A 57,671-nucleotide genomic window follows, 5' to 3' on the forward strand; every position below is an offset into this window, starting at 1 on the left:
TCGACCAGCCGTCGCCAGATCTCGGGGAGCTGATCGACCCGCGCGCCGAACATGTCGATGCGTTGACCACCCGTGATCTTGGTGTACAGCCCGAAATCGCGGGCGATCTCGCCGATCAGGATCAGGTGCTCGGGCGTGATGTCACCGCCGGGCACCCGTGGCACCACCGAGTAACTGCCGTTGCGCTGGATGTTGGCGAGGAAGTGGTCGTTCGAATCCTGCAGAGACGCCTGTTCCCCGTCGAGGATGTGATCGCTACTCGTCGACGCTAGAATGGACGCCACGACGGGTTTGCAGATGTCGCAGCCTTTTCCGCTACCGAACTTCTCGATCAACCCCGAGAAGGTGCGGATCTCCGTGGCGCTGACGATCTCGAACAGCTCCGCACGGGACTGCGAGAAGTGCTCGCACAGAGCCTTGGACTGCTCAACACCCTGGGCTTCGAGCAGTTGCTTGAGCAGCGGCACACACGACCCACACGACGTGCTCGCCTTGGTGCACGACTTCAGCGCGGGCACGTCACAACAACCCGAGCCGATGGCGGCGGTGACATCACCCTTGGTGACGTTGTTGCAGGAGCAGATCTGCGCTGCGTCGGGGAGCGCGGCGACACCGAGAGACGCTGCACCCGAGTCGCTTCCGGACGGCGCGATGAACGACATCGGGTCGCCCGGCAGCCGCTCGCCGACCATCGGGCGCAACACCCCGTAGGCGGATGCATCGCCGACCAGGATGCCGCCCAACAGTGTGCGGGCATCGTCGGAGAGCACCAGCTTGCCGTAGGTCTGCGCCACCGCATCGTTGACGACGACTTCCAGGCAACCCGGGGTGGCGCCCATCGCGTCACCGAAGCTCGCCACGTCGACGCCGAGGAGCTTGAGTTTGGTCGACATGTCAGCCGTGCCGAATTCTGCTGCGCCACCGAGCAATCGGTCGGCGACCACCTCGGCACTGGTGTAACCCGGACCCACCAGGCCGTAGCAGCGACCGTCGATGGCCGCGACCTCACCGATCGCGAAGACACGTGGATCCCGGGTGGCGCACGAGGTATCGGTCATGACACCGCCCCGCTCCGCGACCGCCAACCCGGCCTCGCGGGCCAGCTCGTCACGGGGCCGCACACCGGCGGCGAAGATCACCACGCCCGCGTCGACGACGGTGCCGTCGCTGAGGGTGACCCGAGCCCCCGCATCCGATGGTTCGATGCGCTCGGTGCCCACTCCGACGTGGACGGCGATGCCCAGCTCACCGATCATGCGGGCCAGCAACGCTCCACCGGCCTCGTCGAGCTGCTGGGCCATCAGTCGAGGCGCCATCTCGACCACGTGCGGTGTCATCCCGAAGCCACGCAGCGCGTTGGCAGCCTCGAGTCCGAGCAGGCCGCCTCCGATGACGACACCGGTGGCGTCACCGGAGGTGGAGCCTACTGCGCGCACCGCGTCGGTCTTGATCGCATCCAGATCGTCGAGAGTGCGGTACACGTGACAGAGCGGTAGATCGTGGCCCGGCACCGGCGGCACGAAGGCGTAGGAACCGGTGGCCAACACCAGCGCGTCGTAACCGAATCGGCCGCCATCGGCGGTGGTCACGGTCCCCGCGGCCGTGTCGAGTGCGACGACGCGCTGCCCGAGCCGCAGGTCCACCTGCTCGTCGCCGTCATAGGTGTTGCCCGCCAACGCAAGTCGTGGGCGTTCCCAGTGATCGGTGTAGCTCGTCAGGCCCACCCGGTCGTACGCGGCGTCGAGTTCCTCTGCCAGCACAGTGATCTGCCACCGGTCCGCGGTGTCTCGAGCCCGCAGCGCCTCGACGAATCGGTGGCCGACCATGCCGTGGCCGACGACCACGACTCGTGAAGTTGCCATGCGGTCACGCTAGGAAGAACATATTGCCGCTGTGTTCTGCCGTGTGAAGGGCCCATCACGGTGTGCTCACCGCGGCGCCACTGCCGTTGTGAGCGTCAGTCCGTCGCAGGGACGTCGACTGCCGGGGAGTCGATTGTGATGACGTCCTCGACGGTGACGTTGACCGCCTGTCCGGGGAACTGACGGGCCACCGCCTCGCGGACCGCCGCCGCGGTCTCGCGGACCGGCGCCCCTTCCCGCACACTCAGGTGCACGTCGATGGCGGTGTCGCCGAGGCGGACTCCGTCCACCCGCCGTCCCGGCAGGTACGTACCGACCTCGCCGAACATGCCGCGATGCAGACCGGCGACACCCGGGGTGGCCAGCACGACGTCGGCGACGACGTCGGCGGCTTCGCGGCTGCTCATACGACGCGCAGATCGTCGGACGTGCGCTCGCGGTCCTCGGGGGTGACGTCGGCCTCGACGAAGACGTCGTGCACGGTGATGTTCACCTCGACCACCTCCAGGCCGGTCATCCGCTCGAGGGCGGCGACGACATTGCGCCGGATGCCGGTCGCGAGGTCGTTGATGGACACGCCGTACTCGACCACGATGTCGACGTCGACCGCCGCCTGCTTCTCGCCGACCTCGACCGACACGCCCTGGGCGTGATTGACAGAGGCGCCGGGGATACGGTCCCGCAGCGCACCGACCGCGCGGGTCGTGCTGCCGCCCAGTGCGTGCACCCCGTTGACCTCCCGCGCCGCCAAGCCGGCGATCTTCGCGACCACCGTGTCGGCGATCGTCGTCTTCCCGCGTTCCGTGCTCATGGCTGTCCTGCCTTCCTCGGCTTCTCGTGATGCTCTCACCAGTAGGTCGCGTGGCGACGGCCGATCCGAATCCCTGACTTATGTGTCACCGCCCACATCACGGTCACGCGGATGGCTAGGCTCGCGGCGTCATTCCGTTTCGCGTTGTGGATAGCCGAGAGGATCTGTTCAAGCGATGTCTGCCGGCGACCCCCTGGTCGAGGACGGTGTCGATGTCGACGACCGCGACCTGGCAGCCGCTGCTGCCGCCGGGGATCGCAGTGCCTTCGAGACCTTGATCCGCCGCCACGGACCCGCGCTGCATCGCTACGCCCGCCGGATGACGCGCGATGAAGCCGCTGTCCAGGACATCGTGCAGGAGACGTTCGTCGCGGCGTGGCGTCAGATCGAGCGGTTTCGCGGCGATTCGAGTCCGCGCACATGGCTGTTCGCTATCTGTTCGCGCAAGGTGGCCGACTCACACCGAGTGAAGCGGGCGATCCCCCTCGATGACCGGCTCCTCGACCCCGTCGACCCGTCCGCCTCCTCAGACCCGTTCGCCACGCTGTCGAACACGGAGTTCCTCGGGGCACTCGAGGAGGCGCTCGCCGAACTGCCGCCGCGGCAACGGGCCGTCTGGATGCTTCGCGAGGTCGAAGAATTGACCTTCCCGCAGATCGGGACGATCCTGGGTCTGAGCCCCGACGGGGCACGGGGGCATCATCACCGCGCACGAACCACCCTGCAACAGAGGCTGCAACGATGGCGATAGGCGATTACGACGTGCTGGCCCGGGCGTCCCGGGAACTGCGCGCGGTGCCCGAGCGTGGCTGGCCGGCCGTCGAACGCCGGGTCATCGAGGCCGTGCGCGCCATTCCTCGTTCCGGTTGGCCGGTGGCTGTGGTCGATCCCCGTCCCGGCCAGGTGCTCGGCCGCATCGAGGTCAGCGATCTCGTGGTGCGCGCCGCCCTGGCGCGCGGCGTGCGCTCGCTTCCCGACGTGAAGCTGGTCGAGATCGGCGTCACGGTCGACGACACGGTGCTGCGGGCGGTCCGTATCGCGGTCAGCGGCCGCTACGGCGCCGACCTGACTGCCACCGCGGAACGGGTCCGCGCGCAGGCCGTCGGGGTGATCACCGACGTCGTCGGTGACGCCGCAGGCGTGGAGATCGACATCGCGATCACCGACGTCCACCGCTGAGGTTCGCGTCGCTCATTCCGGGGTAGAAGTCGAGTGAACACTTGTACGCTCGATGGACGCCAGGGAAAGGAGCATCACGTGACCTCGTATCGGACCATCGTCGTCGGGACCGACGGCTCGGACACCTCACTGCGCGCCGTGGACAAGGCTGCGGCGCTGGCCGCAGAATCGGGCGCGCGCCTGATCATCGCGTCGGCCCACTCATCGAAACACCACGACGCCGCAGGACCGGACCCCGACCAGCCGCGCGGAGACGGGTACCGGACCGAGGGCGACGCGCCGGTCTACGGACTGCTCCGCGACGCCGCGGCACGGGCTCGGAAGGCCGGTGCGAAAACCGTCGAGGAACGCGCTGTGCACGGGGTGCCCGCCGATGCGCTCGTCGACCTGGCCGAGAAGGTCGATGCCGACCTCCTGGTGGTGGGCAGTGTGGGCATGAATTCGATGGTCGGCCGACTCGTCGGCTCGGTGCCGCGCATCGTCAAACGCAAGGCCAACACCGAGGTGCTGGTCGTCGAGACCGACTGACGTCAGCGCCAACGCGCTGTCACATTCAGCGCCAACGCGCTGTCACATTCAACGCCAGCGCGCGAGGATCTCCTTCGACCGCTCCGCCAGCGCCGCCTGCCAGAACGGCCCAAAACTGATGCGCGCCACGCCGAGTGGACCGTAGGACGCGGGATCGGCCTCGTCCGGTGCACCGATCGCGTTCACGGGCAAGGGCAGCTCGGACGTCAGCCGCTGCATCGTCTCCGGGCTGTGCAACCCCACCGGGTAGAGGACGTCGGCGCCGGCGTCGGCGGCCAGCCGCAGCCGGGCGATCGCCCGGTCCACCCGATCCGATTCGTCGCCGTCCTGGCGCAGGAACAGATCGGTGCGGGCATTGACCACCACGTGCACGTCCGACGCATCCGCCGCCGCGCGCAGCCCACCGACCAGTTCGGCGTGTTCCTCGGGAGTGCGGAGCCGGCCGCCCTCGCTGTGCACGGTGTCCTCGATGTTCAGGCCAACAGCCCCGACGCTGAGCAGCCCCTCGATCAGCCGTGTGGGCGCCTCGGCGTAGCCGGATTCGATGTCCACCGACACCGGCAACTCCGTCGCCGCAGTGATCTGGGCGACCCGGGTGAGCAGATCGTCGAACGTCATGCCCTCGTTGTCTGACTTTCCGACCGAATCGGCCACCGGGTGGCTGCCCACGGTCAGCGCCTCGAACCCGGCATCGGCCGCCAGGCCCGCCGACCACGCGTCCCACACCGTCGGCAGCACCACCGGATCGCCGGGCCGGTGCAGCGCCAGCAACGCCTCCGCGCGGGCCTTAAGCAGGTCTTGCGTCATTGCTACCTCCATGCATCAAAGTGATCTGTCTCACGCCATTACTGGGTGATGTGGCTAGCATCGAATGCGTACTGTGATGCACGACACCCTTCAGCCCAAGGAGGTCACTTGTCCACCAGCACCACCGAGCTCGCCGAGCTTCACGATCTGATCGGGAATCTGCGGCGTTGCGTGACATCGCTGGCGTCGCGATACGGGGACAGCCCTGCCACCCGTCGCATCGTCAACGACGCCGAACGCATCCTCAACGATATCGATCGCCTCGATATCGACGCCGAGGAACTGGAACTCGCGCGCGGTCTGTCCCGGCATCATCACGCCGGCGAGCGCATCGCGATTCCGGATACCCAGTACGACACCGATTTCTGGCGCGGGGTCGACGACGAGGGTCTCGGCGGAACCCGCTGAGCTCGGGGCCGGCCGGACAAGTCTGCCCAGAAAACTTCATCGAGAGGGAAATGTGAGCGCACCCACCGCCGACCGCAAGGCGACCGGCGTCTTCTCCCCAGGCCGAGCCCAGATCGCGGCGCGCACCCTGCGCACCGACAACTGGCTCAAGTCGCCGATCGTCACGGACCTGGGGTTCGCCGCGTTCATCATCTACGCGACGGTGCGTGCGTTCATGCGCGACCACTTCTTCGTCGAGCAGTACCACTACCTCACGCCGTTCTACTCACCCTGCCTGAGCAAGGCCTGCGGCGAGGCCAGCGAGTTCTGGCCGCAGATCCTGCCCACGTCGGGGCCGCTGTCGCTGCTGCCGTACGCGCTGCTGTCCCTGCCGTTCCTGCTGCTGTTCCGGATCACCTGCTACTACTACCGAGGCGCCTACTACCGCTCGGTGTGGCAGTCGCCGACTGCCTGCGCCGTGGCCGAACCGCACGCCAAGTACACCGGTGAGACGCGCTTCCCGCTGATCCTGCAGAACCTGCACCGCTACTTCTTCTACATCGCGGCGCTCATCTCGCTGATCAACACCTGGGATGCGATCAAGGCCTTCCACTCCGAGGACGGCCCAGGCGGATTCGGCTTCGGCCTCGGAAACGTCATCCTCGTGATCAACGTGGTGATGCTCTGGGTGTACACGATCTCGTGTCACTCCTGCCGTCACGTCGCCGGCGGCAGGCTCAAGCACTTCTCCAAACATCCGGTCCGGTACTGGATGTGGACGCAGATCAGCAAGCTCAACACCCGGCACAAGCTCTACGCCTGGGTCACGCTGGGCACGCTGATGCTCACTGACTTCTACGTGATGCTGGTGGCCAGCGGGACGATCTCCGATCTGCGGTTCGTCGGCTGAGAAGCGCACGCGCACAGAGTTTTACGGATTTTCGACGATCAAGGACGAGTGAGGGTTGATGGCTTCGCACGAAGCACAGACAGAAGCAGAGATCGAACGGCACGAGTACGACGTCGTCGTCATCGGCGCCGGCGGGGCGGGACTGCGCGCGGTCATCGAGGCCCGGGAACGGGGTCTGCGCGTCGCGGTGGTGACCAAATCGCTGTTCGGCAAGGCCCATACGGTGATGGCCGAGGGCGGCTGCGCCGCGGCGATGCGCAACGTCAACACCAAGGACTCCTGGCAGGTGCACTTCGGTGACACCATGCGCGGCGGCAAGTTCCTGAACAACTGGCGGATGGCCGAGCTGCACGCCCAGGAAGCCCCCGACCGGGTGTGGGAACTCGAGACCTACGGCGCGCTGTTCGACCGCACCAAGGACGGCAAGATCAGCCAGCGCAACTTCGGTGGCCACACCTACCCGCGGCTGGCCCACGTCGGTGACCGCACCGGCCTGGAGATCATCCGCACACTGCAGCAGAAGATCGTCTCCCTGCAGCAGGAGGACAAGCGCGAACTCGGCGACTACGAGGCGCGCATCCGGGTCTTCCACGAGGTCGCCATCACCGAGCTCATCAAGGACGGCGACAAGATCGCCGGCGCATTCGGCTACTACCGCGAGACTGGCGACTTCGTCCTGTTCGAGGCGCCCGCGGTGGTGCTCGCCACAGGCGGAATCGGCAAGTCCTACAAGGTGTCCTCCAACTCGTGGGAGTACACCGGTGACGGGCACGCGCTGGCGCTGCGGGCCGGCTCGTCGCTGATCAACATGGAGTTCATCCAGTTCCACCCCACCGGGATGGTCTGGCCGCTGTCGGTGAAGGGAATCCTGGTCACCGAGGGCGTGCGCGGTGACGGCGGAGTGCTGAAGAACTCCGAGGGCAAGCGGTTCATGTTCAACTACATCCCCGACGTCTTCAAGGGCCAGTACGCCGAGTCCGAAGAAGAAGCCGACCAGTGGCTCAAGGACAACGACTCAGCGCGCCGCACCCCTGATCTGCTGCCCCGCGACGAGGTGGCCCGCGCGATCAACACCGAGGTCAAGGAAGGCCGCGGCACCCCGCACGGCGGCGTGTACCTCGACATCGCCTCACGCATGACGCCCGAGGAGATCAAGCGCCGCCTGCCCTCGATGTACCACCAGTTCATCGAGCTGGCCGAGGTCGACATCACCACCGACGAGATGGAGGTCGGACCGACCTGTCACTACGTGATGGGCGGGATCGAGGTCGACCCCGACACCGGTGCGGCTGCGACACCCGGGCTGTTCGCCGCCGGTGAGTGCGCCGGCGGTATGCACGGCTCCAACCGGCTGGGCGGCAACTCGCTGTCCGACCTGCTGGTGTTCGGCCGCCGCGCGGGACTCGGCGCCTCCGACTACGTGCGCGCGATGTCCGAGCGACCGGCGGTGGCGCAGGACGCTGTGGACAAGGCCAAGGACATGGCGCTGGCGGTGTTCGACGGTCCGGCCGACGGCTCCTCGCAGGAGAATCCGTACACGCTGCAGCTGGACATGCAGGACACGATGAACAACCTGGTCGGCATCATCCGGAAGGCCGACGAGATGCAGGAGGCCCTCGACAAGCTGCAAGAGCTGCGGGACCGCTACAAGCGAGTCAAGGTCGAGGGCGAGCGCAAGTTCAACCCCGGCTGGCATCTGGCGATGGACCTGCGCAACATGCTGCTGGTCAGCGAATCGGTGGCTAAGTCCGCGATCACCCGCACCGAGAGCCGTGGCGGCCACACCCGTGACGACTTCCCGACGATGGACGCCAGCTGGCGCAATCACCTGCTGGTCTGCCGCTCCGAGGGCGACGATCCGGTGGTACCGGACGTCGGCGTGTCCAAGGAGCGTCAGCCCACGATGCGGACCGACCTGCTGGAGACCTTCGAACTCTCCGAGCTCGAGAAGTACTACACCGACGACGAACTCCTCGAACATCCGCAACGGAAGGGTTGAGCCACATGGGTGCCTATAACGCGAAGATGCGTGTCTGGCGCGGCGACGCCTCCGGCGGCGAACTGAAGGACTACACCGTCGAGGTGAACGAGGGTGAGGTCGTGCTCGACATCATCCATCGCCTCCAGCAGACCCAGACCGGTGACCTCGCGGTGCGGTGGAATTGCAAGGCCGGCAAGTGCGGATCGTGCTCGGTGGAGATCAACGGCCGTCCGCGCCTCGCGTGCATGACGCGCATGTCGACCTTCGGCGAGGACGAGACCGTCACGGTGACGCCGCTGCGGACGTTCCCCGTGATGCGTGACCTGGTGACCGACGTGTCCTTCAACTACGAGAAGGCAAGGGAGATACCGTCGTTCACGCCGCCGAAGGATCTGCAGCCCGGTGAGTACCGGATGGCGCAGGAGGACGTGAACCGGTCGCAGGAGTTCCGCAAGTGCATCGAATGCTTCCTGTGCCAGAACGTCTGCCACGTCAACCGTGACCACGAGGAGAACAAGCTCGCGTTCTCCGGTCCCCGGTATCTGATGCGCCAGGCCGAGCTGGACATGCATCCGCTCGACACGCACGGTCATCGCGCCGAGCAGGCCCAGGAGGAGAACGGCCTGGGCTACTGCAACATCACCAAGTGCTGCACCGAGGTGTGCCCGGAGCACATCAAGATCACCGACAATGCGCTGATCCCGATGAAAGAGCGTGCGGCAGACCGCAAGTACGACCCCGTGGTGTGGCTGGGCAACAAGCTGTTCAGGCGGAAGTAACGACGTGACGGACGGCCGGGCTGTCGCGGGGTCGATCTCGACGACGGACAGCGTGGCCGTCGCCGGGTCGATCGGCACCGTCAACAGTGCGGCCGTCGCCGGATCGATCGGCACCGCGGGCAGCGTCGGCGTCGCCGGGTCCGTGGGCACTGCAGGCAGCGCCGCCGTCGTGCGGGCGATCGGGACCGCGGGCAGCGCAGGTGTCGCCGGCTCCATCGCCACGGCCGGCAGCGCAGCGATCGCCGGGTGCGTGCTCGCAGTGCTCTGCATCGCCTGCCGGGGCTGTCTGGCCTGCCTCGCGTGCGTGGACTGCGCGCGCTGCCGAGCCTGCGTCGGGTGCGTCAGCTGTGACGACTGCATCGGGTGCGTGGGCTGCGTGAACTGCACCGGGCTGCGCAACGCCGTCGGACTTCGCGACGTTCACGCCTGACGGACAGTCGGGCGCGCTACGTTGGCACGCATGCCGATTGCGCGCCTGCTCAACCCCCACACCTTCGACTCCGACCGGCTCGACGCGGAGTCGCGGCGCCAACTGCAGGCGCTCATCGACTGGTTCGAGGAGCGCGGCAAGACGCGGCTGCTGCGCGACGACCTCGACGCGGCCTGGGTGTCGGACTTCCTCGACTTCGTCAAGCGTGAGCGCCTGTTCGCGACGTTCCTGACACCCTCGGAGTTCGCAGGCGGCGATCCCGACAAGCGGTGGGACACCTCACGCAACGCCGTGCTCAGCGAGATCCTCGGCTTCTACGGGCTGTCCTACTGGTACGCCGAGCAGGTCACGATCCTCGGCCTCGGCCCGATCTGGCAGAGCGACAACGTCAAAGCCAAGGAGAAGGCGGCAGCACTGCTCGAGGCTGGCGAGGTGATGGCGTTCGCGCTGTCCGAGCGCGAACACGGCGCCGACATCTACAACACGGACTTGGTGCTCACTCCTGCGGCAGACGACGACGAGGGCGTGCTGTTCCGGGCGTCCGGGGAGAAGTACTACATCGGCAACGGCAACGTGGCCGGCATGGTGTCGGTGTTCGGGCGGCGCACCGATGTCGACGGCGCCGACGGCTACGTCTGGTTCGTCGCGGACAGCTCACACGAGAACTACGAGCTGATCGGCAACGTCGTGCACGGCCAGATGTTCGTCAGCACGTTCGCTCTGCACGACTACCCGGTCTACGACGAGGACATCCTGGTCACCGGGCCCGACGCGTTCTCCGCCGCGCTCAACACCGTCAACGTCGGCAAGTTCAACCTGTGCAGCGGCTCGATCGGCATGTGCGAGCATGCGTTCTACGAGGCGATCACCCACGCCAACAACCGCATCCTCTACGGCAATCCGGTCACGATCTTCCCGCACGTGCGGGCCAGCTTCGTCGACGCCTACGCCCGCATCCTCGCGATGAAGCTGTTCAGCGACCGCGCCACCGACTACTTTCGCAGCGCAGGCCCAGACGACCGCCGCTACCTGTTGTTCAACCCGGTGACGAAGTCGAAGGTGACCTCCGAAGGCGAAAAGGTCGTCACGCTGTTGTGGGACATCCTGGCCGCCAAGGGTTTCGAGAAGAACACCTACTTCAGCCAGGTCGTCCGCCTGATCGGTGCGCTGCCGCGGCTGGAGGGCACCGTGCACGTCAACGTCGCACAGATCCTCAAGTTCATGCCGAACTACATGTTCAACCCGACCTCCTACCCCGAGATCGGCACGCGCGACGACCCGGCCGACGACGTGTTCTTCTGGTCGCAGGGCCCCGCCCGTGGCGCCTCGAAGGTGCAATTCGCCGACTGGACGCCGGTCTACGAGCGACATGTCGGCATCGGCAACGTGGGTCGCTTCTACGAACAGGTGACGACGTTCAAGGAGTTCCTGACCACGGCAGCACCTGACGCGGCCCAGCAGAGCGATCTGGACTTCGTCCTCGTCGTCGGCCACCTGTTCTCGTTGGTGGTCTACGGCCAGCTGATCCTGGAGCAGGCCGAACTGACCGGCCTCGACGCGGACCTGATCGACCAGATCTTCGACGTGATGGTCCGCGACTTCTCCGCCTACGCCGTCGCGCTGCACGGAAAGCCCAGCTCGACCGAGGCGCAGCAGGCGTGGGCGCTGGCGGCGATCCGTAAACCCGTCACCGACCCGGCGCGATTCGATCGGATCTGGGATGAGGTGGCCGCCTACGACGGCGCCTACCAGATGAATCCCTGAATGAACCGTAGCCGGTATCAGACTCCGGGAGTACGCTCGCAGCCAGCAGCCAGTCAGCGTCGAAAGGCAGCGTCGTGTCTTTACATCAACCGTTGAGTGTCAACGACATTCGAACAGCAATCCGTGAGATCAGCAGCCGGGCGGACCTTGCGCGGCGGGAGGGCCGGACGGCTGATGCCGCCGAACTCGACCAGCGTGTGCGTCACTACCGCGAGGAACTGAGCGCCCGGCCCTGAGCCCCTTCGGGCCGCATTGGGTCAGGCGCCCAGCCGCCGGAACGTACTCCGGTGGAACACGATGGGCGCCACCTCCGGGTGCACGGTGAGCCGGCTGACCCGCAAGACCACGATCGTGTGATCGCCGGCGGGCACCTGCTGCTCGATGGAGCTCTCCAGCCACACGCTGGTGCCCTCGATGAACACCGCACCACGTTCTGTCGACGCGGTCTCCAGCCCGGCGAACCGGTCACCGGTCTTGGCGGCCAGGGTGCGCGCCGCCGCGTCGTGCGCCTCGCCGAGCACGCTGATACCGAGATAGGGGGCGTCGACCAGGCGCGGCCATGTGGTCGAGGTGTTCTGGACGCAGAACGACACCAGCGGCGGGTCGAGGGACACGGGCACGAACGTGCTGGCCGCCAACCCGACCCGGGTGCCGTCCACCTCCGCCGCGATCGCGATGACACCGGTCGGGAAATGGCCGAACGCTTCCCGTAGCGACGATGGACTGAGGTCCATGTCCGCGTGTCGTCTGCTCATCGCTCCCATCTTCACACGTGTCCACGACGCGACGCCACGATGAGAATCCGGCTGAGTACAACTCCGCGGTAAGTTGACGCCATCATGTGGATTCCGCTCCTGCTGATGGCTCTTGCGGTCAGCCTCGAGCCGTTTCGGATCGGCATGACGGTCGTGATGGTCAACCGCCCGCGACCTGCGCTGCAGCTGCTGACGTTCCTGGCCGGCGGGTTCCTGATGGGCACCACGGTGGGGTTGGTGGTGCTGTTCGTGCTGCGCCCCGCGCTGGATTCCGCGCGATTCACCCTGCCCGTCGTGCAGATCGTCGTGGGCGCCGTCGTGCTGGCCAATGCCGCGCTGATCGCCGCCGGGGTGCTCGGGCGGATGCCCGCCACCGACGGGCCCGTCATGGTCCGCGTCCGGCGCCTACTGGGCGGGCGTTCGCTGTGGATCGCGGGCGGCGCGGGCCTGGGCATCGCGTTGCCATCAGTCGATTACCTTGCGGCACTGGCCCTGATCGTGGCATCCGGCGCCGAAGCGTCCGTCCAGCTCGGCGCGCTGATCATGTTCAACGTGGGTCGCGTTCGCGCTCGTCGAGCTGCCGCTGCTGGCCTACCTGATCGCCCCTGACCGCACGCGGGCCGCGCTGATGTCCGTGCACGAACGCATCCGAGCGGGCGGCCGGCGGGCTGTCGCCGCGCTGGTGGCCGCCGTCGGAGGCGTCCTCGTCGTGGTGGGTCTGGCCGGGCTCTAGCCCTGGTGGTTGACCACGTACTGCAGCCCGGCGAGCAGCTGGGACACCGGATCCGAGCCGCCGCCGAACGCCGCCTGGGTCGCCGGCGCGGTCACCGCGGCCGGGTCGTACCCGTTCACCGGGTCGACCGTGATCGGCGCGGTCGCCGGATCGTCGTTGCGGGAGTACCCGGCGTCGACGTAGGGCTGTAGCACCTTGTCGAGTTCGATCAGCGTCTTCTTGTCCACCCCGAGGTACTTGAACGGCAGCACCAGCGGAAGGTGTTCCTCGGGGATCATGAACGTCGTCGTCTTCGCACCCCGGGAGTTCACCGTCGTCCGGATGTTCTGCGGCGGCACGTTGCTGGGCGTGGTGAACGCGACGGCGGTGTGCCCGGTCGCCAGCCCGACGATCGCGTTGGCCACCGACATCCAGTTGTCCGGCCGGTCGGGCCAGTCCGCGATGCTGTCGTAGGCCGAGACGAATTGATAGGTGTCGTACTGGCTTTCCACCGGCGCCGGGATGCGGTAGTCCAGGGAGGGCACCACGCTGCCGACGGGGAAGTTCTGGGTCAGGAAGCTCTCTCCGAAAGCGTGCCTGCCCACCGGATCGCCGTACATCGCGAAGCTCAGCTGATCCGGCGGCGGCGCGGCCGGGTCGTAGGCCAGTTTGGCCTGGACGTCGTTGAGCACCATCGCGCCCTCGGACAACCCGATCGCCGTGCCCTGCCCGCCCTGGCGTACTGCGTTGACCACGTTCGGGGTGCCGATGTCGACCGACTCGCCGATGCTCGGGCCGTCGAGCCCGAGGCCCGGGACGAAGCGTTCCCCGAACGCGCCGATACCGGGGAACAGCCGCTCCAACGTGTGGCCCTGCACCTGTCCGGCGGGATAGTCGACGATCTGGCGCTCGAGCCCCGGGAACCAGTCGGCGCCGGTGCGCATGATGTATTCGTCGTACGGGATGCCGAGCACGTGCGCGCCGCCCAGCGCGTAGGCCCGCCCCGGCGTCCCGAGCACCGGCGCGCCGGGCGGGGGCGGCGGTGGCGGCTCGTCTGCGCTCGCGATGCCCGCGCCCAGACCACCCGCCACCCCGACCGTGATGAGTGCCGTGATCGACGCCCACGCTCTGCGCATGATCACGGCCGGACCAGCCTCGGCGTTCTCTCGTTGTGACACTCAGGCATCCAATCGTTCGAACTGATCGGCCCGGTAGTGCTCCACGCAGGCCGCGCGGCGCACCTTCCCGCTCGTCGTCGTCGGGATCGAGCCGGGCGGGTACCAGCACCAGATCTTCGACGCTGAGCCCGTGCACTGTCGAGATCGCTGATGTCACAGTGCTTTTGACCTCATGCAGATCTTCTGGCTTCTTGAGCTCGATGACGGTGACCAGCTTCTCGGTACTGTTCACCGGCACCGCGATCGCGGCGACCCTGCCGCGGGTGATCTCCTGGACGGTGGCCTCGATGTCCTCGGGATAGTGGTTGCGGCCACGGATGATCAGCAGATCCTTGATCCGGCCGACGATGAACAGCGAACCGTCGTGGACGAATCCGAGATCGCCGGTGCGCAGCCACGGTCCGGTGGGGGTGCCGGGTGAGGGCTCACTGACGGTGGCACCGAAGCACTGCTGTTCCTCGGCGGTGCGACTCCAGTACCCGGCGGCCACGTTCTCACCGCACACCCAGATCTCGCCCACCACGTCGGACGGGCACTCCGCACCCGTGTCGGTGTCGACGATGCGGAGGATCGGCGACTGCGGCACCGCATAGCGAATCAGCGCGGAACCCCCTGTCCTGCAGCGCTGAACCCGGCCTGCCGACAATTCGTCGGTGTCGAACCGGTCCACCACCGCCGAGTCGTCCCACACTCCCGACGCGACGAACACGGTGGCTTCGGCCAGACCGTAGGAAGGCCGCAGCATGTCGTCACGGAAGTTGAAGTGCGCGAAGCGATCCGAGAAGCGGGCGAGGGTACTCGGATCGACGCGCTCGGCGCCGTTGATGATCCCGGCGACGCCGCCGAGGTCGAGACCAGCGAGCTGAGCGTCGGTGGTCTTGCGGGCGGCCAGCTCGAACGCGAAGTTCGGCGCCGCGGAGAACGCGTTCTTCGCGGTGGCCAGTGCCCGAATCCAGCGGGCCGGTTGTTCGAGGAACGCGACGGGGCTGGTGAGGTCCGCGGGGAAGCCGCCGAGGATCGGCGCGCACACCCCCAGCACCAGGCCCATGTCGTGGTAGAAGGGCAGCCACGACACGACCGTCAGGTCGGGCATCTGGCGTGCCCCGAGCAGACTGCGCATCAACTGCTCGAAGTTCGACGACAAGTTGCGGTGCGAGATCATCACCCCGGTGGGCAGCCGCGTGGACCCCGAGCTGTACTGCAGATAGGCGGTTTCGGGTGTCTCGGCCGGTGGACTGAACACGGCGCCCTCGGCGCGCGGGTCGATCGCGTCGACGTGCAGCAGCGTCGGGACGGGGTCCAGCTGTGACTGCTCGACGTAGTCACGGACGTCGGCGGAGACGGCCGAGGTGGTCAGCACGACCGCGGGCGTGGTGTCGTCGAACACCGCGCTGACGCGGTCGTGGCTCGAACCGCGATGCGGCAGCGGCAGCGGCACGGCGATGAGCCCGGCCTGCATCGCGCCGAGGAACGCCAGGATGTACTCGAGACCCTGCGGCGCGAGAATGACCGCCCGATCACCGGTGGCGCCGTGCGCGGCGATCTCGGCGGCCACGCTCATCGTCCGCCGCGACAACTGCGACCAGGTCAGGGTCTGCGCGCGGCCCGCGGGGTCGTCGGTGTAGTCGGTGAACGTGAACGCGGCGCCGTCGGGCCGCAGCGCGGCCCTGCCGTGCAGCATCGACAGCACAGACGACAGTCCCGTGTGCGTCATGATCTCAACCCCCGACCGACCGTCGTCGTAGTGTCACACAACGCGCCCGTCGGCGCGAAACCTCGGCCACGTCAGCTCGCCTCCACCTTCTCGCCGGAGGGCGCCTCCCTCTGAACCCGCGACGGCCACCAGTTGGCCCTCCCGACCAGCGCGGCGATCGCGGGCACCGTGATGGTGCGTACCACGAAGGTGTCGAGCAGGATGCCGACGCCGATCACGAAACCGCCCTGCACGACGATGCCGATCGACGAGAACAGCAGCCCGCCCATCGACGCCGCGAAGATCAGGCCGGCCGCCGTGATCACCCCGCCCGTCGACCCCAGCGTCCGGATCACGCCGAAGCGCACGCTGTGCGGCGATTCGTCCCGCAGCCGGGACACGAACAGCATGTTGTAGTCCGCGCCGACCGCGACCAGCACGACGAACGCCAACGGCGGGACCGTCCAGTGCAGCGGTTGGTCGAGGAGGTACTGGAACGTCAGCACCCCGATGCCGATCGCCGCGAAGTACGAGAGCACCACGGACGCAACGAGATACAGCGGCGCGATGAGGGAGCGCAGCAGCACCATCAACGTCAGCAGCACGATCACCAATGTGACCGCGATGATGAACCGGATGTCGCGCTCGTAGTAGTCACGGGTGTCCCGCAGGGCGGCGGGATAGCCGCCCATCGAGATGGTGGCATCCGCCAGCGTCGTGTTGGGTTGCGCGCCGCGCGCGACGTCGTTGATCGCGTCGACCTGGTCCATCGCCCCGGGGCTGAACGGATTGAGCTTCGTCTGCACCAGGTAGCGCGCCGAGTGGCCGTCGGGCGAGATGTACGCCGCGGCCGCCTTCTGGAACTCCGGGGCCGCCAGCACCTCGGCCGGGATGTTGAAACCGGCCATCGACGAGGCGGCCGCGTCCTTGCGCATGGTCAGCAGGAACGTCGACGCCTGATCGAGGCCCGCGGCCAGGACCTGGATCTGCTCCACCAGCTGGTCCACGCCGCCGGCCACCTGCCGGCTGCCATCGGCGAGCCGATTGGCGTTGCGCTGCAACTCGTTCACGCCCGAGCGCGCCCCCGAAGGGCTGTCCAGACCGAGATCGGAGATGGTCTTGGTGAGCTTGGTGAACATGGAGTTGAGCTGGTTCACCGTCGAGGTGAGATTTCCCTTGTCGTCGACTCCCTGCAGCTGGCCGGCCAGCTGGTTGATTTCGTCGACGCGGCCGTCGTTGCGCGCGTCGGCGAGCTTCTGGAACTGCGCGCGCGTGTCGACGCAGGACGGGTTGGCATCGCAGACGGCGTTGCCCTGCAACGCGGTCAGCACCGGCCCGATCCAGGCGAACATGTCCTTGACCGCACGGAAATTCACGCCCATCGACAGCCCGAGCTTGTTCACGCTGTCGACGAGCTTCGCGGCGGTCGCCACGTCGCGGACCAGCTTGTCACCGCCGTACTGGACGCGGATCGAGGACATCGTGTCGAGCAGGCCCTTCAGGCTCGGGGCGATGTCGTTGACCTGGGTGCGCACCTCGCCGAGGCTGTCGGCCAGCGTGTCGGCGCCGCCGGAGAGCCGGTTGAGATCACCGCGGCGCTCCCCGATCTGCGCCGCACCGTCGGCGAGCCGGTCACCGACGATGCCGGCCTGGAACGTGGCCCGGAACTCCGGTGGCACCTCACCGAGCGGGCGGGTGACGCCACTGACCAGCCCCACGTTCGGGAGCTGGGCGATGCGTGAGGCCATCTGCTCGAGATCCGCCAGCGCGGCGGGCGAGCGCAGATCGCGCGGCGATTGCACCAGCACGTACTGCGGAATCGACTGGCTGATCGGGAAGTGGCGCTCCAGCGCGGCGTACCCGACCGAGCTCGGCGCCGACGGGGAGACCGCCTTGCGGTCGTCGTAGTTGAATTTCGCGAACCCGGCCGCGCCGGCCAGCAGCACCAGCACCAGCACGCTGGCGATCAGGTGCGGCACCGGTCTGCGCACGATCCGGATGCCTGAGCGCCGCCACATCGGTGCCGTCAGCTCGCGGCGCGGCCCGATCCAGCCGCGCGGCCCGGCGAGCACCATGATCGCGGGCAGCAGCGTCAGCCCGGCCAGGAAGGCGATCGCCACCCCGATCGCCGCGGAGACGCCGATCGTCTTGAACACGCCCATGGTCGCGAAGCTCATCGCCAGGAACGTGATGCCGACCGTGGTCGCCGACGCGGTGATCACCTTGCCGATGGAGATCATCGCGCGCGTGACGGCGTCGTCGACGGAGGCGCCTTCGCGGATGTAGTCGTGATAACGGCTGATCAGGAACACCGCGTAGTCGGTACCGGCGCCGGCGAGGATGGCGCTGAGGAACACGATCGACTGGTTGGACACCCCCGCACCTGTCAGGTGCGAGTAGCCGGCGACCACGCCCTGGGCGATCAGCACCGAGGCGCCGATCGTGATCAGCGGCAACAGCATGGTCAGTGGATTGCGATAGACCACCAGCAGCACCGTCAGCACCAGGATCGCGATCGCCAGTTCGATGGGCAGCCGGTCCTGCTGGCCCGCCACGGTCAGGTCGGCGACCGTCGCCGCGGGTCCGGTGACGTGCACCGTCAGGGGGCTGCCGCGCGGCGGCGCGGCATGTGAGATGACGTCGGTGACGCGGTTGAACGACTCGTAGGCACGCGGGGTGCCCAGCTCGCCGACCAGCGTCACCGGCAACACCCAGGTGGTCTTGTCGTCGCTGGTCAGAAACTTGCGCAGCTGAGGCGTGCTGACGAAGTCCTGCACCGACACGACGTCGGTGACGTCGTCGCGCAGCGCGTCGACGACCTTGCGGTAGACGGCCTCGTCGGCCGGGACCAGTCCGGACTCGTTGATGAACGCGAGGACGAGCAGGTTGTCCGAGCCCGGCTCCTTGAACGCGTCGGCCATCTTCGTCGCGGTGACGCTCGACGGCGCATCCGCGGGCAGGATCTGCAGCGGATGCTTCTGTGCCATCTCGTTCAGCGACGGGAAACTCAGCGGCAGGGCCACGGCCAGGGCCACCCAGACGGCGATCACCGCCCAGGGAAAGCGCACCACCAGACCGGCTAGCCGCCCCATGTCGTCACCCCCGAACCCTCGCCGTGCCCCACGCTAAGCGACGCGTCCCCACTGGCCGCTGTCGGCGACCCGCGTCGCCACCGATTTCATCGCCGCCATGTAGCGGTCGACCGATTTGGCGGCGACCGCGTTGTCCGGATGCATGATCGCCATGGCCGTGCCCTCGCCGTACCGGAAGATGTAGATCGTCAACTGGTAGGAGTACCGGCCGTCGGGGTAGATGCCGATGTTGTCGGCGAGCCCCATCTCACCGGCCGCGAGGATCGCGTTCATCGGTGCCGCGCCGCCGTGCAGGAAGTTCGTCACCGGGAAGTTCGCCTGCGGCCACCGCAGCCAGGGCGCCAATTCGAGCACCCGGTAGTAGGGCACCTTCGCCATCGCCAGCCCGGCGTCGAAGGCCGACTGCGCCGACCAGGCCGCGTCGGTGAACGACGCCGCACCGATCGGCACGACGATCGGGATCAAGCCGGTGAACCAGCCCTGGGTCATGAAGTTGTCCGACGCGCTGCGCGAATCGCGTGGGGTCAACCCGTAGTACGTCAGCGCACCCGTCAGCTCGTGCTCGACCTGCGCCAGGCAGGCGAACAGCCCGCCGACGAACCGCGCGCCCGCGCCGGCGCAGGCCGCTTCGAAGCGGTCGGTCTGCGCGCTGTCCATCAGCAGCAGCGAGGTCATCGTGCTGCGCGTGGACTGCTCCGGATCGCCGAGCGGCAGCGGGAACTCCGGGAAGCCGTCGGCATTGTTCTCGGCGAAGTCGAGCCACGCCGCGACGCCCGGCGAGTCGGTGGTGAGCTCATCGGTGAACTGCCGTTCGCGCACGCAGAAGTCGTCGAAACTGCCGGCGTCGGGCAGCTGCAGCGCCTGCCCACCCACGCTGAGCGCCGAATACATGCCGTTGGCTTCCATCATCGTGGTGCCGATCAGCGTCGCGTCGCCGTGCACGTGGTCCATCGAGGCGAAAAAGCTGAAGTGGTCATCGCCCTGGATGACGCCGAACGTGAAGCAACCCCACTCCAGCGGGCTGGGGATGTCGATGACGTGCGCGTGGATCTGCTCGATCGTCATGTGGCCGTGCTCGACGGGAACGAATTCGATGTCGGCCGAATCGGTGAGAGCGTGCCGGATGAACTGGCCGTCCTCGGCCGGGGCGAACCAGCTGCGGAAGGTGTCGTGGCGCCGCAGATAGTTGTTCACCGCGTGGTCCATCGCGGCGATGTCGCACTGGCCGGCCACATCGCAGCTCGCGATGATCTGGCGAGAGAAGTTGAGCCCGGCGGCGTCACGTTCGCGGTAGTTCCGCAGATGCTGGCCCTGCATGTAGCTGACGGGAACCGCGCTGACGGGGGCTTGACGCGCCTTCTCGATCGAGGCCTTAGTCGGGTGCCAGGAGGTGACCGAGCCTGGGGCGACCGACCATTCGTCGAGTGCGCCAACCGTGATCTTGCCGATGCGCACTTGCGCCGTCCTCCCCATTGACCAAGATCGAACAATGACGTTCGGGTGACATTGTGCACGATGATCGCGCTAATCTGACCGCCGAGTAAGTTCACCGCTGATGAGGGGGAAAGCGGCATGGTCTCCGCTGCAGGTCCGAACGAGCCGGCACCGCGATTCGCCGTCGTGGGCTACGCGGCACGGTTGCCCGGATCGCCGGACGCCGGTGCGTTCTGGGACCTGCTGAGCGAGGGCCGCGACGCCATCTCCGAGGTGCCCGCGGACCGCTGGAACGCCGAGGCCTTCTACGACGCCGAGCCCGGCGCTCCCGGCAAGGTGGCGACCCGGCGGGCCGGGTTCGTCGACGACGTCACCGGCTTCGACGCGCCCTTCTTCGGGATGTCGACCCGCGAAGTGCGGCAGATGGATCCGCAGCACCGCCTGCTCCTGGAGACCTCGTGGCACGCGCTCGAACACGCGGGCATCGCGCCGTCGTCGCTCGCCGGCAGCGACACCGGCGTGTTCGTCGGGTTGGCGACCCACGACTACCTGGGCATGTTGTCCGACCAACTGGACTATCCCGAGATCGAGGCCTACATGGCCATCGGAACCTCCAATGCGGCCGCGGCAGGGCGGATCAGCTACCGACTCGGCCTGCAGGGGCCCGCGGTGGCCGTCGACACCGCGTGCAGCTCCTCGCTCGTGGCGATCCACCAGGCCTGCCAGGCGCTGCAGCTGGGCGAGTGCGATCTAGCGATGGCCGGCGGGGCGAACGTCCTGCTGACCCCCGCCACGATGATCACGTTCTCCAACGCGCACATGCTGGCCCCCGACGGCCGGTGCAAGACGTTCGACGCCGCCGCCGACGGATACGTGCGCGGCGAGGGCTGCGGAATCGTCGTCATCAAGCGGCTCGAGGACGCGGTGCGCGACGGTGACCACATCCGCGCGGTGATCCGTGGCAGTGCGATCAACCAGGACGGCGCCTCAGGCGGACTGACTGTGCCCAACGGAGTCGCGCAGCAGCGCGTCATCGGTGCCGCGCTGCGTCGCGCCGGCGTCGCCCCGAGCGACGTCGACTACTTGGAAGCTCACGGCACCGGCACCTCACTGGGTGATCCGATCGAGGCGCAGGCCGCCGGAGCCGCGCTCGGGGAGGGCCGCGACGCCGACCGGCCGCTGCTGATCGGCTCGGCCAAGACCAACATCGGTCACCTCGAGGCCGCCGCGGGCATTGCGGGCGTCATCAAGGTGATCCTCGCCCTCGAACACGAAACCCTGCCCCGGCACCTGAATTTCGAGAACCCGTCGCCGCACATCCCGTGGAGCCGGCTGCCCGTGGAGGTGGTCACGTCGGCGACCCCGTGGCCCCGCCAGGACCGGCCGCGCATCGCCGGGGTCAGCTCGTTCGGCTTCGCCGGCACCAACGCACACGTGATCCTCGAGGAGGCGCCGCTGCCCGACGCCGACACCGGAGGCGCTGAGGTCGAGGGTCCGCAGCTGCTGCCGCTGTCGGCTCGCACCCCCTCCGCGCTGCGGGCACTCGCCGGCGCGTACCGCGACTGGTGGACCGCGCACCCCGAGGCCACGCTCTCCGACGTGTGTTTCACCGCGGGCGTGGCCCGCGCGCACACCGAGCACCGGGCCGCACTGGTGGCCGACTCCCGCGATACCGCGCTGGAGCTGCTGGCCGCCGTGGCCGACGACCGGCCCGCTCCGGGGCTGGTGCGCGGCGAGGCGCACGACGTTCCCAAGACGGCCTGGCTGTTCACCGGGCAGGGCAGCCAGTACCCGGGCATGGCGCGTGACCTCTACGACTCCGAGCCGGTGTTCGCCGCGACGGTGGACGAGTGCGCCGACGCCGTCGCCGATCTGCTCGACACTCAGCTCCTCGACGTGGTGTTCGACCTCGACAACGCCGATGCGCAGGAGACCCTGCGGCAGACGTCCTATGCCCAGCCCGCGCTGTTCGCCGTGGAGATGGGACTGGCTCGCCTGTGGCAGTCGTGGGGTCTGCAGCCCGATGTCGTGCTCGGCCACAGCGTCGGCCAGTACACCGCTGCGTGTGTGGCCGGTGTGTTCAGCCTGGCCGACGGCGCCCGGTTGATGGCGTTGCGCGGCAAGCTGTTCGGAAGTCTGCCTGCCGGTGGCCGGATGGCGGCGATCTTCGCGCCCGCCGACCGGGTCGAGGCCGTGGTCGACGACATCCCGACACTGTCGGTGGCCGCCTACAACGGAGCCAACACCGTGCTGTCCGGACCCGCAGCCGATCTCGAGAAGGCCGTGGCCACTCTCAGCAGTTCCGGTGTGCGCTGCGACTGGCTCGAGACCAGCCACGCCTTCCATTCGGCGCTGCTCGACCCGATCCTCGACGAATTCGAAGCGACAGCATCACAATTCACGTTCGGCGCACCGCAGCGGATCCTCATCGACAACCGCACCGGTGCGGCGCTGGGCCGCAGCACGAGCCTCGACGGTGCCTACTGGCGCCGCCACGCCCGCCAGCCCGTCCAGTTCGCCGCGAGCATCCGAACGCTGGCGGAGATGAACTGCAAGCTGCTGGTCGAGATCGGGCCCCGGCCCGTCCTGACTGCCGCCGCCCTGTCCGCCTGGCCCGACCCCGCCACCACGCCGCGGGTGATCGCCTCACTGCGGCCGACGGTCGCCGACCGGCGGCAGATCACCGAAGCGCTGGCCGACGCCTATGTCCTCGGCCACCAGCCCGATTTCGGAGCCATCCGTCCCACGGGTGCGCACACACTCGACCTGCCGACATACCCGTTCGAGCATCGCCGGTACTGGTTCCGCGACGAGGACGAGCAGCCGAAAGCGCAGAAGGTGGGCGGCCCCCGCACCGCGACAGTCGGGCTCCTCGAAGACGGCCGCATCGACGAACTCGCGGCGCTGCTCGGCTCCACCGCAGACGATCCCCAGGCCCGCGACATCCTGACAAAGCTTGCCGCGCACCACAATCAGCAGCGCGACGCACAGTCGATCACCGACGCGCGCTACGAGATCCGCTGGGAGGTGGCCCCGTCCGCGGGCGCAGACCCCGCGGACGCGCCCTCGTGGCTAATCGTCGGCGACGACTCCGAGGCGATCAGACCACTGACGGAGCTGCTGACTGCCCGCGGACACCGGTACCGCATCGTCGGGCTGCCCCTGACCGACGCCGACGAAGCCGCGTTCACCGAGACGCTGCGCGCCACCGCCGAACCCGGACTGCGCATCCTCCATGTCGGCGCCCTCGACGAGGCGGGGTCCTCCATGCAGTCGCTGCTGCGGATGCAGCACAACGTGCTGCCGGGAACGCGCCGTCTGTTCCGCGCCGCCGCGGCCGCCGGCGTCCGCACACCCGTCTGGCTCCTGACCCGCGGCGCCCAGCGCGTGACCGACGGCGACGTCGTCGCCCCGGATCAGAGCTGCCTGTGGGGCTTCGGGCGCGCCGCGGCACTCGAGACGCCTCAGCTGTGGGGTGGGCTCGCCGACCTGGGCACCGGCACCGCCGACGAATGGTCGGCGCTGATCGGACGGATCAGCCTCGCCGACAACAGCGTCCGCGAAGACCAGCTCGCACTCCGCGCCGACGGCGTGCACGTGCCCCGGCTGACCCGGCGCACCGGTCAGCCGGTCACCGACGCGCTGCCCATCCGTTCCGGCGCGACATATCTCGTCACCGGCGGCCTGGGCTCGATCGGCCTGGAGATCGCCGGCTACCTCGCCGCCCTCGGTGCGGGCCACCTACTCCTCACCAGCCGTCGCGCGCCCAGCGAGGCCGTCGAGGCCCGCATCGCCGCACTGACCGAGCGGTACGGCTGCCAGGTCGAGGTCGCCACCGCCGACGTCGCAGACGCCCACGGCGTGGCCAAACTGCTCGCGTCCCGCGCCGACCGTCCGCCGCTCGCCGGCATCGTGCACGCGGCCGGGGAGATCGGCGCCAGCCCGATGAGCGCGCAGGACGACACCGAGCTCGATCGCGTCTTCGCCGGAAAGGTCTGGGGTGCCTGGCATCTCAGCGAGGCCGCCCGTGACCTGGCACTGGACTTCTTCATCAGCACATCGTCGATCGCCTCGGTCTGGGGCAGCTTCGGGCAGACGGCCTACGGCGCCGCCAACGCGTTCCTCGACGGGTTGTCCTGGCGGCTACGTGACCGCGGTGTCGCAGCGACGTCGGTGAACTTCGGGCCATGGGCATCGGACGGGTCTGCAGGGATGGCCGATGCACAGGCCCGGGCCCGTCTCGAGGAGCGCGGCGTCGTCACGCTGTCGCCCACCGACGCCCTGGCCGGGCTCGCCGATGCTGTCGCCGGGGGTGACGCCCAGGCCGTCGTGGCCCGCGTCGACTGGGCACGCTTCTTGCCACTCTACGAGCAGACCGGTCGACGGGGCTTCCTCACCGAGCTCAATCAGGAACTGCCGCAGCAGATCTCGGTCGTGACAGCCGGCGGCCCCACCAAGCTGGTCATGCGCCTCACCAACGCGCCGGTCCAGCAGCGCCGCAGACTGCTGATCGACCACCTGCGTGACGCCGTGGCCGAGGTGACGCGGGTGGACGTGGCGGAGATCCGCGAGGACGCCGGCTTCTTCGACATCGGCATGGACTCCCTGATGGCGGTCGAACTGCGCGGCCGCATCGAAACCGGTGTGGGCCAGCCCATTCCGGCGACCCTGGCCATGGATCATCCGCGGATCGATGCCGTCGCCGACTACCTGCTCGACGACGTCCTCGGCCTCACCGACGCACCGGCCACCCGGCCGGTCGCGGTCGCCCCCGCCGCCCGCAGCGACGAGCCGATCGCCATCGTCGCCGTGTCCTGCCGGTTCCCCGGTGCCCCCGACCCGGAGGCGTTCTGGGACATCCTGGCCGGTGGCGTCGACGCGATCCGCGAGGTCCCCGACGACCGCTTCGACATCGACGAGTTCTACGACCCCGATCCGGACGCTCCCGGCAAGATCTACTCGCGGTTCGGCGGATTCCTCGACGGCATCGACGGATTCGATCCCGAATTCTTCGGCATCTCCCCGCGAGAGGCGGTCTGGATCGAGCCGCAGCAACGGCTGATGCTCGAAACCGTGTGGGCGGGCCTGGAACGCGCAGGCTACTCACCGGCATCGTTGCGCGGCAGCCGCACCGGGGTGTTCACCGGCGTCGCCGCCAACGAGTACGCCCACCTGCTGTCGGCGGAGTCCATCGACAAGATCCAGCCGCACTTCATCACCGGCAATGCGCTGAACGCGATCTCGGGCCGGGTGGCGTTCGCACTCGGACTGGAAGGCCCCGCCGTCGCGGTCGACACCGCCTGCAGCTCGGCTCTGGTGGCCGTACACCAGGCCTGCCAGGCCCTGCACTCCGGCGACTGCGACCTGGCCGTCGCCGGTGGCGTCAACGTGCTGCTGAGCCCGGTCACGACGGTGGCGGCCTCGCGCGCCCGCATGCTCTCGCCCGTGGGCCGGTGCAAGACCTTCGACGCGTCGGCCGACGGGTACGTGCGCAGCGAGGGCTGCGGTGTCCTGGTGCTCAAACGCCTCAGCGACGCCCAGCGCGACGGGGATCCGATCTGCGCCGTCATCGCCGGCAGCGGCGTCAACCAGGACGGCGCCTCGAGCGGGTTGACCGTGCCCAACGGTGGCGCCCAGCAACGGTTGATCGGGTCGGTGCTCGCCCGCGCCGGTCTCACCGGTGCCGATGTCGACTACCTCGAGGCCCACGGCACCGGCACCCCGCTCGGCGACCCGATCGAGGTGCAGGCCGCCGCCGCGGCCTACGGTGACGCGCGCAGCGCACCGCTGATGATGGGTTCGGTGAAAACCAACATCGGGCACACCGAATCTGCCTCGGGCGCAGCCGGTCTGATCAAAGTCGTGCTGTCCCTGCAGCACGAGATGCTGCCCAAGAGCCTGCATTTCGACACCCCGTCGCCGCACATCCCCTGGGACACACTCCCGGTGCAGGTGCTGGGCGACGCGACACCGTGGCAGGCCAACGGCCGGCCGCGCCGCGCCGGGGTGAGTTCGTTCGGATTCACCGGGACCAACGCCCACGTGCTGGTCGAAGAGGCGCCACCGGTGGCTGTTCCGGAGCCGGAGAGCGCTCCCGTCGAGACGGTGAGCGTGCTGCCGCTGTCCGCGCGGTCGCCGGAAGCGTTGGTCGCGCTGGCACAGCGGTACGAGACGTGGATCAGCGCCCATCCCGAGGCCGACATCGCCGACGTGTGCCTGACCGCAGGGACGGGACGCTCCCACTTCGAGCACCGTGCCGCGCTCGTGGTCGAATCGGTGGCCGACGCCCGCATCGGCCTGGCCGACCTGGCCGCGAACCGGTTGCGGCCCGGCGTCGTTCGCGCGGAGCACACGCATCGCCCCACGACGGCGTGGCTGTTCACCGGCCAGGGTAGCCAGTACCCGGGCATGGCTCGCGAGCTCTACCAGACGCAGCCGGTCCTTGCCGCCACCGTCGACGAATGCGCGGCCGCGATCGAGGATCTGCTGCCCACGCCGCTGGTGGAGGTGCTGTTCGCCACCGACCGCGAGACCGGTGGTCAGGCCGGAAAGCGGTTGCGGCACACGTCATTCGCGCAGCCGGCACTTTTCGCGGTCGAGATGGGATTGGCCCGGCTGTGGCAGTCGTGGGGCATCGAGCCCGACGTCGTGCTCGGCCACAGCGTCGGCCAGTACGCGGCGGCGTGCGTGGCCGGGGTGTTCAGCCTGGCCGACGGTGCCCGGCTGATGGCGCAGCGTGGTCGGTTGTTCGGCGAGCTGCCCGAGGGTGGCCGCATGGTGGCGGTGTTCGCCGACGCCGGCAAGGTCGAACAGGCCGCGGGCGGGCATCCGCGGGTGTCGGTGGCGGCCTACAACGGCCCCAACACCGTGCTGTCCGGGCCCGGCGAGGACCTCGAGCGGATCGTCGCGACGTTCAACGAGGACGGCATCCGCTGCACCTGGCTGGAGACCAGTCACGCGTTTCACTCCGAGCTGCTCGACCCGGTCCTCGACGAATTCCATTCCTACGCGGCACAACTGGATTTCGCCAGCCCCACGCTGCCGCTGGTGTGCAACCGCACCGGAGCCGTCCTCACCGGTCACGCCACATTGGACGCCGAGTACTGGCGTCGGCACTCCCGCCAGCCGGTGCAGTTCGCCGAGAGCGTGCGCACCGTGGCCGCGTTGGGGTGCACGGTCCTGATGGAGATCGGCCCGCAGCCGGTGCTGACCGGCGCGGCCGTGCAGGTCTGGCCAGAACACATGCCCGCCCCACGGGCGATCGCATCCCTGCGCAAGGGTGTCGGCGATCGGCGCCAGATCGCCGATGCGCTGTCCGGGGTGTACATCTGCGGCCACCGACCCGACTTCGCCGCGGTGGCGCATCGGGGTCGACGGGTGCTGGAACTGCCCACCTACCCGTTCCAGCGTCGACGCTTCTGGCCGAAGACGGCCGCGATCGCGATCGACGGCGGCGGAGCCGTGGGATCGGGCATCCTTGGCGCCGAAAAGGAATTGGCGAACGGCGAGACGATCTACACCAGCCGACTCTCGGTCAAGACGCAGCCGTGGCTGGCCGACCACGTCATCTACGGCACCGTAGTCGTACCCGGTGCGACCTACGCGGCGATGGCGCTGGCCGCCGTCACTGCGCCGGCGCGCGCCACCGATGTGTTCTTCTACGAGCCGATCATCCTGCCGGAGAAGGCGTCTCGGGAAGTGCAGCTGACCTTGCGTCCGGCGGCCGACTCCGGTCAGTGGTCGTTCCAGGTGCACAGCCGCGCCTACGGCGAACAGGGCGCCGAATGGGCGCTCAACGCCGAGGGCACGGTCATCGCCGGCCGGGACGACACCGCCACCGACGCGAATCCCGTCGAAGATGCCCTCGAGCGACTCACACGGATGCGCCCGCAGGAGCTGTTCGAAACCTTCGCCGACCTCGAGTTGGCATGGGGGCCGAACTGGTCGGGGTCGCTGAAGTCGTTGTGGCTCGGGGACGGTGAGGCGATCGGCGACATCCTGGTCGGCGAGGAACTGGCCGAGCATCTGGGCAGCGAGCCGATGCACCCGGTGTTGATGGATCTCTGTACCGGCGTCGCGTTCCCCGCGTTCCCGGCGTTGCTGGCCGCCGAACAGGGCGTCTCCGACCTCTTCCTGCCGCTGCGATACGGCGAGGTCTCTGTGGCGCAGCCGATGCCCCGGCGGTTCTACTGCCGGGCGACGTGGCACCAGAACGCCCTCGACAACGAAACCCAGGTGTTCGACCTCGATTTCGTCGATCGTGACGGCAACCGCCTTGGCGGTATCCGAGAGTTCACAGTCAAGCGCGCTCCTCGCGAGGCCCTGCTGCGCGGGCTCGGCGGCGACACCAGCCGACTGCTCTACACCGTGGGCTGGCACGAGGTGCCGGTACCCGACGCCGAGGCGGTGCCGCCGAGCGGCACCTGGCTCGTCGCCAACTTCGCCGACCTCGCGGCTCTGGTCCCCGGGGCGCTCGCCATCGATCGGGCCACCGATACGACACCGCTGGGCCAGGTGCTGACGGACGCGCAGCAGCGTGGTGTCGGCTTCTCCGGCGTGGTCTGGCGAGCAGCAGGCCCACAGGCAGGCGCGGTGGACGCCCGTCTCGAGCAGGAGATCACCGAACTGCTCGGCGCCGTGCACGCGGTGCAGAGCGGCGGGGCGAAGTTGCCCGGCGGCCTCTGGATCGTCACCGAGCGCGCCGTCGCGTGCGAGTCGGGCGAACCGGTCGACCCGGTGCAGGCAGCCCTGTGGGGCTTCGGACGCACCGCGATCAACGAGGAACCGGCGCTACGGCCCCGCCTCGTGGACTGCGACGGATCGGCGGAGGCGGTCACCGTGCTGGCCGGTCTGGTGGCCCAGCCGGTCGACGAGCCGGAAATGGCTGTCCGCCAGGGGAAGCTGCTGGCATCGCGGCTACTGCCGTGGGCCCGCAGCGGGCACCTGAGCGTGCCGCGGTCCAGCGACCACGTGCTGGCTCCTACCGAGCGTGGTGCGATCGACAACCTGCGGCTGACCGAGACCGAGGTGGACCCGCCCGCCGAGGGATACGTGCAGGTGCGGGTCGAGGCCGCGGGGTTGAACTTCCGCGACGTGCTCAACGTGCTCGGCCTCTACCCAGGCGACCCGGGACCGATCGGTGGCGACTTCGCGGGCACGGTCACCCAGCTCGGCGACGGCGTCACCGGACTCACTGTGGGACAACGGGTTTACGGCTCGATGCAGGGCGCGTTCGCGAGCAGGTTCAACGTGCCCGGCCAGTTCCTGGCGCCGATCCCCGACGGCATCAGCGCGGTGGAGGCCGCGACGATCCCTGCCGCCGCGCTGACTGTCCGGCTGTCCTTCGACTGGGCGCAGCTGAAGCCCGGCGACAAGGTGCTGATTCACGCCGCCAGCGGTGGCGTGGGCTTGGCCGCGGTCCAGATGGCGCAGCACTGCGGCGCCGAGGTCTACGCCACCGCGAGCACCTTCAAGCGGGACACTCTGCGCCGGCTCGGCGTGAAGTACGTCTATGACTCGCGCACAACGGAGTTCGCCGACCAGATCCTGGCCGACACCGACGGCGCCGGCGTGGACGTGGTGCTCAACAGCCTGACCAGCGACGGGTTCATCGACGCGACGCTGCGCGCCACGGCCCAGGGTGGCCGGTTCGCCGAGATCGCCAAGCGCGACATCTGGACCACCGAGCAGATGGCCGCCGCCCGCCCCGACGTCGGCTACGAGATCGTCGCGCTGGACACGGTCATGTTCACCGAGCCCGACCGCATCCGCGACCTGCTCACCGAGGTCTCCGACGGGCTGGCCCGGGGCGAGTGGACACCGCTGCCCGCCGAGATCTATCCGCTGACCGAGGCGAGGTCGGCCTTCCGGCGCATGCAGCAGGCCCGTCACATCGGCAAGATCGTGCTGCAGATGCCCACCCCGCTGCAGCCGCGATCCGATCGGACCTACCTGATCACCGGCGGGCTCGGCGCGATCGGGCTGCACACCGCGGCATACCTGGCTCAGCTGGGTGCGGGCGACGTGGTCCTCACCAGCCGCCGCGCCCCGTCGGCGGACGCCCAGGCGCTCATCGACGACGTCACCGAGCGGTACCGCTGCCGCGTGCACGTCGTCACCGCCGACGTCGCTGACGACGAGGACGTGCGCCGGGTACTCGACCACATCCGCGCCGAGCTGCCACCCCTCGGCGGCGTCCTGCATCTGGCCGGGGTGCTCGACGACGCGCTGCTGTCCGGTCTGGATCTCGACCGGTTCCGCACGACGTTGGCGCCGAAGGCATTCGGTGCGTCTCACCTGGATCGGCTGACCCGCGACGACGATCTCGAGTTCTTCATCGTGTCGTCGTCGGTGTCGAGCGTGTTCGGCTCCCCCGGTCAGGCCAACTACGCGACCGCAAACGCATTCCTCGACGGCCTGGTCGCACAGCGCCGCGCAGCCGGCCTGCCGGCGACCGGCGTCAACTTCGGCCCCTGGGGCCGGGGCGGCATGGCGTCGTCGGAGGCGGCGAGCGCGAACATCAGCGCGCAGGGATTGATCCCGCTGGAACCCTCGGCCGCGCTCGGAGCGCTGGCCGAGGTGGTGGCCAACGGCACCGGTCAGGCGACGGTGATCAAGGCGAACTGGGCCCGCGCGGCCAAGGTGCTGGGCGCGGCGCGCCCGCCCATCCTTGACCTGGTGCTGCCGCGCGACGGCGACGAGGTGACCGGGGACAGCGAGCTGCTACGCCAACTGCAGGAGATCCCCGTGCCTGCGCGGGCCGCGTTCGTCACCGAATTCCTGCAGCGCGAGGTGCAGAACTTCCTGCGCCTGGCGCAGCCGCCCGCGGCGTCGGCCCGGTTCCTGGACCTGGGCACGGACTCGCTGATGGCGATCGAGCTGCGGAACCGGTTGCACAGCCAGTTCGGCGGGGCCTTCACGATCAATGCGACCGCGGTCTTCGACTACCCGACGATCGGCGGGCTCGGCGAGTACCTGGTGGGCCAGCTGCCCGACGCGGAACCAGCCGCACCGGCCGCAGAACCGGACCAGGCCGGCTGAATCGAACGTAATGGGGACGTCGTGACCGTGCCGGCCGGCGGCGGACGACCGCCGGGTAGGGTAGTCCGGCATGGTCGACACCCACCACCCCCCGCGCTCGAAAAACGTTATCGCGCTCGCGATCTCGGTAGCCGCGGTCGTCGTGGCGTCGACGCTGGGTGGGCTGGCCTCGGCCACGTCAGCGGAGGACTACGCGAAGCTGCAGCAGCCGGGGTGGGCCCCTCCGTCCTGGGTGTTCGGTCCCGTCTGGACGCTGCTCTACACGATGATGGCCGTGGCGGCCTGGCTGGTCTGGCGCAGCGGTCCGCTGCGGGACACCCGGCCCGCGCTCGTCGCCTACGCCGCACAGCTGGTGCTCAATGCCGCATGGACACCACTGTTCTTCGGCCTGGGGTGGCGCGGCATCGCATTCGCCGAACTGAGCGTGCTGTGGCTGATCCTGATCGGCACAGTCGTCCTGTTCTTCCGCCGAAGTACGACGGCCGGCTGGCTGCTGGTCCCCTATCTGGCGTGGACGACTTTCGCCCTGTGCCTCAATTTCGCTGTCTGGCAACTGAATTCCTGAGGAGGAGCACACCATGACCAGATCGGTGTTCATCACCGGCGGAGCGACCGGCATCGGCCGGGCCACCGCCTTGCTCCTCGCCCAGCGCGGCTACTTCGTCGGCGCCTACGACATCGACGACGAGCGGCTGGCCGTCCTCGACAACGACCTCAAGGCCGTGGGCGGCCGCGGTGTCGTCGGCCACCTCGACGTCACCGACGCCGACGAGATGGCCAGCAGGCTGGCCGAGTTCTACGAAACCGCCGGCGGCAGGCTCGACGTCCTGATCAACAACGCGGGATTGCTCAATGCCGGCCGCTTCGAGGAGATCCCCCTCGACGTGCACCACCGCGAGGTCGAGGTCAACGTCAAGGGCGTGGTGAACGGGCTGCACGCGGGTTTCCCGTATCTGAAGAGCACCCCCGGCGCGGTGGTGGTGAACCTGGCTTCGGCGTCGGCGATCTACGGCCAAGCTGAGCTCGCCAACTACAGCGCCACCAAGTTCTTCGTCCGCGCGATGACCGAGGCGCTGAATCTGGAGTGGGGCCGCCACGACATCCGCGTCATCGACATGTGGCCGCTGTACGTGAACACCGCGATGACCAAAGACGTCAGCACCGGCACCACCACCTCGCTGGGTATCCGCCTCACCGCGCAGGACATCGCCGAGGGCATCGCCGCCGCGATCGAGCCGACACTGTCCCGAAAGGTGCTGCGGCAGGTGCACTTCCCGGTGGGCACGCAGGCCAAGGCGTTGGCGGCCGGGGCCCGGTTCTCGCCGGCATGGCTCACCCGGTTGGTCAACAAGCGCCTCGCCGGGCACTGATCGGGGGGCTCAGGCCCAGCGGGTCGCCTCGACCTCCGGCGCGAGCGGGGGATGCAGCGGGACGTCGAGTCCGTCGTAGATGCCCGGCTTCTGGGTGACCAGCCACCCGATGGCGCCCAGCAGGCGGTTGGCCGCGGTGGTGTTGCCGCCGTCGGCGCGGGTGCCGCCGGGCACGTCGGCCCTCGTCACGATCGTCAGTTGCGGGTCACCGTCGACGATCACGCGATGATCGCCCACCCCCTGGTCGGGCTGCGGCCACTGCGGGGCGCACGTGGGGTGGATGCGGGTGATGTGTTCGACGATCACGCGTTGGGTGCCGCCGGCCCAGCCGATGACGCGCAGGAAGAACGCGCCCTGGGTGCCCTTCTCGAACCGACCCATCACCGTGTCGACGGTGTCCTCGAGCGGTAACCGCTCCACCTCTTCGGTGATCTCGTCGATCTCGATGCCCAAGCCGCGGCCGATGAGGCGGATGTTGCCGCCCCACACCATCGTCGGGATCGACGGCAGCAACATCATCGGCGTCTCCTCCATCGGGCCGCCGAATCCGCAGGACACCTTGACCGCATACGGCTGGTCGTAGGTGGAGTAGTCGAAGATCTCCTGGCAGGTGATGGTGCGGATGCGCGTGCACAGGCCGGCGGCCGTCACGACCAGCGCGTCGTTGGCCCACCCAGGATCGACACCGCTGACCAGCAACGAGGCTCGGCCCTCCTCGGCGGCCGCGGTGAGGCGCTGCACCCACTCGGGTGGGGCGGACGCCGGGTCGTAGAGCGAGTACAGCGACGGGGTCACGACGTGCGCGCCGGCGCGCAGGCAACGCTCGATGTCCGCGACAGCCTCATCGGGCCGGATGTCCCCCGAGGCCATGTACGCCACCGCGTCGACGTGAGCCAGTGCCGCGTCGACGTCGGTACCGGCCAAGATTCCCGTCGCCGCTTCCAGTCCGGCGAACGTCGCCGCGTCTCGGCCCGCCTTGTCCGGCGACGACGTGAGGACCGCCGTCAGACGCAGCCCCGGAAACGCCGTGACGGACCGGATCGCCGTCGCGCCCATGTTGCCCGTTCCCCATGCCCCGACACCGATGCTGGACGCCATCTCTCCCACCCTAGACAGCTAAACGTGACGATCATCACAGGGGGGTGTAAGGCCAGCTCAGAACCCTTATCGCGGGGGAAATCAGCGCCCGGCCAACTGGTGAGTTGGTTAGCGTGCAGAAATTGCTCACAGTGATCTTGCGTTGTAGTTACCGGACGGTATAGTAGCGCGCAGTTACTGGTGGGTAACTTAGCCGTGAGTACCCAACCGCACGTGGCGTTCTCGACGAGGAGGAAAAGTGAGCCACTACAAGAGCAATGTTCGCGACCAGGTGTTCAACCTGTTCGAGGTTCTCGGGGTCGACAAGGCGTTGGGTCAGGGCTCGTATGCCGACCTCGACGTCGACACCGCCGTCGAGATGCTGGGCGAGATCGCCCGGCTCGCGGAGGGCCCCGTGGCGGCCTCCTTCGAGGAGGGCGATCGCAACCCGCCTGTCTTCGACCCGAAGACCCACACGGTGACGCTGCCCGAGGCGTTCAAGAAGTCCGTACGCGCCGTCGTCGAGGGTGGCTGGGACAAGCTGTCCGTCAGCGAGGAGCTCGGCGGAACGCCGATGCCGAGCGCGCTGTCGTGGGCCCTGCAGGAGCACATCCTGGGCGCCAACCCGGCCGTCTACATGTACGCGATGGGCGCCGGATTCGCCGACATCTTCTACCACCTGGGCACCGAAGAGCAGAAGAAGTGGGCCATGCTCGCCGCCGAGCGCGGCTGGGGCTCCACCATGGTGCTGACCGAGCCCGACGCCGGCTCCGACGTGGGCGCCGGCCGCACCCGTGCCGTCCAGCAGCCCGACGGCACGTGGCACATCGACGGTGTGAAGCGCTTCATCACCTCGGCCGACTCGGACGACCTGTTCGAGAACATCATGCATCTGGTGCTGGCTCGCCCCGAGGGCGCAGGCCCGGGCACCAAGGGCCTGTCGCTGTTCTTCGTGCCGAAGTTCCACTTCGATCCCGAGACCGGTGAGCCAGGAGAGCGCAACGGCGCCTTCGTCACCAACGTCGAGCACAAAATGGGCCTGAAGGTCTCGGCCACCTGTGAGCTCTCGCTCGGCCAGCACGGCACCCCCGCCGTGGGTTGGCTCGTCGGCGAGGTGCACGACGGCATCGCGCAGATGTTCGACGTGATCGAGCAGGCCCGAATGATGGTGGGCACCAAGGCTATTGCCACGCTGTCGACCGGCTACCTGAACGCGCTGGAGTACGCCAAGTCGCGCGTGCAGGGTGCCGATCTGACCCAGATGACCGACAAGACCGCGCCGCGCGTGACCATCACGCACCACCCGGACGTTCGTCGCTCGCTGATGACCCAGAAGGCCTACGCCGAGGGCCTGCGCGCGCTGTACCTGTTCACCGCCACGCACCAGGACGCCGAGGTGGCCAAGGCCATTCACGGCATCGAGCCGGAGCTGGCCGTCAAGGTCAACGATTTGATGCTGCCGATCGTCAAGGGTGTCGGCTCGGAGCAGGCCTACGCGAAGCTGACCGAGTCGCTGCAGACCTTCGGCGGATCGGGCTTCCTGCAGGACTACCCGATCGAGCAGTACATCCGCGACGCCAAGATCGACTCGCTGTACGAGGGCACCACCGCCATCCAGGCGCAGGACTTCTTCTTCCGCAAGATCGTCCGCGACAAGGGTGTGGCGCTGGCGCACGTGGCCGGCCAGATCGAGCAGTTCGTGAAGGCTGAGACCGGCAACGGCCGGCTGAAGACTGAGCGTGCGCTGCTGGCGACCGCGTTGGAGGACGTGCAGGGCATGGCCGCCACGCTGACCGGCTACCTGATGGCCGCCCAGGACGATGCCGCGAGCATCTACAAGGTGGGCCTGGGTTCGGTGCGCTTCCTGATGAGCGTCGGCGATCTGATGCTCGGCTGGCTGCTGCAGCGTCAGGCCGCGGTCGCGATCGAGAAGCTCGACGCCGGTGCTTCCGGTGACGAGCGTGCCTTCTACGAGGGCAAGCTCGCGGTGGCGTCGTTCTTCGCGAAAAACATGCTGCCGATGCTGACCAGCACCCGCGCGATCCTGGACAACCTCGACAACGAGGTCATGGAGCTGGACGAAGCGGCCTTCTAGACCGCCTCATCCCACGAGACGCCCCCGGACTCTTCCCGGGGGCGTCTTGTTTTTGGCGCGAGAAGACGCGAACTCGAGTGTTCTCCCGGCGTGTCTACTCGAGTTCGCGTCTGGTCGCCGTAAGAAGTCAGCCCAGTGAGCGGAGGAAGGCGCGGGTGCGGGCCCGCACCTCCGGATCGGCCGCGAAGACGGCGGCGACGAACTCGTCGACACCCGCCGCCTCCAGTTCCGCGAGCCGGTCGCGCACTGTCGCCTCGTCACCGATGATCGCCGCGTCCTGCGGCCCGGCATACCCCTCGCGATCCAGCATCGCCCGATACGACGGCAGGGTGCCGTAGACGGCGAACTGCTCGGCGGCCTCGGCGCGCAACGCGTCGGCGTCGTCGGTCAGCGCGATCGGGAGCGCCGCGACGACGCGCACCGCGTCCTCGGACCGGCCCGCGTCGGCGGCGGCCTGCCTCAGCGTCGGGCTGACATGCCCGCTCAGCGTCGTCGGCCCGGTCATCCACGTGCACGTGCCCGACGTCCGCCGACCCGCCAGCCGGAGCATCTGCGGCCCCAGCGCGGCGATGTACACGTCGGGGCGCGGCGCCCCGGGAACCACCAGCGCCCCGCGCGTCGTCACCGTCTCACCCGGTGCGGAGGCCTGCTCGCCGGCCAGAAGCGGAAGCAGCCCGTCCAGGTACTCGTTGAGCCGTCGCACCGGCTTGTCCCACGGAATGCCCCACATCCCCTCCGACACCGCGGCGTGGGTCATGCCGAGGCCGAGAGTGAATCGGCCCTGTGACGCGAGGCTGGTGGTCAGCGCGGCCTGCGCCATGTGCATCGGGTGCTGATTCTGGATCGGGATGACGCCGCTGGCCGCCTCGATCGTGTCGACCTCGCGCAGGGCGATGGCCAGAATCGTCAGGAGGTCGGGCTCGTGGGGCAGCTGACTCATCCAGACGCGGCCGAAGCCCTCGTCGCGCAGTTGCGCCAGGTAGTCGATGGTGGCGTCGATGGGCGATCCGCCGGTGAGGCCGGAGAGCTGCCCGAACATGCTGATCTGCATGCAGAAAATGTAAGAGCCCCGTGTTGCCGTCGGGTCGGGGGGTCAGACGGCAACACGGAGCTATCACGTGTATCGACGGCCCGGGCCGAGGCGTTACAGCGTCGAGGAAAAACTTTTCGCGTGTTTTCGATCGCTCCACTCGGTCGGAGTCTGCTGGTCGCGGCGGGCATATCGTCGCAGCATGAGCAGCCCACGGATTCGGATCGCCGTCCTGGACGATTACCAGGGCGTCGCACTGACCCAGGCCGACTGGTCACCGGTCACCGCGCGCGCCGACGTCGCCACGTTCTCCGATCACGTGTCCGACGAGGACGATCTGGTGGCTCGGCTCGCGCCGTTCGACGTGGTGTTCGTGATGCGCGAACGCACGCCGCTGCCGCGCACGGTTCTCGAGCGCCTGCCGCGGCTGAAGATGATCGCATCGACCGGGCCCTCCAACGCGTCGATCGACATGGCGGCAGCCCAGGAACTGGGCATCCACGTCAGCGGCACCGGCGGCAGCGTGGCATCGACGGTGGAACTGACCTGGGCGCTGATCCTCGCGGCGTCGCGGCACCTGGTCGCCGAGAGCCGATCGATCGCCGAGGGCGGGTGGCAGACGACGGTCGGACGCGAACTTGATCGCCGGGTGCTGGGCGTGCTCGGCCTCGGGCGCATCGGGTCGCGGGTCGCCCGCATCGGCGCGGCTTTCGGCATGGACGTGGTGGCGTGGAGTGAAAACCTCACCGCCGACGCGGCGACCGCGGCAGGAGCGCGCTACCTGCCGCGGTCGGAGTTCTTCGCCACCGCCGACGTTCTGACCGTGCACCTGCGGCTCAGCGATCGGTCTCGCGGGCTGATCGGCGCAGCTGAACTGGCCGCGATGAAGTCGACGGCGCTGCTGATCAACACGTCGCGCGGACCGATCGTCGACGAGGACGCGCTGATCGATGCCCTGACCTCGGGTGCCATCGCGGGTGCCGGTCTCGACGTCTTCGACACCGAGCCGTTGCCCGCGGCACACCCGTTGCGCACCCTGGCCACCGTGACGGCCACGCCCCACATCGGATACGTGGCCGACCGGCCCTACCGGATCTTCTTCCGCGACGCCGTCGCTGCGATCGCCGAATGGCTCGACAGCCCCTCAACGACCTAGTGCCGAGATCGACGAAAAGGCGCCCTCGACTCGCATTTTTCCGCCCAAACGTCGGTTTGGGCGTAGTGGAAGCTAGGCCTCGAGGATCGCGGTCACGCCCTGGCCGCCCGCGGCACACACCGAGATCAGGCCGCGGACCGGCTGGCCCGTTTCGGCCTTCTTCTCCGCGAGCTGCTTGGCCAGCTGCGCCACGATGCGCCCACCGGTGGCCGCGAACGGGTGCCCGGCCGCCAGCGACGAGCCGTTGACGTTGAGCTTGGACCGGTCGATCGAGCCCAGCGCAGCGTCCAGGCCGAGGCGTTCCTTGCAGTACTCCTCGGACTCCCAGGCCGCCAGCGTGGCCAGCACCACCGACGCGAACGCCTCGTGGATCTCGTAGAAGTCGAAATCCTGCAGCGCGAGGCCGTTGCGGGCCAGCAGCCGCGGCACCGCATACGTCGGCGCCATCAGCAGCCCGTCGCGGCCGTTGACGTAGTCCACCGCCGCGGTCTGACCGTCGACGAAGTAGGCCAGCACCGGGATGGACCGCGCGGCCGCCCACTCCTCGGAGGCCAACAGCGCGACCGACGCACCGTCGGTCAGCGGCGTCGAGTTTCCGGCCGTCATCGTCGCGTCGCCGGCCCGCACTCCGAACACCGGCTTGAGCTTGGCGAGCTTCTCCGGCGACGAGTCGGGCCGCAGGTTGTTGTCGCGGTAGAGCCCGAGGAACGGGCTGACCAGATCGTCGAAGAAGCCGCGGTCGTAGGCGGCGGCCATGTTGCGGTGGCTCGCGGCGGCCAGTTCGTCCTGGTCGACACGCTTGACGCCCATCTCCTTGGCCGTCACCGCGGCGTGCTCACCCATCGACATGCCGGTGCGCGGCTCGCTGTTGACGGGGATCTCGACGCCGACCGCGGCGGGAAGCTTGCCCACCAGCTTGAGCCGGTCGACGTTGGACTTGGCGCGGCGCAGACTCAGCAGCACCGAGCGCAGGTCGTCACCGAGGGCGATCGGCGCATCCGAGGCGGTGTCCACACCACCCGCAGCGGCCACCTCGTAGCGGCCCGCCGCAACGCCGTCAGCTGCGGCGATGGCGGCCTGCAGGCCGGTGCCGCAAGCCTGCTGCAGGTCGAACGCCGGCGTGTAGGAGGACAGCGAGCTGCCCAGCACGCATTCGCGCATGAGGTTGAAGTCGCGGCTGTGCTTGAGCACCGCGCCGCCGATCACCGCGTCCAGGGCCTCGCCCTTGAGGTCGAAGCGCTCGGCCAGTCCGTCGAGGACGGCGGTGAACATGTCCTGGTTGGACGCGTTCGCGTAGGCGCCATCTGAGCGCGCGAACGGTATCCGGTTGCCTCCGAGGATGGCTACCCGTCGGGTTGTCTTGTCGGCCACGTCTGCCTCCCGGCGTCGCGAGGGTGGTTGGTGTCGAGGGTCATACTACCCACCGTTCTTACTCTGGAGTAAGTTCGTGATGGATACGACAGTGGTGGGTAACCCCAGCACCGTCGACAGACATGTACCCGGATTCTCGAAAGGCAGCGCCGTGGCTACCGATCTCCTCTCCCAAGTCGTCAACTCCGGACCGGGATCCTTCCTGGCGAAGCAGTTGGGCGTCCCGCAGCCCGAACCGCTGCGCCGCTACAAGGCCGGCGAACCGCCGCTGGCGGGCTCGCTGCTGATCGGCGGTGACGGCCGCGTGGTCGAACCGCTGCGTGCCGCGTTGGCCGAGGACTACGACCTGGTGGTCAACAACCTCGGCGGCCGCTGGGCGGACAAGTTCGGCGGTCTGGTGTTCGACGCCACCGACATCACCCAGCCGGAAGGGCTCAAGGCCCTCTACGAGTTCTTCACTCCGCTGCTGCGCAACCTCGGCCACTCGGGCCGGATCGTCGTCGTCGGTACCACCCCCGAAGAGATCAGCGACGTCCACGAGCGCGCCTGTCAGCGCGCGCTCGAGGGCTTCACCCGCTCGCTGGGCAAGGAACTGCGCAACGGCGCCACCATCGGCCTGGTCTACCTGCACCCCGACGCCAAGCCGGCGGCGACAGGGCTCGAGTCGACGCTGCGGTTCCTGCTGTCCGGGAAGTCCGCGTACGTGGACGCGCAGGTGTTCCGCGTCGGCGCCGCCGACGCCACCCCGCCCGCGGACTGGGACAAGCCGCTCGACGGGAAGGTCGCCGTGGTCACCGGCGCTGCCCGCGGCATCGGTGCGACGATCGCCGAGGTGTTCGCCCGCGACGGGGCCAAGGTGATCGCTGTGGACGTCGAGCAGGCCGCCGAGCCGCTCGCCGAGCTGGCCACCAAGATCGGCGGCACCGCGCTGACGCTCGACGTCACCGCCGCCGACGCCGTGGACCGCATCACCGAGCACGTCACGCAGCACTACGGCGGCACGCTCGACATCCTGGTCAACAACGCCGGCATCACCCGCGACAAGCTGCTGGCCAACATGGACGAGGCCCGCTGGGACTCCGTGATCGCCGTGAATCTGCTTGCCCCGCTTCGCCTGGCCGAAGGCCTGGTGGGCAACGGCACGATCGGTGAGGGCGGCCGAATCGTCGGGCTTTCCTCGATGGCGGGCATCGCGGGCAACCGCGGGCAGACCAACTACGCCGCGACCAAGGCCGGCATGATCGGGCTGACCGACGCGCTCGCCCCGGAATTCGGCGAGAAGAACATCACCATCAACGCGATCGCCCCCGGATTCATCGAGACCAAGATGACCGACGCGATCCCGCTGGCCACCCGCGAGGTGGGGCGCCGACTCAACTCGCTCTTCCAGGGTGGTCAGCCCGTCGACGTCGCCGAGGCCATCGCCTACTTCGCGAGCCCGGCGTCGAATGCCGTGACGGGCAACACGATTCGCGTGTGCGGCCAAGCATTGCTGGGGGCCTGACATGAGCGAGGGTGGGCAGCCGTCGGGGCTGCGCAACCTGGTGCTGGCCGCGGCCGGCGCGCTCCCGTTCGTCCCGCGCGGGGACACCTTGCCGCAACGCCGGCTGACCGTCGACGAGCTCAGCATCGACCCGGCGCACGTGGCGGCGTACGCGAACGCCACCGGGCTGCGGTTCGCCAACACGGTGCCGCTGACCTATCCGTTCGCGTTGACGTTCCCGACGGTGATGGCGTTGATCACGGGGTTCGACTTCCCGTTCGCCGCCATGGGTTCGGTGCACGTGGAGAACCACATCACCCAGTACCGTCCGATCGCGGTCACCGACACCGTGTCGGCCGCAGTCCATGCCGAGAACATGCGTGAGCACCGGCGCGGGCTGCTGGTCGACGTGATCACCGACGTCACGGTGGGCAACGAGACGGCCTGGCATCAGGTCACCACGTTCCTGCACCAGCAGCGCACCAGCCTCTCCGACGAGCCGAAGGCGCCGCCGGCGAAGCAGCCCAAGCTGGGCCCGCCGAACGCGGTGCTGTCGGTGACGCCCGGCCAGATCCGGCACTACGCGTCCGTCGGCGGTGACCACAACCCGATCCACACCAACGCGGTCGCGGCGAAGCTGTTCGGCTTCCCGACCGTCATCGCGCATGGAATGTGGAGCGCGGCAGCGGTTTTGGCCAACATCGAGGGTCAGCTTCCGGATGCGGTCACGTACTCGGTCAAGTTCGCCAAGCCCGTCGTGCTGCCCGCCAAGGCCGGGTTGTACGTGGACCGGCGTGGCGACGGGTGGGAGTTGACGTTGCGACACCTGAGCAAGGGGCATCCGCACCTGACGGGCACGGTCTCGCCGGCCTGAGCGATTCAGGTCTTCGAGACAGCCTCGGCGTCGGAAGGCGCTGGGGCGCCCTTGAGGCCCAGCCAGAACAGGTCGATCATCAACGCCGCGGCCTCGTCGACGTCGGCATCGCCCGTGCTGACGCGCGAGGCCACGGCCTCACCGGCGCCCACCAGCGCGACGGCCATCATGTCGAAATCGGTGTTGGGCCCGGGGAATCGGGTGCCCGAGCGCAGCAACCGGCCGACGAGTTCGATGATGCGCTCGCGGCCTTCGCGCACGGTGTGGGCGAACCGTTGCGAGCTGGTTGCCTGTGTGTAGAGCACCATCCACGACGAGCGGTTCTCGTCGATGTACTTGAGGAATGCCAGCACCGCGCTGCGCAGCAGCTCCTTGGGCGGATCGGTGAAATCGATCTTGTCGCGCACCTCGTCGACGAAGCGGGCGAGCTCACGGTCAAGGCAGGCCGCGAACAACTCTTCCTTGGAGCCGTAGTACAGGTACAGCATCGGCTTGCTGATCTGCGCCTCGGCGGCGATCGCATCCATCGACGTCTCGTGATAGCCGTTCACCGAGAAGATCTGCACGGCGGCGTCGAGCATCTGCTGCTCGCGGACGGCGCGAGGCAAGCGCTTGGTCCCACCTGCCATGACGCGCCTTTCTCGACTTCCAGCCAACCTGCTTACCAACACAGGGTAAGCACTGGCTGACGAATCAGCCGCCGCAGCGCGGTGACGGGCCCTTCAGAGCGGCCAACCGGGTCACCGACGCATCGACGGCCGATTGGGACAGTTCGCCTGCCGCGACGGCCTTCTCCAGACGATCGAGCACCGCGGGCACCTCGGTCGTCGTGATCCACAGCGCGACGTCGGCGCCGGCCTGCAGGGACCGCAGCACCGCGTCGGCAACGCCGAACCGGTCGGAGATGGCCTTCATGCTCGACAGGTCGTCGGTGAAGACCACGCCGCCGAACGGCGGGCCGCCGTAGTCACCGGAGCGCAGCAGCGCGTACGCGGCGGGGCTGAGGCTGGCCGGTTCGCTGCCCGTCAGGCCCGGCACCTCCATGTGGCCGACCATCACGGCCACAGGGCCCTGCGTCGTCAACGTCCGGTAAGGCACCAGGTCATTGGCCTGCAGATCCGCCAGGGGCGGCGTGACCACGCTGCCGGCGTGCGAGTCGCCGGAACCGTGGCCGTGTCCGGGGAAGTGCTTGAGCACCGGCAGCAGACCCGCGTCGCGCAGCCCCCGGGCATAGGCACCGGCGTAGTCGGTGACGGTGGCGGGGTCCGCGCCGAAGGAGCGGTCGCCGATCACCGTGTCGTCGGGGGCGTCCGTGACGTCGACGACGGGCGCGAAGTCGATGGTGATGCCCATGCCGCGCATCTGACGGCCCCGGTCGAGCGCGATCTGGTACACCTGCTCGGGCGTGTCGGTCGCGGCCAGTGTGCGGGGAGCGGGTTGGCTGCCGATCAGCTTCGCCAGCCGCGACACGCGGCCGCCCTCCTCGTCGACGCTGACCGCCAGCGGCAGCGGTCCGGCGTTCTTGGCGATGTCGGCGAGGGAGCCGTCGGTGAGCATCGACAGGTCCGTCCAACTGCCGATCATGATGCCGCCGACGTGCTGGCTGTCGACGACGGCGCGGGCGTCGGCTGCGCCGGTCACCCCGACCATCAGCAGCTGGGCCAGCTTGTCGCGCACCGACATAGTGGCCACTGCGGCGCCGGGATCGCCGCACGCGGGTGCGGCCGGGGCCTGCGGGGGCGTGATGCCCGGTAGCGGACCGGCGGCCTGGGCGACGGTCGACGCGGTGGGAGACTCGGCGGGCGGGTTGGCGTCCGACGACGCGCAACCGGCGAGCAGCACCGATGTCGCGAGCATTCCGGTCACGGTCCTGAGTGCGCTCTTCGAAACAGCCATCGGGCTCGACCCTAACCGCAAGGCACGCCTCAGCCATAGTCTGAAGGGAACCGGGGCGGGGAGGAGGACGAATGCCAGGCGGACAGACCGTCGTGCTCATCGCCTTCGACGGTTCGCCGACGGCGCGTCGCGCGGTGGAGCACGCCAGCCGGTTCCTGACCGTGAACCGTGCGGTCGTGCTCACGGTGTGGACGCCGATCGATCGCGGATCCCCGGCGGTCGCCTATGACCTCGACGGACCACCCGATCCGCCGGCCGCCGACGAGATCGACATCGCTCTGGCCGAAGCGCAGCGCACCAACGCCGAGGGCGTCGCGCTGGCGACGACGGCCGGCCTGCCCGCCGAACCGATGTGCGCCGCGCAGACCTCGACGGTGTGGGCGACGATCATCGCGGCGGCCGACGAGGTCGATGCCGATCTGATCGTCACCGGAACGCGTGCGATCACGGGTTTCCGCTCGCTGGTGCAGTCCAGCGTCGCCGACCACGTGCGGCGCCGGGGGCACCGGCCGGTGCTCATCGTGCCCCCTGAGCTCTGAGTCGCCCGTGCTAGTTTGTGGCCCATGGATCGGTTCCTCGTACCTGCGGCGGCCAGCGTCGTCGTCGGCCTGCTGTTGGGCGCGGCGGCCGTGTTCGGGGTCACGCTGATGGTCCAGCAGGACACCAGGCCCCCTCTGCAGGCGGGCGATCCTGCGTCCTCGGTGCTCAACAGGGTCGAGTACGGCGACCGTAGCTGAGCCGACAACCCAGCCGCTGTCGCGGCGCTGGTTGTGGGTGGCCGCCGCGGCGGCGCTGGTCCTGACGTTCGCCCAGTCCCCCGGCCAGATCTCCCCGGACACCAAGCTCGATCTCACCGCCAATCCGCTGCGCTTCCTGACGCGCGCGTTCACGCTCTGGAACAGCGAGCTTCCGTTCGGCCAGGCGCAGAACCAGGCGTACGGCTATCTGTTCCCGCACGGCACCTTCTTCCTCGCCGGCGATCTGCTCGGAGTGCCCGGGTGGATCACCCAGCGGCTGTGGTGGGCGCTGCTGCTGGTGGCCGGGTTCTGGGGCGTGCTGCGCGTCGCCGAAGCCCTGCAGATCGGCACGACGACCTCACGGGTGATCGGAGCGCTGGCCTTCACCCTGTCGCCGCGGGTGCTGACGACGATCGGGGCGATCTCGTCGGAGACGCTGCCGATGATGCTGGCGCCGTGGGTGTTGCTGCCGGTCATCCTGGCTCTCCGGGGCGATCCGCGGGTGCGCCTGCTGGCCGCGCGCTCGGCGGTGGCGATCGCGCTGATGGGTGCAGTGAACGCGGTCGCGACGCTGACGGCCTGCCTGTGCACGGTGGTGTGGTTGGCGTGCCACCGGCCGGGGCCGACGTGGCGGCGGTTCGTGGCGTGGTGGCTGCCGTGTGTGGCGCTGGCGGTGGTGTGGTGGGTGGTCGCGCTGTTGCAGCTGGGCCGCATCAGTCCGCCGTTTCTGGACTTCATCGAGTCGTCGGGGGTGACGACGCAGTGGATGTCGCTGACCGAGATGCTGCGCGGCACGGGCGCCTGGACGCCCTATGTGGCACCGACCGCGACCGCGGGATCGACGCTCGTGACGGGCTCGGCTGCCGTGCTGGCGACGACGCTCGTGGCGGCGGGTGGGCTGGCAGGCCTGGCGTTGCGGAGCATGCCGGCCCGGGGGCGGCTGGTGACGATGCTGCTGATGGGCGTCGTTTTGCTGGCTGCCGGCTACTCCGGCGGGCTGGGTTCGCCGATCGCGGCGCAGGTGCAGGCGTTCCTCGACGGCGACGGCACGCCGCTGCGCAACCTCCACAAACTCGAGCCGCTGCTGCGGTTGCCGCTGGCGCTGGGGATCGCGCATCTCCTGGGGCGGATTCCGCTGCCGGGCAGCGTGCCGCGGCCGGTCTGGCGACGCGCATTCGCCCATCCCGAGGACGACAAGCGGGTCGCCGTCGGTGTCGTGGTGCTGGCCGCACTCGTCGCGGCGACGTCCTTGGCGTGGACGGGTCGGCTGACGCCGCCGGGGACCTTCGACGCGATCCCGCAGTACTGGCATGACACGGCGGCATGGCTGGACGACCACGACGCCGGGGGCCGCGTCCTGGTGGCCCCGGGCGCGCCGTTCGCCACGCAGGTGTGGGGCAACAGCCACGACGAGCCGCTGCAGGTCCTCGGTGACAGCTCGTGGGGAGTGCGCGACTCCATCCCGCTGACGCCGCCGGAGACGATCCGGGCTCTCGATTCGGTGCAGCGGCTCTTCGCCGCCGGCCGGCCGTCTGCCGGACTCACCGACACCCTTGTCCGACAGGGTATTTCGTATGTGGTCGTCCGCAACGACCTGGATCAGGACAGCAGGTCGGCGCGGCCGATCCTCGTGCACCGGGCCATCGACGGCTCCCCCGGTCTGACCAAGGTGGCCGAGTTCGGCGACACCGTGGGCCCGGGCACGCTGGAGGGCTTCATCACCGACAGCGGGCTGCGGCCCCGCTACCCTGCCGTCGAGATCTACCGCGTCGCCGGACCCCCCGACGCGATGGCGCCCTACCTCGTCGACGCCGACGCCATGCCCCGCGTCGACGGCGCCCCGGAATCATTGCTGCGCCTCGACGAACGACGACGCCTGACCGGCCGGCCGCCACTCGGCCCTGCCCTGCTCACCCAGGATGCGCTGCGCGCCGGGCTGCCGGCGCCGCTGGTGACGGTCACCGACACCCCGATGGCGCGGGAGACCGACTACGGCCGGGTGGACGATCACAGCTCGGCTGTCCGCGCCCCCGGCGACGCCCGCAACACTTTCAACCGCGTGCCCGACTACCCGTCGCGGGGCGCGACCCCCGCGCAGGGCGCGTGGGGCGGCGGCCGGATCACGGTGTCGAGCGCAGCGTCGGATTCCACTGCGCTGCCCAATGTCTCACCGGCATCGGGCCCGCCGGCCGCGATCGACGGCGACTCGTCGACAAGCTGGGTGTCGAACTCCCTGCAGAGCGCGATCGGACAGTGGCTGCAGATCGATTTCGATCACCCGGTCACCAATGCGACGTTGACGCTGACACCCAGCGCCACTGCTCTCGGGGCGCAGGTCCGCCGGATCGAGGTGTCCACGGCCACCGGGACCAGCACGGTGCGGTTCGACGAGCCGGGCAAGCCCCTCACCGTCGCACTGCCCTACGGCGAGTCGCCCTGGGTGCGCATCACCGCTGTCGCCACCGACGACGGCTCCCCCGGTGTGCAGTTCGGCGTCACCGACCTGTCGGTCACGCAGTACGACGCGAACGGGTTCGCCCATCCGGTGAACTTGCGCCACACCGTGGAGGTGCCCGGCCCTCCGCCCGGTTCGGCTGTGGCGCAATGGGATCTGGGTGCCGAGCTGCTGGGCCGGCTGGGTTGCGCGTCGAGCGCCACCGGTCTGCGGTGCGCGGCCGCGATGGCGCTGGCGTCCGAGGAGCCGGTCAACCTGAGCCGCACCCTCACGGTGCCGACCCCCACGGAGGTGACCCCGACCGTGTGGGTGCGCGCCCGCCAGGGGCCCAAGCTCGCCGACCTGATCGCCCAGCCCGATACCACCCGCGCCGGCGGCGACTCCGATCTGATCGACGTGCTCGGTTCTGCCTACGCGGCCACTGACGGCGATCCCGGTACGGCGTGGACCGCGCCCCAGCGGGTGACCCAACCCCGCTCCCCCGCCACACTGGTGCTGAAGTTACCGTCAGCGCAGGCTGTTTCGTCGCTTCGAGTGACGCCGAGTGAGTCGACGCTGCCCGCGCATCCGACGCTGATCGCTGTCGATCTGGGTGGCGGCCCCGAGGTGCGCCGCCTCACCGACGGCACCGAGACGCTGCGCCTGACGACCCGGGTGACCGACACGATCACGATCTCCCTGCTCGACTGGCACGACGTGATCGACCGCACCGCACTGGGATTCGACCAGCTCAAGCCGCCAGGACTTGCCGAGGTGGTCGCCCTGGATCCGCGGGGACGCCCGATCGGCGCGGCCAATGCAGCCGAGAACCGCACCCGCACGGTCACGCTGCCGTGCGGCCAGGGCCCGATCATCGCTGTCGCGGGGCAGTTCATCCAGACCTCGGTCCGCACCACGGTCGGCACCCTGCTCGACGGCGCACCGATCCCCGCCCAGCCGTGCCGCCCCGGGCCGATCGCGTTGCCCGCCGGACAGCAGGAGTTGGTGATCAGCCCCGGCGCGGCGCTCGTGGTCGACGGTGTCGCGCTCGATACACCCCGATCCGGTGAGATCCGCTCAGCGGCAGAGCAATCCGTCGACACCGAGCAGTGGGCCAACGATCGCAGGCAGGTGGATGTCGCACCGTCGGACCGGGAGCGGGTGCTGGTCGTGCCCGAGAGCATCAATCCCGGATGGTCAGCCCGCGGCCCGGACGGGGCGGCGCTGCGCGCCATCACCGTCAACGGCTGGCAGCAGGGCTGGCTGGTGCCGCCGGGCGCCGGGGGTGCCGTGACGATGGACTTCACCGCCAACGCCCCGTACCGGACGGGTCTGATCGGTGGCCTGGCTCTACTGCCGCTGCTGTTCGCGCTGGCCGCCGTCCCGATGCGGCGACGACGGGATCCCGGCTCGCCCGCGCAGCCCTGGTCTCCCGGCCTGGTCGCCGTCGGCGTCGCCGCCACCGCGGCCGCGACGGTGATCGCGGGGCCCGCCGGCACGGTCCTGGCAGCAGGTGCGTTCACCGCGCGTTTCCTGCTCCGCCGTCGAGAAGCGCTGTGCGACAACATCACCGTCGTCGCGGCCGCTGGCGGGCTGACGCTGGCCGGCGCCGTGCTCAGCATGTACCCGTGGCGCTCCGTCGACGGCTACATCGGCCATTCCCCGTGGGTGCAGCTGCCGGCGCTGGTCTCCGTCGTGGCCGTCGCCGTCTCTGCGATTCCCCGCCGCACAAAGACCCCCACCCCGCAGGATGACTGACATGAGCGCACCCGTCCCTCCGATCAGCACCCAGGTCTCTGCGCTGGCCGCCCGGGAGCCCGACGCCCCGGCCGTCACCTGCGCCGGTGTCACCGTCACCCGGGCCGAGCTGGACGCGGTCACGAACCGGCTGGCGCGGGGTCTGGCGTCACTGGGGGTGGGTGTCGGCGACTACGTGACGATCGTGCTGCCCAACTCCCTGGACTGGGTGTATGCGGTGCTGGCCTGCTGGAAGCTGGGCGCGATACCGCAACCGCTGTCGGCGCGGCTGCCCGACGCCGAGTTGGCCGCTCTGCTGGAACTGCGCCGCCCGGCCGTGCTGATGGGGCGCGCCGACCCGACCGGAATCACCCCCGATACGACGGTGTCTGTCGCGCAGGGCTTTTCGGATGAGCCGGTGCCCGAGGCGGTGTCACCGGTGTGGAAGTCGATGGCCTCGGGCGGCAGCACGGGGCGGCCGAAACTGATCGAGGCAGGTAACGACAGCCGCATCCCCGCGGCGATCGGTACCCCGCTCGGCGCTCAGGAGAACGACGTGTCGCTGATCTCGGTGCCGCTGAGCCACAACACCGGGTTCACGACGTTCGCGGTGGGTCTGCTGCAGGGCCACCACCTGGTCGTGATGCCGCGGTTCGAGCCGCGCGACTTCCTGCGCCTGGTCACCGCACACCGGGTGACGTTCCTGACCACGGTGCCCACGATCATGCAGCGCCTACTGCCGGTGTACCGCGAGAGTCCCGACGCCTACGACCTGTCGTCGATCCGCCGGTTCTGGCATCTCGCGGCACCGTGCCCACCGGTGGTGAAGCGCGCCTGGATCGACCTGCTCGGGCCGGAGGTGGTGTGGGAGCTCTACGGCGGCACCGAGCTGCAGGCGCTGACGTTCATCTCCGGCGAGCAGTGGCTGACCCACCCGGGCTCTGTCGGCGTCGTCGTCGCCGGAGAGATGACGGTGCTCGACGACGACGGCAACGAGTGCCCACCCGGGGTGCCCGGCGAGATCTACATGCGCCGCGATGCGGGTGCGCGGCCCACCTACCGCTATGTGGGCAGCACCGCCAAGAGCCGTGACGGCTGGGAATCCCTCGGCGACCTGGGCTATTTCGACTCCGACGGCTTCCTCTACCTCACCGACCGCCGCGTCGACATGTTCACCGTCGGCGGCCGCAACGTCTACCCGGCGGAGATCGAGTCGGCGCTGGCCGAACATCCCCGGGTGCTGTCCAGCCTCGCCGTCGGCGTCCCCGACGAGGACCTGGGGCAGGTGCCCTACGTCCTGGTGCAGGCGTCCGGGCTGACCGCCGACGACCTCACGGCGTTTCTCGCCGAGCGCCTCGCGCCCTACAAGATGCCGCGCACCGTCGAGTTCGTCGATCGGCCGCTGCGCGACGATGCGGGCAAGGCGCGCAGGTCGGCTGTGCGCGACGAGATCATCTCGCGACGGCAGGCTCGGTGACGTCGTCGACCGCACTGTCCAGCGGGGTGGGGTCGTTGCGCCGCTCCCACCGGCGCAAGGCGTTTCGGCACGGTGATTCGACCAGGGCATAGCTGACCGCGGCGATCGCGAACCCGAAGCCGACGGTCAGCAGCAGCACCGGCACGAAGTGGCCGTTGAACGCGAACTCGCCCAGCATCGGGAACACCATCGCCAGCGCGGCGAGGTGCCACACGAACAACCCGTAGGACCAGCGGCCGAGCGTCACCATGACCGGATGCCCGAGCAGCCGGTGCGGGGTGTCGGGGCGGTCGAGCACCAGCGGCGCAAGCAGCGCACCCGCGACGATCGCACCCATCGCGGTCTTCATCGTGACCTGCCCGATCGTGCCGAACTGCAAGCCTTCCCTGCCGGCCAGCGGCGAGGCCGCGACCAGGAACGCGGCCACCGCGATGCCGGCCGTCAACACCCGGCGACGGGCGATCCGGTGCGCCAGGCCGACCGGCGACACGGTGAGCTCGGCGAGCACCATGCCCGCGGCGAACCAGGAGAAGAACGCCGGCGGCCAGTTCCACAGGTTGTGCCCGGAGTCGGGATCGAACGGAATGCGCACCCAGAACAGGCTGGCGACGGCGGCGGCGATGATGACCGGTATGCGGGCGCGGACCGGCACCCGGCGCACCAGCAGCGCCAGGAACGGCAGCGCGATGTAGAAGGCCACCTCGACCGACAGGCTCCACATCTGGGTGAGCCCGGCGGTCAACGTCAGGGGCACGTAGATCTGGGTCAGCGTCAGATTGGACAGCCAGACCGTGGCGTCGGCCTTGGCGTCGGGCAGCAAGGTGAGGATCACCACGACCGCCACCAGATAGCCCGGCATGATCCGAACGAAGCGCGACCGCAGGTAGTGCCCGGTGGCCGGGCGCTTCCTCAGGCCGCGGGCGGCCGCGGCGTGGCCGCGCCACAGCAGGAAGCCCGACAGCGCGAAGAACACGGCGACCGCCAGGTCGAATCGGCCGAGCAGCCGGCCGGTGACGCCCGTGGTGTGGCCGGTCTGGAACGCGACGTGGGTGACGACCACGCCGATGGCTGCGCAGGCGCGCAGGCCCTCGACAGCGGGCAGGAAGCTGCGCGTGCCGCCGATCTCTGCCGACTGGGTGGACGTCACGGCGACCAGTCTGCCGGAGTCGAGGCCGGCGCCGGGAACAGGGCGGAACGCACCTCTGCTCGGTGTTGCAGGCGAGATTGCCGTCAGGGTTGTCCGCGCGACCCTCAAGGCAATGTCGGCTACAGCATCCGGAAATGGGGTCAAGCGCTCGGGACGAGGCGCAGCGGCAGGTGCTCGTGTCGGTGGATGATGTTGTTCACCGCCCAGGTCGGCTCGCCGACGAGTTCGATGCGGTCGACGCGCTCGAGGAGCGCGCCGAGCATCGCGGTGGTCTCCAGCCGGGCCAGTCCTTGGCCGGCGCACGCGTGCGCGCCGTTGCCGAACCCGACGTGACGGCCTGCGTCGTTGCGGATGTCGAAGACGGCGGGGGCGTCCCATTCCCGCTCGTCGCGGTTGGCCGAGGCGTACATCACCAGCACGCGGGAACCCGCGGGCAGCGTCACGTCACTGATCTCGCTGTCCTGCAGCACCTTTCGGGTGAATGCCCGTAGCGGCGACTCGAAGCGCACCACCTCGTTGACGGCGTTGCCCAGCAGGGAGGGGTCGGCACGCAGCAGCTGCCACTGCTCGGGGTGAGTGGAGAACAGGTACAGGGCACTCGAGATCGCGCTGATCGTCGTGTCGAGCGACGGAGCGATGTAGTCGATGAGCAGAGGGGGCACCTCGGCAGCGTCGAGGCTGCCCTCGTCGACGGCCGTGAGGAGTTCGTGCGCCATGCTCCCCGGCAACACGGTGCGCTCGCGGACCACACGATGAGCGAAGCGCAGCATGTGCAGGGCATGCGGAAAGGCCTTGGCGGCTTGCCAGTTGGCCGGCCCGAGGATGTCGAATGTCGCCGCACCCCAATCGAGGAGATGCCTGCGTTGGTCCCGCGGCCATCCGACCATGTCGGGGACGACGGCAAGCGGGAGCGCGCCCGCCAGCGCCACCCCGTCGATTCGCCCGTCGCGCACGGCGTCATCGACGAGGCTCCCCGCTTGCCGCTCGACGTCCTCGGAAATGGCGCGCAGGGCTCGCGGTAGGAGGCGGTGCGCGACGAGCTTGCGGCGGCGGCTGTGGTCGTCGCCGTCGCTGTTCAGCGTGGTGCCCCTCGACAACCTGTTGGTGAGCGGGTTCGCCGCGACGCCGTGCCCGGACAGGTAGCGGCCGTCGTCGCGCAGGGTGGCCTTGCACTCGGCGTAGCGCGGCAACGCATAGAGACGCTGGCGGCTCAGCCACACCACCGATCCCAGCTCGCGCAGCGCACGGTAGTGCGGGTGTGGATCGAGAATGGCTGTGCGCGTGTAGATGTCGGATCGGTACACCGGGACGTCAGCGCGAGGACGGAACATGTGCGAGGTCCTAGTCGTGCCGATGGGCCGGTGCGGGATCGAGGCGGAACAGCGGGAGGGCACGGCACATCGTGGCCACGTCACGTCCCGCGGCCATGACGGTGCGGTCGGGACGCACCACCGCCGTCGTGACACGGTGGCTCGCGAGCCAGCGGGCGAGTTCGGAGCCCGGCGCCGCGCGCACGATCCGCGCTCCGCGCGTCGCGACGTTATCGGCTTGGGCTGCCGTCAGCGCCTCCGTGGTGATGAGGCCGAAGCCGAGTCCGAGTTGGTCATCGAGACGAAGACCGTTGCCCAGCAGAACATTCGGGCACAGATGACCGGCGATACCGCGGGTGCGCAGGGTGCGCTTCACCAGCGTTGAGGAGTGCAGTGGCGGCGTCTGCGATTCGGTGATCTTCGACCGCAGCCCCGGTACCAGGCGTAGTCGCGGCACCACGAGAGCCCGCACGGCGGCGCCGATGCGACCGCCGGCGGTCATCGCGCGCCCGACGTTGAGCGCGAGCGAGATCATGTGGCGGGCATGCGGGCGGCGCTCGGCTTCGTAGCTGTCCGGAGCCGCCTGCTCCAGGTCACCGCGCAGGACACCGGCGATCTTCCACGCGAGGTTCATCGCGTCACGCAGCCCGGCGCCCATGCCCTGCCCGATGAAGGGCGGGGTCAGGTGGGCGGCATCGCCGAGGAGGAAGACGTTGCCGTGGCGCCACGTGTCGGCGAGCTGGGCGCGAAAGGTGTACTCCGCCGCGCGGATCAACCGCAGCTCGACATCGGCGATGTCGTGAGTCCACGGCGCGACCAGTGGACGCAGCGCGTCCAGGGTGGCGTAGTCGTCGACCGATTCGTGGTCGAGAAGCCGGAACTCCCAGCGGTAGCGGGTGGGCCCGATCCTCATGTACGTGCCGGCCCGGTGACTGTCGCAGACCTGATGCACACCGTCCCACTGGTGCAGGTCGGCCTCGGTCTCGATGTCTATGACCAACCAGCGCTGTTCGAACGTCATGCTGTGCATCGCGGCGCCGATCGTGCTGCGCACCAGGCTGTTCGCCCCGTCGCAACCCAGCACGACGTCGGCGGTGATCACGGACTCCTGACCGGTGGCGCGGTCGCGCACCCGCAGACGTATCGGCCCTGTCCCCGACACGTCGAGCACCTCGGTGTCGCCCCGGAACCGGGCCTGAGGATGGCGGGTCAGATTCGTGCGCAGCAGCTCTTCCAGCCGGGGTTGATCGAACATGCTGGCCGCGGGAAAGCCGTTGCTCGTCAACGCCGTATCCCGACGGAACTCCGCCAGCACCGACAGATCGCGGTCGACCAGGCGCAGCCCCTGGGCAGGGCGCGAGATCTCGGCGAACTCCTCGGCGATACCGAGGCGCGCCAGAATCCGGAAGACCTCGTCGTCGAGGTGCACGGCACGCGGCTGCGGGTAGACCTGCGGCCACCGGTCCAGGACCAGGGTGTCGACGCCGTACTGGGCGAGCAGCGTGGCGGCAGTGACCCCGGTCGGCCCGCCGCCGACGACCGCCACCCTGACGTGCTCGGTGGGAACCGGTCCGGTCATCGTGCGTATCGCACCGACAGCCGCTGCGTCCCCAGGTCGATCGCGCCGTCGTCGGTGCCGACGGATGCTTCGACGACGTCGCCGTGCTGCAGGTACTTGCGGTTCTTGGCCTGCCGGGAGAAGAAGGCCTTCCACTTCACGGCGGGCGGTAGGAAGTTGCCGATGATCTCGACGGGTTTCGGCGGCGCGCTGAGCGCCGTCCCTACCGGGGTTCCGGTGAGGACGAGGTCACCGGCCGCCAGATCCTGGAATCGGGTCAGCGACTGCAATGCCTGCAACGGCCGATAGAGCATGTCGCCCTCGACGATCCGGTTCTGGCGTTCCTCGCCGCTGACACTCAGGCGCAACCTCAGGTCACCGAAGCGCGCGAGCTCGGCGGCGTCGAGCAGCACGAGAGCGGGCCCGACGGGGGTGAACGTCGGATACGACTTCGCCTCGTAGAACTGTGTCTGCGGCAGCTGGATGTCGCGGGCGGAGACGTCATTGGTGACCGTCAGACCCGCGATGACATGGGGCAGGTCGTTCTCGGTGATCGTCGACCCCGCCGGTACGTCGCGCCCGATCACCAGGCCGATCTCGACCTCGTAGTCGAGCAGCGTGACGTGCGCCGGTCGCACGATCTCCCCGAACGGCCCGGTGATCGACGCCGACGACTTGCGGAAGAAGGTGAGCGGCACGGTCTTGGGGTCCATCCCCGCGTCGACGACGTGGGATTCGAAATTCGTCATCTGGGCGATCACGCGGCACGGAGCGGTGACCGGCGACAGCAGTGTCAGGTTCTCGAGGGCCACGGTGTCGCCGCCGGCACCACCCGTCTCGATGGCCGCATCCACGGCGCCTCGATCGGCGAGCAGCTCGGCCGTCATCGACGCCGACGTGGTGATCGGCGAGGCGCCGGTGGGCGTCTGCACCCACCAGCCCTCGGAGGTGCGCAGCACGGAGATGGTCATGAGATCGCTACTTTCAGAAGGCCGATGAGGCGGTTGAGGTCGAACTCGTTGTCGCCGCGCAGTGCGGTGACCATGGACGTCAGCTGATGTCGCGCAGCACGCGGATCAGCGTCGAGGAAGTCCTTGGTCGCCGGCGGACCCCACTGCGCCAGGCCGGACGCGGTGAACGGCGCCCAGCCGGGGTCGAGAGTGTTGTCGAACATGTCGCCGTCGGCGAAGTGCTCGACGAGGAATCCGTCGGGGTCGCGCCAGTAGTCGAAGAGCTGGCTGCCCTGGATGTGTCGGCCGATACCCCAGGACCGGTAGTAGCCGCGCTCGCGCAGGTACTCACCGCCGGCGGCCAGCGCGTCGAGATCGCTGACCTGATACGCCGAGTGGATGTAGCGGTTGGCAGGACCCAATGCCAACGCCAACGTGTGGTGATCAGCCGGGATCGAGCCCAGATCGCAGCGGATGAAGCTCATCGCCGGTCCGCGATCGCGCTGCCCGGGGAAGAAGAGGAAGTCGCTGACGATCATCCCGAAGGTGTCGAGATACCAGTCGAGCGTTTTCAGGTAGGTCGTGGACTGCAGCACCACGTGCCCGAGCCGCTGCACGCGGGCGGGTACCTGCGGCGGGCGCACGGTGGCGTTGATCCGGGCGGTGTCAGGTCCGGTGTTGAGGATCTGCGGCGCCTGGTCGGGCTGGGCCGGCAGCTCGTGCATGCCGGCGACCACCGTGACCGCCATCCCGCTCGGATCGGTCAGCGCCACCGCGACCCCGCCGATCGCCTCCGGAAGGGCATGCACCCGGGTTCCCGTCTTCTCGGCCAGGCGCAGCACGTCGACCTCGTCGGCGGCCCGAAGAGCCAGCCCGGCGAACCGGGTGCGCGGACCGCGGCGCAGCAGCACACACGGCGCGCCCGCGGCTGTGCCCCGCAGGTGAAGCTCCTGCGGATCGCGCAGAGAGATCCCGAAACCGAAGGCTCGCGCGAACGCTTCCGCCCGGACGAGGTCCGGTTTGTCGAACTCCAGCCACGCGATGTCGGCCACTCGGATGATCGGGTCCTTCGCCCGCCCGGGGTGCTCACCACGCAACGAGCCCTGCTCGCTGTGCAGGTCTGCGTGGACGTCTCGGTGTCCGTCGACTCTCGGCGTCGCCATCTGACCCTCCTCCAGTTGAGGAAATCGTCACACACGATGGATCTGTCAGTCAAGGATTTCTGACGAAATCCTCAGCAATGACGTCACCGGTTGGAGGAGTCGTCGACCCGTCCGCGCCGTGGTGCGCTGGTCCCGGAACTCCTCGCGACCGATGCGGCCTTACTTTGTGCTGTTAGGGTCGAACGGGTTTTGCCGCGCGCGAAGGGAGACACGGTATTGAACCGCGCAGTTGCGCTGAGGTTTGCCGCGTGCGGACTCATGGGCCTCGGCGCCGCGCTGCTCATCGCAGCGCTGCTCCTGACGACCTACACCAAGGGCAAGATCTCCAAGATTCCCCTGGACATCGACACCACACTGGTCAGCGAGGGCACGGGTGACGTCTTCGACCCCGCCTCGCTGAGCACCCAGAAGTTCGTCATCAACAGAGACACCCCGGTGGTTCTGCAGCAGCAGATCAGCGTCGAATCCCCCGCCAACGCCGATGTGGTCACGCTGCAGGTCGGCGACTCGCTGCGACGCTCCGACCAGCAGGGCGATCGCGGCCTGCTGCTGGCCATGGTGGACACCGTGACGCTCGACCGCGCCACCGCCGAGGCGATCTCCAGCGAGTCCAACCCCGGCGGCGCCGTGCAGAAGCCTCGCGCCATCGAGGACGAGAACCCGCCCACCAACATCGCGCTGCCGCACGAGGGGCTGTCCTACCGCTTCCCGTTCGACACCGAGAAGAAGACCTACCCCTACTTCGACCCGATCGCGCAGAAGACCTACGACGCCAACTACGCCGGTGAAGAGGACGTCAACGGGCTGACCGCCTACAAGTTCACGCAGAACGTCGGCTTCGACAACGAGGGCAAGCTCGTCGAGCCCGTCAAGTACGCCTCGCTGTACGACGACGACGCCGACAGCCAGGTCACCGCCCGCGCCGCCCTGTGGGGGCTCGAGGGGGACCCCGAAGAACCGATCACGATGACCCGGTACTACGCCGCCCAGCGCACCTTCTGGGTCGACCCGGTGTCCGGCACGATCGTCAAGGAAACCGACCGGGGTTACCACTACTACGCACGCGAGGCGCTCAAGCCCGAGGTGACCTTTGCCGACTACACGGTGACCACCAACGACGAATCCGTGGAGAGCCAGGTCAACGCCGCGTTCGACGAGCGTGACCGTGTCTCGCTGTGGGGTCGCATCCTGCCGATCACGTTCACCGCGCTCGGCATCGTCGCCCTGCTCGGCGGCGCGCTGCTCGGCTCGTTCAGCCTGCGGGCGGAATCGACACTGATCGATCCGGGCCTCGACGACACGAGCAGTCGGTTCTACGGCGGCCGCGGTGACGAGGGTGAGCCGGTGCCCGGCGCGGAGGCCAAGACCGAGAAACTGCCCGCGCAGCGGCCCACCGACCTACCCCCGGACCGACCGGTCTGATCTCCCGCGCCCGTCCGCTGGCGGCCCCGGCCTATGCGCTGG

40 protein-coding genes and 2 pseudogenes (2 of these 42 cut by a window edge) are annotated in these 57,671 nt (G+C 69.0%); 23 read left to right on the forward strand and 19 right to left on the reverse strand.

Features of this window, described 5'->3' with window-relative positions; genetic code table 11:
• From nirB to PGN37_RS12675, 3 genes are all read right to left on the reverse strand, one after another.
• Nucleotides 1–1,862, reverse strand: the 5' portion of a protein-coding gene (gene nirB / locus PGN37_RS12665; protein ID WP_335331378.1) for a nitrite reductase large subunit NirB. 661 nt of this gene lie to the left of the window's left edge; the window shows 1,862 of its 2,523 coding nt (coding positions 1–1,862); the start codon lies at nucleotides 1,860–1,862; its stop codon lies beyond the left edge, outside the window.
• A gap of 95 nt (nucleotides 1,863–1,957) precedes the next feature.
• A complete protein-coding gene (locus PGN37_RS12670) occupies nucleotides 1,958–2,269 on the reverse strand; it encodes an Asp23/Gls24 family envelope stress response protein (RefSeq protein ID WP_335331379.1) in 312 nt (103 codons plus the stop codon).
• The gene (locus tag PGN37_RS12675) at nucleotides 2,266–2,673 is read right to left on the reverse strand and encodes an Asp23/Gls24 family envelope stress response protein (RefSeq protein WP_335331380.1); all 408 of its coding nucleotides are present in this window, start codon (nucleotides 2,671–2,673) and stop codon (nucleotides 2,266–2,268) included. The genes PGN37_RS12670 and PGN37_RS12675 overlap by 4 nt, the downstream gene beginning before the upstream one ends.
• 175 nt (nucleotides 2,674–2,848) lie before the next feature.
• Between PGN37_RS12675 and PGN37_RS12680 the strand changes: the two genes are divergently transcribed.
• From PGN37_RS12680 to PGN37_RS12690, 3 genes are all read left to right on the forward strand, one after another.
• Entirely contained in the window at nucleotides 2,849–3,424 is a 576-nt protein-coding gene (locus PGN37_RS12680; RefSeq protein ID WP_335331381.1) for an RNA polymerase sigma factor, read from the forward strand.
• On the forward strand, nucleotides 3,415–3,852 hold the full coding sequence (locus PGN37_RS12685) for a hypothetical protein (protein ID WP_335331382.1): 438 nt from the start codon (nucleotides 3,415–3,417) through the stop codon (nucleotides 3,850–3,852). Before PGN37_RS12680 ends, PGN37_RS12685 begins: the two co-directional genes overlap by 10 nt.
• A gap of 78 nt (nucleotides 3,853–3,930) precedes the next feature.
• On the forward strand, nucleotides 3,931–4,380 hold the full coding sequence (locus PGN37_RS12690; protein ID WP_335331383.1) for a universal stress protein: 450 nt from the start codon (nucleotides 3,931–3,933) through the stop codon (nucleotides 4,378–4,380).
• Between the two features lie 48 nt (nucleotides 4,381–4,428).
• Here the strand turns inward: PGN37_RS12690 and PGN37_RS12695 are convergent, their stop codons facing one another.
• Nucleotides 4,429–5,187, reverse strand: a complete 759-nt coding sequence (locus PGN37_RS12695; protein ID WP_335331384.1) for an isocitrate lyase/PEP mutase family protein — start codon at nucleotides 5,185–5,187, stop codon at nucleotides 4,429–4,431.
• Nucleotides 5,188–5,295: 108 nt separating this feature from the next.
• On the opposite strand from PGN37_RS12695, the gene PGN37_RS12700 reads away from it, so the two are divergent.
• From PGN37_RS12700 to PGN37_RS12725, 6 genes are read left to right on the forward strand one after another with little or no spacing between them, the layout of a single operon-like run.
• Nucleotides 5,296–5,595 (forward strand): hypothetical protein, encoded by a 300-nt coding sequence (locus tag PGN37_RS12700; protein ID WP_335331385.1) that lies wholly within the window; start codon nucleotides 5,296–5,298, stop codon nucleotides 5,593–5,595.
• Between the two features lie 52 nt (nucleotides 5,596–5,647).
• Entirely contained in the window at nucleotides 5,648–6,484 is an 837-nt protein-coding gene (locus PGN37_RS12705; protein WP_335331386.1) for a hypothetical protein, read from the forward strand.
• A 58-nt stretch (nucleotides 6,485–6,542) separates the two neighbouring features.
• Nucleotides 6,543–8,483: a fumarate reductase/succinate dehydrogenase flavoprotein subunit gene (locus tag PGN37_RS12710; RefSeq protein ID WP_335331387.1), complete on the forward strand. Its 1,941-nt coding sequence runs from the start codon at nucleotides 6,543–6,545 to the stop codon at nucleotides 8,481–8,483.
• Between the two features lie 5 nt (nucleotides 8,484–8,488).
• The gene (locus PGN37_RS12715) at nucleotides 8,489–9,244 is read left to right on the forward strand and encodes a succinate dehydrogenase/fumarate reductase iron-sulfur subunit (protein WP_046361589.1); all 756 of its coding nucleotides are present in this window, start codon (nucleotides 8,489–8,491) and stop codon (nucleotides 9,242–9,244) included.
• A 4-nt stretch (nucleotides 9,245–9,248) separates the two neighbouring features.
• Nucleotides 9,249–9,674, forward strand: coding sequence for a hypothetical protein (locus PGN37_RS12720; RefSeq protein WP_335331388.1), 426 nt, complete (start codon nucleotides 9,249–9,251; stop codon nucleotides 9,672–9,674).
• Between the two features lie 30 nt (nucleotides 9,675–9,704).
• Nucleotides 9,705–11,438, forward strand: coding sequence for an acyl-CoA dehydrogenase family protein (locus PGN37_RS12725; protein ID WP_335331389.1), 1,734 nt, complete (start codon nucleotides 9,705–9,707; stop codon nucleotides 11,436–11,438).
• Between the two features lie 257 nt (nucleotides 11,439–11,695).
• Here PGN37_RS12725 and PGN37_RS12730 read toward each other — a convergent pair whose 3' ends face one another.
• The gene (locus tag PGN37_RS12730; protein ID WP_335331449.1) at nucleotides 11,696–12,172 is read right to left on the reverse strand and encodes a flavin reductase family protein; all 477 of its coding nucleotides are present in this window, start codon (nucleotides 12,170–12,172) and stop codon (nucleotides 11,696–11,698) included.
• Nucleotides 12,173–12,277: 105 nt separating this feature from the next.
• On the opposite strand from PGN37_RS12730, the pseudogene PGN37_RS12735 reads away from it, so the two are divergent.
• Nucleotides 12,278–12,926 (forward strand): annotated as a pseudogene (locus PGN37_RS12735) (GAP family protein).
• On the opposite strand, the gene pe reads toward PGN37_RS12735, so the two are convergent.
• The 4 genes and pseudogenes from pe to PGN37_RS12755 all read right to left on the reverse strand — a co-directional run bounded on the left by pe (nucleotide 12,923) and on the right by PGN37_RS12755 (nucleotide 20,323).
• On the reverse strand, nucleotides 12,923–14,041 hold the full coding sequence (pe, locus tag PGN37_RS12740) for an acyltransferase PE (RefSeq protein ID WP_335331450.1): 1,119 nt from the start codon (nucleotides 14,039–14,041) through the stop codon (nucleotides 12,923–12,925). The pseudogene PGN37_RS12735 and the gene pe overlap by 4 nt on opposite strands.
• A 42-nt stretch (nucleotides 14,042–14,083) precedes the next feature.
• Nucleotides 14,084–15,797 (reverse strand): annotated as a pseudogene (locus PGN37_RS12745) (AMP-binding protein).
• A 71-nt stretch (nucleotides 15,798–15,868) separates the two neighbouring features.
• Nucleotides 15,869–18,868, reverse strand: a complete 3,000-nt coding sequence (locus PGN37_RS12750) for an MMPL/RND family transporter (protein ID WP_335331390.1) — start codon at nucleotides 18,866–18,868, stop codon at nucleotides 15,869–15,871.
• A gap of 33 nt (nucleotides 18,869–18,901) precedes the next feature.
• Nucleotides 18,902–20,323 carry a condensation domain-containing protein gene (locus PGN37_RS12755; protein ID WP_335331391.1) on the reverse strand — a complete coding sequence of 474 codons (1,422 nt, stop codon included), beginning with the start codon at nucleotides 20,321–20,323 and terminating at the stop codon, nucleotides 18,902–18,904.
• A gap of 117 nt (nucleotides 20,324–20,440) precedes the next feature.
• On the opposite strand from PGN37_RS12755, the gene PGN37_RS12760 reads away from it, so the two are divergent.
• The 3 genes from PGN37_RS12760 (at nucleotide 20,441) to PGN37_RS12770 (ending at nucleotide 32,712) form a co-directional block, all read left to right on the forward strand.
• Complete coding sequence (locus PGN37_RS12760) at nucleotides 20,441–31,342, forward strand: type I polyketide synthase (RefSeq protein ID WP_335331392.1); 10,902 nt, start codon at nucleotides 20,441–20,443, stop codon at nucleotides 31,340–31,342.
• A gap of 70 nt (nucleotides 31,343–31,412) precedes the next feature.
• The gene (locus tag PGN37_RS12765; RefSeq protein ID WP_335331393.1) at nucleotides 31,413–31,907 is read left to right on the forward strand and encodes a TspO/MBR family protein; all 495 of its coding nucleotides are present in this window, start codon (nucleotides 31,413–31,415) and stop codon (nucleotides 31,905–31,907) included.
• A 13-nt stretch (nucleotides 31,908–31,920) separates the two neighbouring features.
• A complete protein-coding gene (locus tag PGN37_RS12770) occupies nucleotides 31,921–32,712 on the forward strand; it encodes an SDR family oxidoreductase (RefSeq protein ID WP_335331394.1) in 792 nt (263 codons plus the stop codon).
• 9 nt (nucleotides 32,713–32,721) lie between these two features.
• Here PGN37_RS12770 and PGN37_RS12775 read toward each other — a convergent pair whose 3' ends face one another.
• Entirely contained in the window at nucleotides 32,722–33,810 is a 1,089-nt protein-coding gene (locus PGN37_RS12775) for an NAD(P)H-dependent amine dehydrogenase family protein (RefSeq protein WP_335331395.1), read from the reverse strand.
• Nucleotides 33,811–34,048: 238 nt separating this feature from the next.
• Between PGN37_RS12775 and PGN37_RS12780 the strand changes: the two genes are divergently transcribed.
• Complete coding sequence (locus PGN37_RS12780; protein ID WP_335331396.1) at nucleotides 34,049–35,884, forward strand: acyl-CoA dehydrogenase; 1,836 nt, start codon at nucleotides 34,049–34,051, stop codon at nucleotides 35,882–35,884.
• A 127-nt stretch (nucleotides 35,885–36,011) separates the two neighbouring features.
• Here PGN37_RS12780 and PGN37_RS12785 read toward each other — a convergent pair whose 3' ends face one another.
• Nucleotides 36,012–36,935 carry a TIGR03564 family F420-dependent LLM class oxidoreductase gene (locus PGN37_RS12785; RefSeq protein WP_335331397.1) on the reverse strand — a complete coding sequence of 308 codons (924 nt, stop codon included), beginning with the start codon at nucleotides 36,933–36,935 and terminating at the stop codon, nucleotides 36,012–36,014.
• Nucleotides 36,936–37,116: 181 nt separating this feature from the next.
• Between PGN37_RS12785 and PGN37_RS12790 the strand changes: the two genes are divergently transcribed.
• Nucleotides 37,117–38,070: a D-2-hydroxyacid dehydrogenase family protein gene (locus tag PGN37_RS12790; protein ID WP_335331398.1), complete on the forward strand. Its 954-nt coding sequence runs from the start codon at nucleotides 37,117–37,119 to the stop codon at nucleotides 38,068–38,070.
• Between the two features lie 72 nt (nucleotides 38,071–38,142).
• Here the strand turns inward: PGN37_RS12790 and PGN37_RS12795 are convergent, their stop codons facing one another.
• Complete coding sequence (locus tag PGN37_RS12795; protein WP_335331399.1) at nucleotides 38,143–39,441, reverse strand: acetyl-CoA C-acetyltransferase; 1,299 nt, start codon at nucleotides 39,439–39,441, stop codon at nucleotides 38,143–38,145.
• 151 nt (nucleotides 39,442–39,592) lie between these two features.
• Here PGN37_RS12795 and PGN37_RS12800 point away from each other — a divergent pair, with 151 nt between their 5' ends.
• A complete protein-coding gene (locus tag PGN37_RS12800) occupies nucleotides 39,593–40,945 on the forward strand; it encodes a 3-oxoacyl-ACP reductase (protein ID WP_335331400.1) in 1,353 nt (450 codons plus the stop codon).
• A 1-nt stretch (nucleotide 40,946) separates the two neighbouring features.
• Entirely contained in the window at nucleotides 40,947–41,798 is an 852-nt protein-coding gene (locus tag PGN37_RS12805) for a MaoC/PaaZ C-terminal domain-containing protein (protein ID WP_335331401.1), read from the forward strand.
• A gap of 5 nt (nucleotides 41,799–41,803) precedes the next feature.
• Here PGN37_RS12805 and PGN37_RS12810 read toward each other — a convergent pair whose 3' ends face one another.
• Together PGN37_RS12810 and PGN37_RS12815 are read right to left on the reverse strand one after the other, a co-directional pair.
• Entirely contained in the window at nucleotides 41,804–42,427 is a 624-nt protein-coding gene (locus tag PGN37_RS12810) for a TetR/AcrR family transcriptional regulator (protein WP_335331402.1), read from the reverse strand.
• Between the two features lie 64 nt (nucleotides 42,428–42,491).
• The gene (locus tag PGN37_RS12815; RefSeq protein WP_335331403.1) at nucleotides 42,492–43,694 is read right to left on the reverse strand and encodes a glycoside hydrolase family 3 N-terminal domain-containing protein; all 1,203 of its coding nucleotides are present in this window, start codon (nucleotides 43,692–43,694) and stop codon (nucleotides 42,492–42,494) included.
• Between the two features lie 71 nt (nucleotides 43,695–43,765).
• Between PGN37_RS12815 and PGN37_RS12820 the strand changes: the two genes are divergently transcribed.
• Genes PGN37_RS12820 through PGN37_RS12835 form a run of 4 tightly spaced genes read left to right on the forward strand, consistent with a single transcriptional unit; the run spans nucleotide 43,766 to nucleotide 50,079 of the window.
• Nucleotides 43,766–44,233 carry a universal stress protein gene (locus PGN37_RS12820; protein ID WP_335331404.1) on the forward strand — a complete coding sequence of 156 codons (468 nt, stop codon included), beginning with the start codon at nucleotides 43,766–43,768 and terminating at the stop codon, nucleotides 44,231–44,233.
• Nucleotides 44,234–44,257: 24 nt separating this feature from the next.
• Nucleotides 44,258–44,431 carry a DUF2613 domain-containing protein gene (locus tag PGN37_RS12825; RefSeq protein WP_143816679.1) on the forward strand — a complete coding sequence of 58 codons (174 nt, stop codon included), beginning with the start codon at nucleotides 44,258–44,260 and terminating at the stop codon, nucleotides 44,429–44,431.
• A gap of 16 nt (nucleotides 44,432–44,447) precedes the next feature.
• Nucleotides 44,448–48,623 carry an alpha-(1->3)-arabinofuranosyltransferase gene (locus tag PGN37_RS12830; protein ID WP_335331451.1) on the forward strand — a complete coding sequence of 1,392 codons (4,176 nt, stop codon included), beginning with the start codon at nucleotides 44,448–44,450 and terminating at the stop codon, nucleotides 48,621–48,623.
• Nucleotide 48,624: 1 nt separating this feature from the next.
• A complete protein-coding gene (locus PGN37_RS12835; protein WP_442932917.1) occupies nucleotides 48,625–50,079 on the forward strand; it encodes an AMP-binding protein in 1,455 nt (484 codons plus the stop codon).
• Here PGN37_RS12835 and PGN37_RS12840 read toward each other — a convergent pair.
• The 5 genes from PGN37_RS12840 to PGN37_RS12860 all read right to left on the reverse strand — a co-directional run bounded on the left by PGN37_RS12840 (nucleotide 50,054) and on the right by PGN37_RS12860 (nucleotide 56,207).
• Nucleotides 50,054–51,226 carry an acyltransferase family protein gene (locus PGN37_RS12840; RefSeq protein WP_335331406.1) on the reverse strand — a complete coding sequence of 391 codons (1,173 nt, stop codon included), beginning with the start codon at nucleotides 51,224–51,226 and terminating at the stop codon, nucleotides 50,054–50,056. The two genes, PGN37_RS12835 and PGN37_RS12840, sit on opposite strands and share 26 nt — an antisense overlap.
• A gap of 140 nt (nucleotides 51,227–51,366) precedes the next feature.
• Nucleotides 51,367–52,557: a cytochrome P450 gene (locus PGN37_RS12845; protein ID WP_335331407.1), complete on the reverse strand. Its 1,191-nt coding sequence runs from the start codon at nucleotides 52,555–52,557 to the stop codon at nucleotides 51,367–51,369.
• Nucleotides 52,558–52,567: 10 nt separating this feature from the next.
• The gene (mhpA, locus tag PGN37_RS12850; RefSeq protein WP_335331408.1) at nucleotides 52,568–54,115 is read right to left on the reverse strand and encodes a bifunctional 3-(3-hydroxy-phenyl)propionate/3-hydroxycinnamic acid hydroxylase MhpA; all 1,548 of its coding nucleotides are present in this window, start codon (nucleotides 54,113–54,115) and stop codon (nucleotides 52,568–52,570) included.
• A complete protein-coding gene (locus PGN37_RS12855; RefSeq protein WP_335331409.1) occupies nucleotides 54,112–55,065 on the reverse strand; it encodes a fumarylacetoacetate hydrolase family protein in 954 nt (317 codons plus the stop codon). The genes mhpA and PGN37_RS12855 overlap by 4 nt, the downstream gene beginning before the upstream one ends.
• Nucleotides 55,062–56,207: a VOC family protein gene (locus tag PGN37_RS12860; protein WP_335331410.1), complete on the reverse strand. Its 1,146-nt coding sequence runs from the start codon at nucleotides 56,205–56,207 to the stop codon at nucleotides 55,062–55,064. The genes PGN37_RS12855 and PGN37_RS12860 overlap by 4 nt, the downstream gene beginning before the upstream one ends.
• Nucleotides 56,208–56,423: 216 nt before the next feature.
• Here PGN37_RS12860 and PGN37_RS12865 point away from each other — a divergent pair, with 216 nt between their 5' ends.
• Both PGN37_RS12865 and PGN37_RS12870 read left to right on the forward strand, forming a co-directional pair.
• The gene (locus PGN37_RS12865; RefSeq protein WP_335331411.1) at nucleotides 56,424–57,629 is read left to right on the forward strand and encodes a DUF3068 domain-containing protein; all 1,206 of its coding nucleotides are present in this window, start codon (nucleotides 56,424–56,426) and stop codon (nucleotides 57,627–57,629) included.
• Nucleotides 57,626–57,671 carry the 5' portion of a hypothetical protein gene (locus PGN37_RS12870; RefSeq protein WP_442932919.1) on the forward strand. It continues 1,625 nt past the right edge of the window, so 46 of the gene's 1,671 nt are visible here — the first part of the coding sequence; it begins with the start codon at nucleotides 57,626–57,628; its stop codon lies off the right edge, out of view. The genes PGN37_RS12865 and PGN37_RS12870 overlap by 4 nt, the downstream gene beginning before the upstream one ends.

The sequence above is a fragment of the Mycobacterium kyogaense genome (genome assembly GCF_036946525.1).
GTDB lineage: Bacteria > Actinomycetota > Actinomycetes > Mycobacteriales > Mycobacteriaceae > Mycobacterium > Mycobacterium kyogaense_A.

What these genes read in the sequence shown, in the direction of transcription:
- PGN37_RS12670 (WP_335331379.1), bottom strand. Translation starts at nt 2,269, where the DNA reads ATGAGCAGCCGCGAAGCCGCCGACGTCGTCGCCGACGTCGTGCTGGCC.
- PGN37_RS12675 (WP_335331380.1), bottom strand. Translation starts at nt 2,673, where the DNA reads ATGAGCACGGAACGCGGGAAGACGACGATCGCCGACACGGTGGTCGCG.
- PGN37_RS12680 (WP_335331381.1), top strand. Translation starts at nt 2,849, where the DNA reads ATGTCTGCCGGCGACCCCCTGGTCGAGGACGGTGTCGATGTCGACGAC.
- PGN37_RS12685 (WP_335331382.1), top strand. Translation starts at nt 3,415, where the DNA reads ATGGCGATAGGCGATTACGACGTGCTGGCCCGGGCGTCCCGGGAACTG.
- PGN37_RS12695 (WP_335331384.1), bottom strand. Translation starts at nt 5,187, where the DNA reads ATGACGCAAGACCTGCTTAAGGCCCGCGCGGAGGCGTTGCTGGCGCTG.
- PGN37_RS12710 (WP_335331387.1), top strand. Translation starts at nt 6,543, where the DNA reads ATGGCTTCGCACGAAGCACAGACAGAAGCAGAGATCGAACGGCACGAG.
- PGN37_RS12715 (WP_046361589.1), top strand. Translation starts at nt 8,489, where the DNA reads ATGGGTGCCTATAACGCGAAGATGCGTGTCTGGCGCGGCGACGCCTCC.
- PGN37_RS12725 (WP_335331389.1), top strand. Translation starts at nt 9,705, where the DNA reads ATGCCGATTGCGCGCCTGCTCAACCCCCACACCTTCGACTCCGACCGG.
- PGN37_RS12730 (WP_335331449.1), bottom strand. Translation starts at nt 12,172, where the DNA reads ATGGACCTCAGTCCATCGTCGCTACGGGAAGCGTTCGGCCATTTCCCG.
- pe (WP_335331450.1), bottom strand. Translation starts at nt 14,041, where the DNA reads ATGCGCAGAGCGTGGGCGTCGATCACGGCACTCATCACGGTCGGGGTG.
- PGN37_RS12750 (WP_335331390.1), bottom strand. Translation starts at nt 18,868, where the DNA reads ATGGGGCGGCTAGCCGGTCTGGTGGTGCGCTTTCCCTGGGCGGTGATC.
- PGN37_RS12760 (WP_335331392.1), top strand. Translation starts at nt 20,441, where the DNA reads ATGGTCTCCGCTGCAGGTCCGAACGAGCCGGCACCGCGATTCGCCGTC.
- PGN37_RS12765 (WP_335331393.1), top strand. Translation starts at nt 31,413, where the DNA reads ATGGTCGACACCCACCACCCCCCGCGCTCGAAAAACGTTATCGCGCTC.
- PGN37_RS12770 (WP_335331394.1), top strand. Translation starts at nt 31,921, where the DNA reads ATGACCAGATCGGTGTTCATCACCGGCGGAGCGACCGGCATCGGCCGG.
- PGN37_RS12775 (WP_335331395.1), bottom strand. Translation starts at nt 33,810, where the DNA reads ATGGCGTCCAGCATCGGTGTCGGGGCATGGGGAACGGGCAACATGGGC.
- PGN37_RS12785 (WP_335331397.1), bottom strand. Translation starts at nt 36,935, where the DNA reads ATGCAGATCAGCATGTTCGGGCAGCTCTCCGGCCTCACCGGCGGATCG.
- PGN37_RS12790 (WP_335331398.1), top strand. Translation starts at nt 37,117, where the DNA reads ATGAGCAGCCCACGGATTCGGATCGCCGTCCTGGACGATTACCAGGGC.
- PGN37_RS12805 (WP_335331401.1), top strand. Translation starts at nt 40,947, where the DNA reads ATGAGCGAGGGTGGGCAGCCGTCGGGGCTGCGCAACCTGGTGCTGGCC.
- PGN37_RS12810 (WP_335331402.1), bottom strand. Translation starts at nt 42,427, where the DNA reads ATGGCAGGTGGGACCAAGCGCTTGCCTCGCGCCGTCCGCGAGCAGCAG.
- PGN37_RS12815 (WP_335331403.1), bottom strand. Translation starts at nt 43,694, where the DNA reads ATGGCTGTTTCGAAGAGCGCACTCAGGACCGTGACCGGAATGCTCGCG.
- PGN37_RS12820 (WP_335331404.1), top strand. Translation starts at nt 43,766, where the DNA reads ATGCCAGGCGGACAGACCGTCGTGCTCATCGCCTTCGACGGTTCGCCG.
- PGN37_RS12825 (WP_143816679.1), top strand. Translation starts at nt 44,258, where the DNA reads ATGGATCGGTTCCTCGTACCTGCGGCGGCCAGCGTCGTCGTCGGCCTG.
- PGN37_RS12835 (WP_442932917.1), top strand. Translation starts at nt 48,625, where the DNA reads ATGAGCGCACCCGTCCCTCCGATCAGCACCCAGGTCTCTGCGCTGGCC.
- PGN37_RS12845 (WP_335331407.1), bottom strand. Translation starts at nt 52,557, where the DNA reads ATGTTCCGTCCTCGCGCTGACGTCCCGGTGTACCGATCCGACATCTAC.
- mhpA (WP_335331408.1), bottom strand. Translation starts at nt 54,115, where the DNA reads ATGACCGGACCGGTTCCCACCGAGCACGTCAGGGTGGCGGTCGTCGGC.
- PGN37_RS12855 (WP_335331409.1), bottom strand. Translation starts at nt 55,065, where the DNA reads ATGACCATCTCCGTGCTGCGCACCTCCGAGGGCTGGTGGGTGCAGACG.
- PGN37_RS12860 (WP_335331410.1), bottom strand. Translation starts at nt 56,207, where the DNA reads ATGGCGACGCCGAGAGTCGACGGACACCGAGACGTCCACGCAGACCTG.